The sequence below is a fragment of the Pseudomonas sp. BIGb0558 genome, from assembly GCF_024807515.1.
GTDB classification, from domain to species: domain Bacteria; phylum Pseudomonadota; class Gammaproteobacteria; order Pseudomonadales; family Pseudomonadaceae; genus Aquipseudomonas; species Aquipseudomonas yamanorum_A.
The window spans coordinates 1-54,943 of record NZ_JANUEW010000018.1 but is presented as its reverse complement, the minus strand read 5'-3'; the positions used below and the strand labels follow the sequence as shown (position 1 = coordinate 54,943).

The 54,943-nt window shown below is 60.5% G+C and carries 61 protein-coding genes and 1 tRNA gene (1 of these 62 cut by a window edge); 23 read left to right on the top strand and 39 right to left on the bottom strand.

What is annotated here, in order from left to right:
* The 8 genes in view from M2400_RS20700 to sctU are tightly spaced (at most 10 nt apart) and all read left to right on the top strand, a layout consistent with a single transcriptional unit that may run on beyond the window.
* Window positions 1-49 carry the final stretch of a FliI/YscN family ATPase gene (locus M2400_RS20700; RefSeq protein WP_177048219.1) on the top strand. 1,310 nt of this gene lie to the left of the window's left edge, so 49 of the gene's 1,359 nt are visible here — the last part of the coding sequence; its start codon lies beyond the left edge, outside the window; its stop codon occupies window positions 47-49.
* Window positions 36-464 (top strand): type III secretion system stalk subunit SctO, encoded by a 429-nt coding sequence (locus M2400_RS20695; RefSeq protein WP_177048217.1) that lies wholly within the window; start codon window positions 36-38, stop codon window positions 462-464. Before M2400_RS20700 ends, M2400_RS20695 begins: the two co-directional genes overlap by 14 nt.
* Window positions 461-919, top strand: coding sequence for a type III secretion system HrpP C-terminal domain-containing protein (locus M2400_RS20690; RefSeq protein ID WP_259197522.1), 459 nt, complete (start codon window positions 461-463; stop codon window positions 917-919). Before M2400_RS20695 ends, M2400_RS20690 begins: the two co-directional genes overlap by 4 nt.
* On the top strand, window positions 916-1,938 hold the full coding sequence (locus M2400_RS20685; RefSeq protein ID WP_259197521.1) for a FliM/FliN family flagellar motor switch protein: 1,023 nt from the start codon (window positions 916-918) through the stop codon (window positions 1,936-1,938). The genes M2400_RS20690 and M2400_RS20685 overlap by 4 nt, the downstream gene beginning before the upstream one ends.
* Window positions 1,935-2,588: a type III secretion system export apparatus subunit SctR gene (gene sctR / locus M2400_RS20680; RefSeq protein ID WP_177048211.1), complete on the top strand. Its 654-nt coding sequence runs from the start codon at window positions 1,935-1,937 to the stop codon at window positions 2,586-2,588. Before M2400_RS20685 ends, sctR begins: the two co-directional genes overlap by 4 nt.
* Window positions 2,589-2,595: 7 nt before the next feature.
* The gene (gene sctS, locus M2400_RS20675; protein ID WP_177048209.1) at window positions 2,596-2,859 is read left to right on the top strand and encodes a type III secretion system export apparatus subunit SctS; all 264 of its coding nucleotides are present in this window, start codon (window positions 2,596-2,598) and stop codon (window positions 2,857-2,859) included.
* A 10-nt stretch (window positions 2,860-2,869) separates the two neighbouring features.
* Window positions 2,870-3,658, top strand: coding sequence for a type III secretion system export apparatus subunit SctT (gene sctT, locus M2400_RS20670; protein WP_177077134.1), 789 nt, complete (start codon window positions 2,870-2,872; stop codon window positions 3,656-3,658).
* The gene (gene sctU / locus M2400_RS20665) at window positions 3,655-4,752 is read left to right on the top strand and encodes a type III secretion system export apparatus subunit SctU (protein WP_177048205.1); all 1,098 of its coding nucleotides are present in this window, start codon (window positions 3,655-3,657) and stop codon (window positions 4,750-4,752) included. The genes sctT and sctU overlap by 4 nt, the downstream gene beginning before the upstream one ends.
* Here sctU and M2400_RS20660 read toward each other — a convergent pair.
* From M2400_RS20660 to M2400_RS20570, 19 genes are all read right to left on the bottom strand, one after another.
* Entirely contained in the window at window positions 4,749-5,111 is a 363-nt protein-coding gene (locus M2400_RS20660) for a transcriptional regulator (RefSeq protein WP_259197549.1), read from the bottom strand. The two genes, sctU and M2400_RS20660, sit on opposite strands and share 4 nt — an antisense overlap.
* Window positions 5,112-5,119: 8 nt before the next feature.
* Window positions 5,120-5,314 (bottom strand): HrpT family type III secretion system protein, encoded by a 195-nt coding sequence (gene hrpT / locus M2400_RS20655; RefSeq protein WP_177048203.1) that lies wholly within the window; start codon window positions 5,312-5,314, stop codon window positions 5,120-5,122.
* A complete protein-coding gene (gene sctC, locus M2400_RS20650) occupies window positions 5,311-7,452 on the bottom strand; it encodes a type III secretion system outer membrane ring subunit SctC (protein ID WP_259197520.1) in 2,142 nt (713 codons plus the stop codon). The genes hrpT and sctC overlap by 4 nt, the downstream gene beginning before the upstream one ends.
* 13 nt (window positions 7,453-7,465) lie before the next feature.
* Window positions 7,466-7,903, bottom strand: coding sequence for a type III secretion protein (locus M2400_RS20645; protein ID WP_310503546.1), 438 nt, complete (start codon window positions 7,901-7,903; stop codon window positions 7,466-7,468).
* Window positions 7,860-8,078: a hypothetical protein gene (locus tag M2400_RS20640; protein WP_259197519.1), complete on the bottom strand. Its 219-nt coding sequence runs from the start codon at window positions 8,076-8,078 to the stop codon at window positions 7,860-7,862. Before M2400_RS20640 ends, M2400_RS20645 begins: the two co-directional genes overlap by 44 nt.
* Window positions 8,079-8,139: 61 nt before the next feature.
* Entirely contained in the window at window positions 8,140-8,733 is a 594-nt protein-coding gene (gene sctL, locus M2400_RS20635; RefSeq protein WP_177048199.1) for a type III secretion system stator protein SctL, read from the bottom strand.
* Between the two features lie 11 nt (window positions 8,734-8,744).
* A complete protein-coding gene (locus tag M2400_RS20630) occupies window positions 8,745-9,293 on the bottom strand; it encodes a type III secretion protein (protein ID WP_259197518.1) in 549 nt (182 codons plus the stop codon).
* 13 nt (window positions 9,294-9,306) lie between these two features.
* Window positions 9,307-10,107: a type III secretion system inner membrane ring lipoprotein SctJ gene (sctJ, locus tag M2400_RS20625; RefSeq protein ID WP_259197548.1), complete on the bottom strand. Its 801-nt coding sequence runs from the start codon at window positions 10,105-10,107 to the stop codon at window positions 9,307-9,309.
* A gap of 5 nt (window positions 10,108-10,112) precedes the next feature.
* Window positions 10,113-10,373, bottom strand: a complete 261-nt coding sequence (locus M2400_RS20620; protein WP_259197547.1) for an EscI/YscI/HrpB family type III secretion system inner rod protein — start codon at window positions 10,371-10,373, stop codon at window positions 10,113-10,115.
* A 223-nt stretch (window positions 10,374-10,596) separates the two neighbouring features.
* The gene (locus M2400_RS20615; RefSeq protein WP_259197517.1) at window positions 10,597-10,803 is read right to left on the bottom strand and encodes a hypothetical protein; all 207 of its coding nucleotides are present in this window, start codon (window positions 10,801-10,803) and stop codon (window positions 10,597-10,599) included.
* Window positions 10,804-10,963: 160 nt separating this feature from the next.
* Window positions 10,964-11,902: a sigma 54-interacting transcriptional regulator gene (locus M2400_RS20610; protein ID WP_177048189.1), complete on the bottom strand. Its 939-nt coding sequence runs from the start codon at window positions 11,900-11,902 to the stop codon at window positions 10,964-10,966.
* Between the two features lie 411 nt (window positions 11,903-12,313).
* Window positions 12,314-13,414 carry a redox-regulated ATPase YchF gene (gene ychF / locus M2400_RS20605; protein ID WP_076014965.1) on the bottom strand — a complete coding sequence of 367 codons (1,101 nt, stop codon included), beginning with the start codon at window positions 13,412-13,414 and terminating at the stop codon, window positions 12,314-12,316.
* A gap of 23 nt (window positions 13,415-13,437) precedes the next feature.
* Window positions 13,438-14,022, bottom strand: coding sequence for an aminoacyl-tRNA hydrolase (gene pth / locus M2400_RS20600; RefSeq protein WP_003208389.1), 585 nt, complete (start codon window positions 14,020-14,022; stop codon window positions 13,438-13,440).
* 165 nt (window positions 14,023-14,187) lie between these two features.
* Window positions 14,188-14,787 (bottom strand): 50S ribosomal protein L25/general stress protein Ctc, encoded by a 600-nt coding sequence (locus tag M2400_RS20595; RefSeq protein WP_177048187.1) that lies wholly within the window; start codon window positions 14,785-14,787, stop codon window positions 14,188-14,190.
* A 136-nt stretch (window positions 14,788-14,923) separates the two neighbouring features.
* Window positions 14,924-15,865, bottom strand: coding sequence for a ribose-phosphate pyrophosphokinase (locus M2400_RS20590; protein WP_003208392.1), 942 nt, complete (start codon window positions 15,863-15,865; stop codon window positions 14,924-14,926).
* 45 nt (window positions 15,866-15,910) lie between these two features.
* Window positions 15,911-15,985: transfer RNA gene (locus M2400_RS20585), tRNA-Gln, on the bottom strand.
* Window positions 15,986-16,021: 36 nt separating this feature from the next.
* Window positions 16,022-16,873: a 4-(cytidine 5'-diphospho)-2-C-methyl-D-erythritol kinase gene (gene ispE / locus M2400_RS20580; protein WP_259197516.1), complete on the bottom strand. Its 852-nt coding sequence runs from the start codon at window positions 16,871-16,873 to the stop codon at window positions 16,022-16,024.
* 1 nt (window position 16,874) lies between these two features.
* Entirely contained in the window at window positions 16,875-17,492 is a 618-nt protein-coding gene (gene lolB / locus M2400_RS20575) for a lipoprotein insertase outer membrane protein LolB (RefSeq protein ID WP_177048184.1), read from the bottom strand.
* Window positions 17,493-17,496: 4 nt separating this feature from the next.
* On the bottom strand, window positions 17,497-19,221 hold the full coding sequence (locus M2400_RS20570; protein WP_177048183.1) for a tetratricopeptide repeat protein: 1,725 nt from the start codon (window positions 19,219-19,221) through the stop codon (window positions 17,497-17,499).
* Window positions 19,222-19,524: 303 nt separating this feature from the next.
* Here M2400_RS20570 and hemA point away from each other — a divergent pair, with 303 nt between their 5' ends.
* The 6 genes from hemA (at window position 19,525) to M2400_RS20540 (ending at window position 24,891) form a co-directional block, all read left to right on the top strand.
* Window positions 19,525-20,814, top strand: coding sequence for a glutamyl-tRNA reductase (hemA, locus tag M2400_RS20565; protein ID WP_008432265.1), 1,290 nt, complete (start codon window positions 19,525-19,527; stop codon window positions 20,812-20,814).
* Window positions 20,811-21,893 (top strand): peptide chain release factor 1, encoded by a 1,083-nt coding sequence (prfA, locus tag M2400_RS20560; RefSeq protein ID WP_177048181.1) that lies wholly within the window; start codon window positions 20,811-20,813, stop codon window positions 21,891-21,893. Before hemA ends, prfA begins: the two co-directional genes overlap by 4 nt.
* Window positions 21,894-22,721 (top strand): peptide chain release factor N(5)-glutamine methyltransferase, encoded by an 828-nt coding sequence (gene prmC / locus M2400_RS20555; RefSeq protein ID WP_177077138.1) that lies wholly within the window; start codon window positions 21,894-21,896, stop codon window positions 22,719-22,721. It begins immediately after the preceding gene.
* A complete protein-coding gene (locus M2400_RS20550; protein ID WP_177077141.1) occupies window positions 22,718-23,473 on the top strand; it encodes a molybdopterin-synthase adenylyltransferase MoeB in 756 nt (251 codons plus the stop codon). Before prmC ends, M2400_RS20550 begins: the two co-directional genes overlap by 4 nt.
* Window positions 23,466-24,260 carry a glutamate racemase gene (gene murI, locus M2400_RS20545; protein WP_259197515.1) on the top strand — a complete coding sequence of 265 codons (795 nt, stop codon included), beginning with the start codon at window positions 23,466-23,468 and terminating at the stop codon, window positions 24,258-24,260. The genes M2400_RS20550 and murI overlap by 8 nt, the downstream gene beginning before the upstream one ends.
* Window positions 24,261-24,372: 112 nt before the next feature.
* Window positions 24,373-24,891 carry an acyloxyacyl hydrolase gene (locus tag M2400_RS20540; protein WP_177132815.1) on the top strand — a complete coding sequence of 173 codons (519 nt, stop codon included), beginning with the start codon at window positions 24,373-24,375 and terminating at the stop codon, window positions 24,889-24,891.
* Window positions 24,892-25,025: 134 nt separating this feature from the next.
* Here the strand turns inward: M2400_RS20540 and M2400_RS20535 are convergent, their stop codons facing one another.
* From M2400_RS20535 to M2400_RS20480, 12 genes are all read right to left on the bottom strand, one after another.
* Complete coding sequence (locus tag M2400_RS20535; RefSeq protein WP_003208416.1) at window positions 25,026-25,331, bottom strand: YkgJ family cysteine cluster protein; 306 nt, start codon at window positions 25,329-25,331, stop codon at window positions 25,026-25,028.
* Window positions 25,332-25,385: 54 nt separating this feature from the next.
* Window positions 25,386-25,877 carry a DUF2878 domain-containing protein gene (locus M2400_RS20530; protein WP_259197514.1) on the bottom strand — a complete coding sequence of 164 codons (492 nt, stop codon included), beginning with the start codon at window positions 25,875-25,877 and terminating at the stop codon, window positions 25,386-25,388.
* A complete protein-coding gene (locus M2400_RS20525) occupies window positions 25,870-27,141 on the bottom strand; it encodes a cyclopropane-fatty-acyl-phospholipid synthase family protein (RefSeq protein WP_177115957.1) in 1,272 nt (423 codons plus the stop codon). Before M2400_RS20525 ends, M2400_RS20530 begins: the two co-directional genes overlap by 8 nt.
* Window positions 27,128-27,934, bottom strand: coding sequence for a DUF1365 domain-containing protein (locus M2400_RS20520; RefSeq protein ID WP_259197513.1), 807 nt, complete (start codon window positions 27,932-27,934; stop codon window positions 27,128-27,130). The genes M2400_RS20525 and M2400_RS20520 overlap by 14 nt, the downstream gene beginning before the upstream one ends.
* Window positions 27,931-29,178 (bottom strand): NAD(P)/FAD-dependent oxidoreductase, encoded by a 1,248-nt coding sequence (locus M2400_RS20515; RefSeq protein WP_177077149.1) that lies wholly within the window; start codon window positions 29,176-29,178, stop codon window positions 27,931-27,933. Before M2400_RS20515 ends, M2400_RS20520 begins: the two co-directional genes overlap by 4 nt.
* On the bottom strand, window positions 29,175-29,957 hold the full coding sequence (locus M2400_RS20510) for an SDR family oxidoreductase (RefSeq protein WP_177077151.1): 783 nt from the start codon (window positions 29,955-29,957) through the stop codon (window positions 29,175-29,177). Before M2400_RS20510 ends, M2400_RS20515 begins: the two co-directional genes overlap by 4 nt.
* Window positions 29,954-30,376 (bottom strand): nuclear transport factor 2 family protein, encoded by a 423-nt coding sequence (locus M2400_RS20505; RefSeq protein ID WP_177048161.1) that lies wholly within the window; start codon window positions 30,374-30,376, stop codon window positions 29,954-29,956. The genes M2400_RS20510 and M2400_RS20505 overlap by 4 nt, the downstream gene beginning before the upstream one ends.
* On the bottom strand, window positions 30,369-31,814 hold the full coding sequence (gene phrB, locus M2400_RS20500; protein ID WP_259197512.1) for a deoxyribodipyrimidine photo-lyase: 1,446 nt from the start codon (window positions 31,812-31,814) through the stop codon (window positions 30,369-30,371). The genes M2400_RS20505 and phrB overlap by 8 nt, the downstream gene beginning before the upstream one ends.
* Window positions 31,815-32,744: a MerR family transcriptional regulator gene (locus tag M2400_RS20495; protein ID WP_177048157.1), complete on the bottom strand. Its 930-nt coding sequence runs from the start codon at window positions 32,742-32,744 to the stop codon at window positions 31,815-31,817.
* A 3-nt stretch (window positions 32,745-32,747) separates the two neighbouring features.
* A complete protein-coding gene (locus M2400_RS20490) occupies window positions 32,748-33,719 on the bottom strand; it encodes a YbgA family protein (RefSeq protein ID WP_371321507.1) in 972 nt (323 codons plus the stop codon).
* Between the two features lie 114 nt (window positions 33,720-33,833).
* A complete protein-coding gene (locus tag M2400_RS20485) occupies window positions 33,834-34,049 on the bottom strand; it encodes a TIGR02450 family Trp-rich protein (RefSeq protein WP_259197511.1) in 216 nt (71 codons plus the stop codon).
* A complete protein-coding gene (locus M2400_RS20480) occupies window positions 34,046-35,032 on the bottom strand; it encodes an NAD(P)/FAD-dependent oxidoreductase (RefSeq protein ID WP_177048154.1) in 987 nt (328 codons plus the stop codon). Before M2400_RS20480 ends, M2400_RS20485 begins: the two co-directional genes overlap by 4 nt.
* Window positions 35,033-35,241: 209 nt before the next feature.
* On the opposite strand from M2400_RS20480, the gene M2400_RS20475 reads away from it, so the two are divergent.
* Entirely contained in the window at window positions 35,242-36,141 is a 900-nt protein-coding gene (locus M2400_RS20475; protein ID WP_177120326.1) for a TIGR01777 family oxidoreductase, read from the top strand.
* Window positions 36,142-36,155: 14 nt separating this feature from the next.
* Complete coding sequence (hemH, locus tag M2400_RS20470) at window positions 36,156-37,181, top strand: ferrochelatase (protein WP_259197510.1); 1,026 nt, start codon at window positions 36,156-36,158, stop codon at window positions 37,179-37,181.
* A gap of 133 nt (window positions 37,182-37,314) precedes the next feature.
* On the opposite strand, the gene M2400_RS20465 is transcribed toward hemH, so the two are convergent.
* From M2400_RS20465 to algW, 3 genes are all read right to left on the bottom strand, one after another.
* On the bottom strand, window positions 37,315-38,034 hold the full coding sequence (locus M2400_RS20465) for a DUF4198 domain-containing protein (protein ID WP_177048147.1): 720 nt from the start codon (window positions 38,032-38,034) through the stop codon (window positions 37,315-37,317).
* A 12-nt stretch (window positions 38,035-38,046) separates the two neighbouring features.
* Window positions 38,047-40,158: a TonB-dependent siderophore receptor gene (locus tag M2400_RS20460; protein WP_259197509.1), complete on the bottom strand. Its 2,112-nt coding sequence runs from the start codon at window positions 40,156-40,158 to the stop codon at window positions 38,047-38,049.
* Window positions 40,159-40,266: 108 nt separating this feature from the next.
* Entirely contained in the window at window positions 40,267-41,421 is a 1,155-nt protein-coding gene (algW, locus tag M2400_RS20455) for a Do family serine endopeptidase AlgW (RefSeq protein ID WP_010177003.1), read from the bottom strand.
* Window positions 41,422-41,524: 103 nt separating this feature from the next.
* Here algW and M2400_RS20450 point away from each other — a divergent pair, with 103 nt between their 5' ends.
* The 3 genes from M2400_RS20450 to cysN all read left to right on the top strand — a co-directional run bounded on the left by M2400_RS20450 (window position 41,525) and on the right by cysN (window position 45,381).
* Window positions 41,525-42,283: a Nif3-like dinuclear metal center hexameric protein gene (locus M2400_RS20450; RefSeq protein ID WP_010177002.1), complete on the top strand. Its 759-nt coding sequence runs from the start codon at window positions 41,525-41,527 to the stop codon at window positions 42,281-42,283.
* Between the two features lie 272 nt (window positions 42,284-42,555).
* The gene (gene cysD / locus M2400_RS20445; RefSeq protein WP_016971196.1) at window positions 42,556-43,473 is read left to right on the top strand and encodes a sulfate adenylyltransferase subunit CysD; all 918 of its coding nucleotides are present in this window, start codon (window positions 42,556-42,558) and stop codon (window positions 43,471-43,473) included.
* Window positions 43,474-43,482: 9 nt separating this feature from the next.
* Window positions 43,483-45,381 carry a sulfate adenylyltransferase subunit CysN gene (cysN, locus tag M2400_RS20440; RefSeq protein ID WP_008432291.1) on the top strand — a complete coding sequence of 633 codons (1,899 nt, stop codon included), beginning with the start codon at window positions 43,483-43,485 and terminating at the stop codon, window positions 45,379-45,381.
* A 191-nt stretch (window positions 45,382-45,572) separates the two neighbouring features.
* On the opposite strand, the gene M2400_RS20435 is transcribed toward cysN, so the two are convergent.
* From M2400_RS20435 to M2400_RS20425, 3 genes are read right to left on the bottom strand one after another with little or no spacing between them, the layout of a single operon-like run.
* Window positions 45,573-46,481 carry an acyltransferase gene (locus M2400_RS20435; protein ID WP_259197508.1) on the bottom strand — a complete coding sequence of 303 codons (909 nt, stop codon included), beginning with the start codon at window positions 46,479-46,481 and terminating at the stop codon, window positions 45,573-45,575.
* The gene (pta, locus tag M2400_RS20430; protein ID WP_017476010.1) at window positions 46,482-48,581 is read right to left on the bottom strand and encodes a phosphate acetyltransferase; all 2,100 of its coding nucleotides are present in this window, start codon (window positions 48,579-48,581) and stop codon (window positions 46,482-46,484) included. It lies immediately after the preceding gene.
* A 60-nt stretch (window positions 48,582-48,641) separates the two neighbouring features.
* Window positions 48,642-48,980, bottom strand: coding sequence for a DUF3565 domain-containing protein (locus M2400_RS20425; RefSeq protein ID WP_177077163.1), 339 nt, complete (start codon window positions 48,978-48,980; stop codon window positions 48,642-48,644).
* Here M2400_RS20425 and M2400_RS20420 point away from each other — a divergent pair.
* From M2400_RS20420 to M2400_RS20410, 3 genes are all read left to right on the top strand, one after another.
* Window positions 48,949-49,434 carry a peptidylprolyl isomerase gene (locus M2400_RS20420; protein ID WP_003208457.1) on the top strand — a complete coding sequence of 162 codons (486 nt, stop codon included), beginning with the start codon at window positions 48,949-48,951 and terminating at the stop codon, window positions 49,432-49,434. The two genes, M2400_RS20425 and M2400_RS20420, sit on opposite strands and share 32 nt — an antisense overlap.
* Window positions 49,435-49,569: 135 nt before the next feature.
* Window positions 49,570-50,052 (top strand): glutathione peroxidase, encoded by a 483-nt coding sequence (locus M2400_RS20415; protein ID WP_177048139.1) that lies wholly within the window; start codon window positions 49,570-49,572, stop codon window positions 50,050-50,052.
* A 236-nt stretch (window positions 50,053-50,288) separates the two neighbouring features.
* On the top strand, window positions 50,289-51,392 hold the full coding sequence (locus tag M2400_RS20410) for an NADH:flavin oxidoreductase (RefSeq protein WP_259197507.1): 1,104 nt from the start codon (window positions 50,289-50,291) through the stop codon (window positions 51,390-51,392).
* 94 nt (window positions 51,393-51,486) lie between these two features.
* Here M2400_RS20410 and M2400_RS20405 read toward each other — a convergent pair whose 3' ends face one another.
* Window positions 51,487-52,665 carry a glycosyltransferase family 1 protein gene (locus tag M2400_RS20405; RefSeq protein WP_177120321.1) on the bottom strand — a complete coding sequence of 393 codons (1,179 nt, stop codon included), beginning with the start codon at window positions 52,663-52,665 and terminating at the stop codon, window positions 51,487-51,489.
* 64 nt (window positions 52,666-52,729) lie between these two features.
* On the bottom strand, window positions 52,730-53,485 hold the full coding sequence (gene cysZ, locus M2400_RS20400; RefSeq protein WP_177048132.1) for a sulfate transporter CysZ: 756 nt from the start codon (window positions 53,483-53,485) through the stop codon (window positions 52,730-52,732).
* 293 nt (window positions 53,486-53,778) lie between these two features.
* Here cysZ and trxB point away from each other — a divergent pair, with 293 nt between their 5' ends.
* Window positions 53,779-54,741, top strand: coding sequence for a thioredoxin-disulfide reductase (trxB, locus tag M2400_RS20395; protein ID WP_177048130.1), 963 nt, complete (start codon window positions 53,779-53,781; stop codon window positions 54,739-54,741).
* Window positions 54,742-54,943 lie beyond the last annotated feature (202 nt).

Below are 54,943 nucleotides of genomic sequence, written 5' to 3'. Positions count from 1 at the left end.
GGCGACCCTGGACCAACTGATGGAGTTGACCACCGATGTCCCTTTCTGAAATCGATACCTTGCGGCGTTTGCGCAAGCATCGGGCTGACCGGGCCGAGCGTGCGTTGCGTGCGGCCAAACGGCAGCAGCAAGCGCTGCTTCTGGAAATCCAGCAGGCAGGCGATGCCCTTGAACAAACCCGGTTGGACGAAGCACGGAAAACCGCCGAGTTGTTGGGCAAGCACCAAGGCCAGGTGATCTCGTTCCGCGACATCAAGTCCTGGAATGCCGAGGAGCGCACGTTGTCCGCTGACACTCGCCGTGAAGAGGGGCAGTTACGCGAACTGCACGGTCAGCGCGACGAGCAGTTGACCCACATCGACAGCGCGCAGAAGCAGGTTACCCAATGCTTGCGCGAGGTCGAGAAACTCCAGGAGTTATCCATTTTGTTGGCGCAAGAAGAAACGACGCAGGAAGAAACATGACGCAAGTTCCAGTGAGCAAGCCAGAGCGCCCGCGTTTGCGTGAGCCTCGGGATGAACGTGAACCCGGCCCGGGGGCGATCGTGCCTTGGGAGCACGGACGGTTATTTGCCCAGCTTTTTGGCAATGATAATGAGGAAGGCGGTTACGGCTCTTCCTTGCCGGGAGCCCCCGCGTCAACCCAGGCCGCGATGATCGCGGCCATGACCGAGCAGTTGGTACCGCGGATACAGGCGGCTGTTCAGTGGCCTTTGCAGGCAGTGCTTTACCTGCCGCGCCTTGGGCGGATCAACGCCAGTGTGCGCCGCGAGCAGGGTGCCTGGAACGTTGAGCTGGACGCGGAGGACGAGCGAACTGCGCGCTGGCTGCCTGGCGTGCGCCAGCACCTTGAGGACGGGCTGGCCGGCGCGTTGTCGCAGCCTGTCAACGTGCACCTTGTGCATGTGGACCCTGCGTGATCATGCCGGTTTTAACCCTGCCGGTGGTCAGCGGGGCCAACGTCGCAGCGCGGCGCAGGCTGGGTTGCGGCTTGCGCATGGCGTTTCAGGTCGCGGGGCAGGGCGGTGAGTTGTTGATGGAGCCGGGTCGTGCCCCGGCAGGTGTCAAGCCGCTGTTTTTCGAGAGCGCCAGCGGAGTGCTGGCCTTCGCCGAACCGGGGCCGCTGTTCAGCCTGCTGGGGGAGTGCCCGGTGACACTGGCCGAGGCTGGTAACGACCCGGATTCGTGGTTTTGGGAGTTGTTCCAGCACCACCTGAGCCCGCAGGTGCGTGCGCTGTTCGGCTTCCTGCGGTTGCTGCCGGCGCCCCGGAAACTGAACTTCGGTTGTCGCTTCACGGTGACGTTGGGACCGTCCCGTGTCGTGGGTTATCTGTGGCTGACGCCAGAGAGCTTGCTGGCACTGTGCGAGGCCGGTCCCTGGCATTCGATAGCGGGGCCCTTGCCGGCTTCGTTCCAGTTGGCAGTGGCGGTGACCCTGGGGCGCCTGAGGTTGCCCATCACGCGTTTGCGCGGTGTACGGGCCGGTGACGTGGTGATGCTTGAGCAGCCCTTTTTCGATGTGCAGGGTAACGGGCACCTGCACGTCGGCAGGTACCGGCTGCACGGGTGTATTGACGATGAATCCGGGCCGTTGTGCCTGACGCTTGTTTCGATTGAGGAAACGTCCATGGACGAAGATTTTGCAACACAGGACTACTCAGGGGATGCAGGGCCTGAGTTGGATGAACCGGTAGTGGATGTTTTCGGCCACGAGCCGTTTGATGAGTTGAGCATGGCGCTGAATGTGCGTTGTGGAACCCTTGCCTTGACCCTGGGAGAACTGCGCAATCTCGCCCCCGGTGCGGTGTTGGGCATCTCCGGGTACGCGCCCGGCATGGCCGGGCTCTATTACGGTGACCGGCCTATTGGCCAGGGGCAACTGGTCGAGGTGGACGGTCGACTCGGGCTGCAGTTGTCTCGCGTGATTTTTTCCCGATGACGTTTCAGGGGATTGACCCCCTTGTCCTTGCTGTTTTCCTCGGCGCATTGTCGTTGATGCCGATGCTATTGATCATCTGCACCTCGTTCTTGAAGATCGTGATTGTGCTGATGATCACCCGTAACGCCATTGGCGTGCAGCAGGTGCCGCCGAGCATGGCGATCAATGGAATCGCGCTGGCTGCCACACTGTTCATCATGGCGCCCGTTGGCTATCAGATTGCCCAGAACGTCAAGGCCGCGCCGGTGGACATGAGCAACGTACAAACGCTCATGGATACCGGATATGAAGCCATACAGCCGTTGCGCGCGTTCATGTTGCGCAACACCGATGCGGATGTGTTGACCCACCTGCTGGAAAACACCGCGCGCATGTGGCCGCCTGAAATGGCGCAGAGCACTCAGCGGGAAGACTTGATCCTGTTAGTCCCGGCCTTTGTGCTTTCGCAACTGCAGGCGGGGTTCGAGATCGGCTTCCTGATCTACATCCCGTTCATCGTCATCGACCTGATTGTGTCCAACCTGCTGTTGGCCCTGGGGATGCAAATGGTCTCGCCCATGACCATTTCCCTGCCGCTCAAACTGTTGTTGTTCGTGATGGTTTCCGGGTGGTCGCGGTTGCTCGACAGCCTGTTCCTTTCTTACCTCTGAGTGACCTATGGAACCGATCGTGCTGTTCAAGCAGGGCATGTTGCTGGTGGTGGTGCTGTCGGCGCCGCCGCTGATCGTGGCGGTGGTCGTTGGTGTGTTGACGTCCCTGGTGCAGGCCCTGATGCAGATACAGGACCAGACGCTGCCCTTTGGCATCAAGCTGGTGGCGGTGGGGATCACGCTGGTGATGACCGGCCGCTGGATCGGCCTGGAGCTGATCCAGCTGATCAACCTGATGTTCGACATGATTGCCCGTTCGGCATTGAACTGAGGGAACAGATTTGCTGCTTTATCTCGAATATTTGCCCAGCCTGCTGGTGGCCATGGCGCGCATTTATCCTGTCGCGATTCTGGTGCCGGCGTTTTGTTTCCAGCACATAAAAGGCATGCTTCGGCACGTCATCGTGATGGTCATGGCGCTGATCCCGGCTCCCGGTATCCATGCTGCAATGGCCGGCCAGGATTACTCCGCACTGATGATCAGCGGCCTGGTACTCAAGGAAGCGGCCCTGGGGTTTTTACTGGGGACCCTGTTGGCGATGCCGTTCTGGATGTTCGAGTCGGTGGGTGCCCTGCTGGATAACCAGCGTGGCGCCTTGGCGGGCGGCCAACTCAACCCGTCGCTGGGCCCGGATGCCACCCCCATCGGCCACCTGTTCAAACAGTTGGTGATTTACCTGCTGATCGCGGTCCTGGGCCTGAGCGTGCTGACCCAGGTGATCTGGGACAGCTACCTGATCTGGCCGCCAACCGCCTGGTTGCCGCTGCCGGCAGTCAATGGGTTCAGTGTTTTCCTCGGTGTGCTCGGCGATACCTTTACCCACATGATGCTGTACGCCGCGCCGTTTATTGCGGTGCTGTTGTTTCTGGAATTCGGTTTCGCCGTGTTGGGGCTGTACAGCCCGCAACTGCAGGTTTCTACCCTGGCCACGCCGGTCAAGAGCCTGGTGGGGCTAGGTATCCTGCTGCTGTACTTCCCGCTGCTGCAGGATTTGATCGTCGAACGCATGGCGCAGTTGGCAGACCTCAAGCATTCCCTGGGACTGATGTTCGGGAGCTCGGCACCATGAGTGATTCGGGTGAGAAAAAACACGCGGCCACGCCCAAGAAACTCAAGGATCAGCGCCAGAAGGGCCAGGTCGCCCAAAGCCAGGACGTCGGCAAGCTACTGGTGTTGACCGCCCTCAGCGAAATCGCGTTGTTCACTGCCGAACCCAGTATGCAGCGCTTCCAGCAATTGATGGTGATGCCCATGTCACGTTTCGGGCAGCCCTTTGTGCGGGCGCTGGAGGAAGTGCTGACGGAAGGCTTGATCGTGTTTTTTTCCTTCGCCTTGCTGATGGCCGGGGTGGCGATCACGGTGAAGTTGATCAGCGGCTGGATGCAGTTCGGTTTCCTGTTTGCGCCGGAAAGCCTGAAGCTGAATTTCAGCCGTCTCAACCCACTCAGCCAGGTCAAGCAGATGTTCTCTGCCAAGTCAGTGATGAACCTGTTGATGGGGGTGGCCAAGGCGCTGATGCTTGGGGTGATCTTGTACGTGGTGATCGGCCCGTCATTGAGCGCCTTGATCAACCTGGCCACCAGCGACCTGCAGAGTTACATCCTCGCGTTGATCATCCTGTTCCGCCATCTGTTGCACATGTGCCTGGGTTTGCTGCTGGTGCTGGCGCTGATCGACATGGCGTTGCAGAAGCACTTCTTTGCCAAGAGCATGCGCATGACTCAGGTGGAGGTGGTCAAGGAATACAAAGATATGGAAGGCGACCCTCACGTCAAGGGGCAGCGCCGGTCGCTGGCCATGCAGCTGGCCCAGGAGGAACCCAAGGTCAAGCTGCCCAAGCTGGAAGAGTCTGACATGTTGGTGGTCAACCCGACGCACTATGCCGTCGCGCTGTACTACCGGCCGGGTAAAACGCCGCTGCCGCTGCTGGTGGATAAAGGCACGGATGCCGAGGCCCGTAAACTGATTGACCGGGCCAAGGCAGCCGATGTACCGGTGATCCAGTGTGTGTGGCTGGCGCGCATGCTGTACGAGAAAAAGCTCGGGGCGAACATTCCCCGGGAGGCGTTACAGGCGGTAGCGTTCATCTACCGCACCCTGCGTGAGCTCGACGATGAGGCCAAGCGTGAGACGCTGGAGTTGCCGGAACTTGAACAGCGTTAACGGTGGCGGTGCACGTCCAGCGCTTCCAGGTTAGCCAGTGAAAGCAGGGTGCTGATGATGTCATCCGCCGCCTCTCCATCTGCTGGCAGCGTGTGCCAGATCACCAGGGTTCCCCTGGCATCGAGATAGACAAAGTAGCCGTCAAACGCCAGCGCCTGTTCAAAACGCCGCTCCAGCACCCGTTCCAACTGTCCGGCGCTCAGCGCCCCAAGGTCAAACTGCAAAGCCAGTCCAGGTTTGTCACCGGCTTTTAAGCGGCACACGCCTATGCCAGGGCTGAGAGACAGGTGGGCGTTGTTGCCGCCCACCAGGTCATTCAGGAATACCTGGCGATGCGAAGCATCGTTGGGCAGTCCCATCATGGTGCTCACCGTTCCAGTGAAATCGTTTGATAGTCCGAACGCTCGCCGGCCGGGCCGGGTTCGACGCGCATCTGCGGTGGCCACCAGACCACCATCTTATCGGCGCCCGATTGTGGGCGTGAGCAGGAGTCGCCCTTGCACGTCGGTGTGCAACCAACGACAAGCAAGGTGATGCCGAGGAGGGTGAATAGCCGTTTCATTGCACAGTCTTCCGGGTGGGGGTGAGCAGGGAGGGGCGGGGCACACCGATGTGTTCATCTTTGACCACAGGGCGCATGGCGATGAAGACCTCGGCTTCTTCCCCCGGCTTGAGCCAGGCATGTGGCCATACGCTGACGGCGAGGGTCTGGGAGTTGCTGCATTCTTTTTCATCGATGCGCACATTGCGATTGAACTGGTTGCGCATCACTACTACCGCCACGTTGAACTGTGGGCCGGCATACCATTGGTTGCGGTCGGTATTCATCGCCAACAGGTCGCGGGTGGAGCACAGTGTGTCGATGCCCAGGGGCATCGGTGCGGCTTTGAAGGCGCTCGGCACTTGCCCGGTGACGAGATGCGCCAGGGTGCTGGTGATGTCGCTGCGCTTGATCACTGGCGCGTGTTCGGCATAGCGCCGGGCCAAAGGTTTGAGTGCGGCCTGCAGCTCCGCCTGATCGGCCTGGGGCAGGTAACGTGATGGATCGGCCTGGTCGCCGATGACCCTCGGGGTCAGGATGAACAGCCGTTCACGGCGATTGTTCTGTCGTTCGGTCGAGGAAAACAACGTCTTGCCGAGTAACGGGATGTCCCCCAGCAAGGGGATCTTGCTGTGCTTGTCGGAGCTTTCGGTGACATGGAAGCCGCCGACCACCAGCGAGCGTTTTTCCGCCATCACCGCTTGGGTACTGACCTTGCCGCGGCGTACGTCCGGGCCGATGCGCTCGGGGTTGGACTCATCGAAGTTACCGTCCTCGATATCCACCACCAGATGGATCTGGTGAGTGCCTCGGGTGGTGATCACCCTGGGTACCACCTGGAAACTGGTGCCAACGGTAATTGGCAGGACGGTCGCCACTTCTGTACCGGCGGTGAGGTACTGGGTGCGGTTGAAATCAATCACGGCTGGCTGGTTTTCCAAGGTGAGGACCGACGGATTGGACACCATGGACGCCAGGCCGCGTTGCTCCAGTGCACGTATATCGGCATAGAAGCGGTCACGGTTTTCAATCGACAGTTGCGACGAGGTCCCGGGCGCCATGTTCACGCCGCCACGGAAACGACTGTTTTGAAAGCCCCAGTTGACCCCGAATTCCCGCAGTTGAGTGCGCTCGATGTCGAGGATGATTGCATCGATTTCCACCAGTTTGCGCGCCACGTCCAGCTGGGCGATCAGTTCGCGGTACATCGCCTGGCGTTCCGGCAGGTCGTAGATCAGGATGGCGTTGTTGCGCACGTCGGCCTCGACCCGGATTCTGCTGGTGGAAACCGGCGCTCGTGGCGTGAGCGACATACCGCTGTCCAGCGTGCCCGGGTTGATGGTGGGGCCAAGCATCTGCCCCAGCATCGGGTTGCCCAGCCGGGGAAAGGTTGGGGTGATGGGGGACGGTTGTGATTGGGCGTTGGGGCGCGGGCTCATCCCCGAAAGGGTTGAGGCCTGCCTGGGTTCCAACAGCCCGCGCAGCATGCTGGCGACGCCCGGGATGGTGATTTTTTCGCCGCGATAATCAATCTGGCGATCCGCCGCATTGGCAAACTTCAGCGGGTAGCTCAGCACGCTTTGCTTTTCTTCCGGGGATTTGCGCTGGCTGCTGAATTGCTTGATCTGTTCGATATAGCGTTTGGGACCGGACACCAGTACGACACCGTCGTCAGGCAATTCGCCCCAACCGAAGCGGCTATCGAGCAAGCCTATATCGGTGAGGGCCTGCTTGAGGTCGGCGATGGTCTCGGAGGAGACCTCCAGGCGTGCAGACTCTTGTTGGTCCAGGGTGCTGATATACAGCGTGTTGTTGTACAGGTACCACTGGAAGCGGTGCTCTACGCCGAGCCTGTCGAGCAACGATTGCGGGGTATTGGCGCGTATCTTGCCATTGACGTTGCCATCGAGGAGGCCGTCGATTTGCAGTTGGGTACCGAAGGTCTGGGCGAAATCTTCCAGTACATCGCGCAGGGGCTTATGCTCTGCCTCATAGGCGTAGGCGGTGTTTTTCCATTCGCTGGGGACGGCGGCCAGGGTGCTTTCCACGGGAGCCAACAGGCAGGTCAGTGCAATCAGGTAGCGCCAGTCGGCGCGTTTTGATGGAACACCAGGCAAGTCAATCTGCAAGCCGGTGCGCTTGTGGGTCTTGTTATACATGAGGGTTCTCTAATTAGTACGACAGCGAACGTAGCGAGGTGGGTTTGAGGTTTTGGGCAGGCTGCGCAAGGCGGGCGAACAGGGAGCGCCATGTGTCACGCTGGTTGAGCAGGGATTCAATGCAACCCAGCACGGAGTCCAACCCCTGCGAATCCTGAACGCTTTGAATCAGCCATAACGCACCGCTGTCAGGCTTTTGGGAAAGCGCACCCTGGAAATGATTCAGGCTGGCGGCGCCCAGGCGCATCCAGTTTTGCAAGGTCGTGTTATCTGGCCGGCTTGAGGTCAGTTGAGCCCCGAGCAACAACGCGTCTCCCTGATGTTTCAGCATGAGTTCATCATCGCCTTCAAACAGCGAGAGCTGTTCTTTACGGCTGTTCAGCCAGTGACTGACGAGCTCCTGCATTTTATTGAAAGCTGTCAAAGGTACTTTTGAGCAGCATATGCTCAACGCGGTTATGTTCCAGGTACGCCATCTGGGACACGGTGCTCTTTACTGCCAGTTCATAGAATAATTCTGCGTCTCCCCCCTCTTGCGCAGCCCCCCCGGAACTTGATTTAAAAAGCTTATGGGAGGTACTGCTGGTTCTTAAAAGTTCGCGCGACAGATCATTGAAAAGGCTCATGGGCGTTCCTTTGTTATGGGTGGGTGTGCATTGAAAAATCAATTTTTTCAGTCGTGAGTCATCAAGCGCTTATCCGGTGCTCTTGGGCCTGATTGAAAAAAAGCTCGAGCATCGAGTGCCAACTGATACGGAAATCACCCTCGTCGGTTTTCAACACAAGTGTTTGAGGGGGAATCGTCTCGTCGGCGTGAAGCTTCCAGATCGTGGCCTTGCGATTAGCGAGACACTGTTTTATCTCCTCAAGGTCATGAGGGTGGCAGAGCAGCGACGCATCGATCTCCGGGACCTGGTTCGCCAGTAATTGCTTCAACAGGGCGGCCAGCCTTTGCGGGGCTACCGTTGCGTCAAGCAGGGAGCGAATCGCCTGGTTGGTGATTGATGTTGCGTACTGCTCCAGGCTGTCGCACATGGCTTGGCGGTCACGTTCCCATCGCTTGAATTGGGCATCCGCGCGCTGCCAGACTTCCAGCGAGGCCTTCTCCAGCAGCGCTTCGCATTTCTTCTCTGTCTGGGCTATCAGTTCATCGGCCTGCGCATTGGCGCGACTGATGAGCTGGCTGGCTTGCTCCCAGGTCGCGAGTTCCTCTCGGGGGATCAGGCTGCGTGGCAACCCTGGTTTGTCCTTGAGCAACTCAATGGTGTACTGACATAGCATCGTTGTGTTCCTTACCCGTTCGAGTCAGGGGGCATAGGGTCGTTTTCCGGTGTCGTCACACGCCAGACGACGGCTTGCCATAGCATGTTCAGTCGGCTGCTGGCGTTCTCGAGTGAGGCGTTGTTCTGCTCAACCTTGTGTACGCGCTCACGGGGGAACCTTAGTCGAAGGCGCTGCCAGGTCTCGGGCCCGGTCCAGCTGTGGAGCAGTTGCAACGGATCCGCACCAGGCGACAGCATGGCGGGGGGCAGAGCCTTGGAAAGACGCGTGCACCACAGGTGCTGACTGTCGCTCAAAGGCGCTGTGGCGTCAGGGTTGAACGTGTAGTGAACCAGTGTCAGCGCCAGGTCGAGCTGTTCCGTCGAGGCCAAAACCAGGCGAAGCACGGTGGGATCCGGTGCTGGCGGCAAGCAGGCTGCAATACCCGTGAGGTCGTCCGGTGCTGACCGACCGATGCGATACAGCGCGTTAATCGCAGGGTACTTGCCATCCTTCCAGTCCCGGAGGGCGTGCTTCCAGGGAAATGCCCACCATTGAGCCCAGGCCAGATGTTCGCTCAAGGGCTGATCAGGTCTAGGCGTCATGAGTTGGGCGGGCCAATTCGGCTGTCACGGGCGGCCCTTGCACAAGACGCTGACGCCTGTTGTTTAGAAACAGGGCGCCAATCACGGTCAACATCAAGGCGAGCAGGGAGATGAGAAGGCTGCCTCGCCAAAACCCGAGATCATCGCCGGGGACCAGAAAAGGGCCGAAATACACCAGGCGTTGCGGATCCTGGTAAGCGGTGGCAGGCACGAATATCACGGTCAGTTTTTGCGGGTTGTCCACCGCGGTGGTCATGCCCGGAATGCTGCTCGCGACCATCCTGCGAACCCGTGCGCGAATGTTGTCGGGATCCAGGCGCGGATCATGCTTGATGAATACGGATGCGGATGCGGGTTGGACAGGCTCTCCCGGTGCGATGCGTTCGGGCAGTACCACGTGCACTCGGGCTACGATGACGCCGTCAATGTTGGACAGTGTGGCCTCAAGCTCCTGGGACAAGGCATAGATGTAGCGTGCCCGCTCTTCCAGCGGAGTTGAAATAACCCCCTCCTTGCGAAACGTATCGCCCAGTGTGGTCCGCGCCACTCTGGGTAGCCCGGCGGCTTCCAGTGTGCGCACGGCGCGTCCGATATCGATAGCGTTAACCGCTACGACGACACCGTCTTTGGCCGGAATCTTCTGGGCACGAATATGCTTGTCCGCCAACTCGGCGATCACTTCATTAGCCTCTTGCTCAGAGAGCTGGCGATGAAGTTCAACGCGGTCGCCGCAACCGGTCAACATAAATGCCACCGTCAGAAGTAAAGCGACAGGCAGGGATCGGGTCATGTTCACTATTGCAAGTTGCAAATTTTGTCGATGCATTGGGTTGCCTTGCCAAGGCTCTTGGTCAGCAACTGGGAAGTGAGCGTCGTGTGAGACAGTTCCCGTGGGTATTTTCTGAGTGTGTCTGCGTCCAGGCCGTTGGTTGAAGCTTTCAACGCTCGCGCGAGGCGGCTTTTCGCCGCAGTGAGGTGGTTCGATGTCTCCGTCAGCATCGTCGATACACTGTTGTTAACGGAGGCAGCTGACCTCGCTGTTGAGGGCTCGAGCATTGACGTGAAAAAGGCAACATCTGTCGTGGACGCTGAAGGTTCTCGCGCGCTGTTGGCACCTTCTCGGCGATTAGAAAGTGTTGAAGGGGCAAATGCTTCTATCTGCATATAAGGCCTGCTGCGTGAGTGTGTGAAACCATTTGCTAATAATGGCTGATGCCGAATTTTCTGCTTCAGCGCATAGGACTGCCTCCCCGGCAGATGAGCAGGGGAGGCCGTTGTGTTACGAACGGATCTCTTTAGCTGCGGCGTATAAACCCGAGATCATTTTTGCTTTTAAACTTTCTTGGAAAGTTGCTTCGGCAACGGCTTCTGCTCGATCAGACGCAGAAGTACTGCCACCACTACCAGCATCCGTTCCGTTGTTAAGGGTATTCTCCAATGAAGAAAAAGCGTTGCTGACGGCATTGTAGGATCCAACACTTGACATATTTAAACTCCAGGTTCTTCAATCGTTAGTCGTTGGTTTTTTGGTCGTGATCAGTGATACGGGTTCCGTGCTTCTCGCATTTTGTAATCACGCTACGACTGTGTGGTCGATACGACTAAAGCGTTCCAGCGTTTTTTAGATTTTTCCAAATGTTTGGCTGTTACGCAGTGGGTGCCTGGAGAGTGACGATGCCCAGTTGTTTAATCCTGTAATACAGCGTGCGCCTTGCAACCCCCAGTTCAGCCGCCACAGTGTCCACACAGTGGTGATGGCGGCTCAGCGATTCCTGAATCAGTGCTTTTTCAATGTGTCGCAGACGTGCCTTCAGGCCTGTCTGGGTATCCTGTTGTTCGCTTATCGGGGTTGCAATCGGTGGCAGACCCAGCACAAACCGCTTGGCGGTCGAACGCAGTTCGCGAACATTTCCCAGCCAGGGGTGGCAGAGCAACCGGTGCAGCAGTGCGCTGGATGGGGCAGGGAAGGTGCACTTGAAGTGCTCTGCCTCTTGTTGAATCATGTTCAAGAACAATGGAATGATCTGCTCACGGCGTTCGCGCAGGGGCGGGAGCCGGATATCGACAACGTTCAGCCGAAAGTACAGGTCGCGCCTGAAGGCCCCTTGTTCGACCATCTCCTCCAGTGATTGCTGTGCGGAGGCGATCACTCGCATGTCCACCGGGATAAAACGAGTGGAGCCCAGACGCTCAACGCCCCGGCACTCCAGTGCTCGCAGCAACTTGGCCTGCAGGTTGAGGGGCATGCTGTCAATTTCGTCGAGGTACAAGGTGCCCAGGTGGGCGGCTTCGACAAACCCGGCCCGTGATTGCATCGCACCGGTATAGGCACCGCTGTTGACACCAAACAGTTGGCTTTCAGCCAGGCTTTCCGGGATCGCCGCGCAGTTGACGGCAACAAAGTTTCCCTTTCTTCCGGATAACAGATGTATGCGTTGTGCCAACGTATCTTTACCTGTCCCTGTTTCACCCAGCAGTAGCATATCGATATTAAGTGCGGCCGTGTTCTGAACAGTAGCCTCGATCGCTGGGCATTCGGTAAGTGGTGCGTCTGTAACATACTTAGGGTGATAGGAAAGCGACATATTGCTATTGCTCCAATATTGGATCGCATCACTATTTTCAGACTATTTGAGTCCATTCGAATACAGAGAAGTAAACCGGAAATTGTTTATTTTGTCACCTTGGTCAAGAAATGTCGGAGGGGTATTTAAATCTATAGTTCAAGAGGCTGATCAAAGTTCAAGTGTTTCTATGCTGTTATTTTCTTTTTGTTTGAAGGATAAATCCTAAAGACGGCTTGTCTTTTTATGGAGGGGGGTGAGTTGCTGTTGGGGGGTGGGGGGAATCGGCGTTTTGAGTGTTTTATATTTTTAATATATAAAGTTAATTAATGTGTCGTGATGCTTTTTTGTTAAGTTTGGAAGTGAGCGCCCACAAAAAAGCCGATGCACTGCATCGGCTTTTTGTTTTGCGGCATAGGCCGCAGGTGACGCTTAGACGTTGAAACGGAAGTGCATCACGTCGCCATCCTTGACGATGTATTCCTTGCCTTCCAGGCGCCATTTACCGGCTTCCTTGGCACCGGCTTCACCCTTGAACTGGATGAAGTCGTTGTAGGCGATGACTTCGGCGCGGATAAAGCCTTTTTCGAAGTCGGTGTGGATCACGCCAGCCGCTTGCGGGGCAGTGGCACCGACCTTGACGGTCCAGGCGCGGACTTCTTCAACACCGGCGGTGAAGTAGGTCTGCAGGTGCAGCATTTCGTAGCCGGCGCGGATCACGCGGTTCAGGCCAGGCTCTTCCAGGCCCAGGGCCTCAAGGAACATGTCTTTCTCTTCGCCGTCTTCCAGCTCGGCGATTTCCGCTTCGATCTTGTTGCACACCGGTACAACGATCGCGCCTTCTTCTTCGGCAATGGCCAGGACCACGTCCAGCAGCGGGTTGTTTTCGAAACCGTCTTCAGCCACGTTGGCGATGTACATCACAGGCTTGGTAGTCAGCAGGTGGAAGCCCTTGATCACCGCTTTTTCGTCGGTGCTCATGCTCTTCATCAGGCTGCGTGCCGGCTTGCCCAGGGTGAAGTGAGCAATCAACTGCTCCAGCAAGGCTTTCTGGACCACTGCGTCCTTGTCGCCGCCCTTGGCGTTGCGCGTGACCTTTTGCAGTTGCTTCTCGCAGCTGTCGAGGTCGGCGAAGATCAGTTCCAGGTCGATGATCTCGATGTCGCGTTTCGGGTCGACGCTGTTGGAGACGTGAATCACGTTCTCGTCTTCAAAGCAGCGGACCACGTGAGCGATGGCATCGGTCTCACGGATGTTGGCGAGGAACTTGTTGCCCAGGCCTTCACCTTTCGACGCGCCGGCTACCAGGCCTGCGATGTCGACGAACTCCATGGTGGTCGGCAGGATGCGCTTTGGATTCACGATGGCCGCCAGGGCGTCCAGGCGTGTATCGGGCATCGGCACGATACCGGTGTTCGGTTCGATGGTGCAGAAGGGGAAGTTCTCCGCCGCAATGCCGGATTTGGTCAGGGCGTTGAACAGGGTGGACTTGCCGACGTTAGGTAGGCCGACGATGCCGCAATTGAATCCCATGGTGTTTCCCCTCGGGTAAAGAGTCAGGCCTTCTGGCTGTGCAGGTTTTTCATCGCGCGGTTCCATTCACCGGCGAAGATATCCGGCAGCACGCCGAGGGCAAAATCGATGCTGGCATCGAGTTTTTCCTGTTCGGCGCGTGGCGCACGACCCAGGACGAAATTTGAAACCATACTGGCAACGCCCGGGTGGCCAATGCCAAGCCGCAAGCGGTAGAACGTATTCTGATTGCCCAACTGCGCGATGATGTCCCGCAGGCCATTATGCCCGCCATGGCCGCCGCCTTGCTTGAGCTTGGCAACGCCGGGTGGCAGGTCAAGTTCGTCATGGGCCACCAGGATTTCTTCGGGTTTGATCCGGAAGAAGCCCGCAAGCGCCGCGACAGCCTGGCCGCTGCGGTTCATGTAGGTGGTGGGAATCAACAGACGAACATCCTGACCCTGATGCGAAAAGCGCCCGGTCAGGCCGAAATATTTGCGATCGGCCACAAGATTGACGCCTTGGGCGTGGGCGATACGCTCAACAAAAAGGGCCCCCGCGTTATGCCGGGTCTGTTCGTATTCGGCGCCTGGATTTCCCAGGCCAACGATCAGTTTAATGGCAGTCACGACAGGGGCCCTTCCTTTGGAGTTGTGGATAACATCGCCGTTGGTGCGGCGAAAGTGGACGACAAACGCTTATCAACCGTTAGAGGCCAACTTCGCATTCTCGCCCGCTTTCTCGCTACGTTCCGGTCCGCGATGTTTCCTCAAGCTCCGGCATTACAGAGTGAATTACTCTGCAGCGCCTTCTTCAGCTTCTGGTGCAACGCGTGGAGCGTGTACGTTTGCAACAGCTTTGTCATCACCGTGAGCCAGTGCAACAAACTCAACGCCTTTAGGGGCTTTGAGGTCGGACAGGTGGATGATGTCGCCGATTTCAGCAGCCGACAGGTCGACTTCGATGAACTCAGGCAGGTCTTTCGGCAGGCAGGTCACTTCGATCTCGGCTACAACGTGCGAGATTTCGCCGCCTTTCTTGATCGGAGCAGCTTCGCCAACGAAGTGCACAGGCACGATAGCGGTCAGTTTCTGACCGGCTACTACGCGAACGAAGTCAGCGTGCAGCACGTGGCCTTTAGCTGGGTGACGTTGCAGTGCCTTGATGATGACGTTCTGCTTGGAACCACCAACGTTCAGCTCGATGATGTGGCTGTAAGCCGCGTCGTTTTCGAGCAGTTTGGCGATTTCTTTAGCCAGCATGCTGATGGATTCAGGGGCTTTTTCGCCACCGTAAACTACAGCTGGAACCAGGCTTGCGAGACGACGCAGGCGGCGGCTCGCACCTTTCCCCAGGTCGGAACGCAGTTCAGCATTCAAAGTAAAATCGTTCATGTTGTATCTCCAAAATAACCACATTCGCCCTAGCGTTTGCGACCAGCGCTAAAGGCGATATGGGCAAAAAAGCCCCGCCCCAACAGAATGCTGGGGCGGGGCGCTTTTCGTCAGGTTGATGCCTAAGGTGTGACCCTTAACGGAACATCGCGCTGATCGATTCTTCGTTGCTGATGCGGCGAACCGCTTCGGCAACTACCGGTGCGATATCCAGTTGACGGATACGCGAACAGGCTTGAGCTGCAGCGGACAACGGGATGGTGTTGGTCACCACCAGTTCGTCCAGCATTGAGTTCTCGATGTTCTCGATCGCTCGGCCCGACAGCACAGGGTGTGTGCAGTAGGCGAAGACTTTTGCTGCACCGTGCTCTTTCAGGGCTTTCGCCGCGTGGCACAGGGTGCCGGCGGTGTCGACCATGTCATCAACCAGAATACAGGTACGCCCTTCGACATCACCGATGATATGCATCACTTCAGAGTGATTGGCTTTCTCACGGCGTTTGTCGATGATCCCGAGGTCCACGCCCAGGGATTTGGCAACAGCCCGTGCACGCACGACGCCACCAATGTCCGGGGACACGATCATCAGGTTTTCAAAGCGCTGGTCTTCGATGTCATCCACCAGGACGGGGGAGCCGTAGATGTTATCTACCGGAATATCGAAGAACCCCTGGATTTGGTCAGCGTGCAGGTCAACCGTGAGAACACGGTCGATGCCTACCACGGTCAGCATGTCAGCAACGACTTTCGCGCTGATAGCCACACGTGCGGAACGCGGACGGCGATCCTGACGGGCATAACCAAAGTAAGGGATTACAGCTGTGATTCGAGTCGCTGAGGAGCGGCGGAAGGCATCAGCCATCACGACGAGTTCCATCAGGTTATCGTTGGTCGGAGCGCAAGTCGGCTGAATAATGAAGACGTCTTTACCGCGGACGTTTTCATTGATCTCGGCTGTAATTTCGCCGTCGGAGAACTTACCGACAGAGATGTCACCGAGAGGGATATGCAGCTGACGTACAACACGCCGAGCCAGATCGGGGTTAGCATTCCCCGTAAAGACCATCATCTTGGACACGCGCAGTACCTAGAGGCTGAGGGTAACCTGGATGAGTATAGAAAATGGCAGGGGCGGCTGGATTCGAACCAACGCATGGCAGGATCAAAACCTGCTGCCTTACCGCTTGGCGACGCCCCTGTATCTGTTGCAACGAGTACCCAGTACTCGGTTCCTTTAGAGCAGACTTTGCAGCTTGCGATGCAACATCGAAACGTTGCTTCCCTTTGCTACAAACCCTGTAAGGGTCTCTGTAAGAAGGGCCGAGACTTTATCAGCTTCAGCTTTGCTTGGGAAGCCCCCAAACACACAACTTCCAGTTCCGGTTAATTTTGCTTCGGTAAAATTACCTAACAAATTCAAAGCGTTACGTACATCTGGATAACGCCTTGCTACAACCGGTAAGCAGTCATTTCGACTGTTTCCCTTGGGAACGGGGCGCACTTTAATGGGAGGAGAGTTACGTGTCAACAGTGGATCTGAAAAAATTTCTGCTGTACTTACAGATACTTGCGGAACAAGCACGACATACCACGGCTCTTCGGGGTCTACAGGGGTGAGTTTCTCGCCCGCGCCCTCGGCAAAAGCGGCGTGCCCACGCACGAAAACCGGGACGTCCGCGCCCAGTGTCAGGCCCAGCGCGGCCAGGCGATCGTGGTCCCAACCCAGTTGCCACAAGTGATTCAGGCCGAGCAACGTCGTTGCGGCATTCGAGCTGCCGCCACCGATGCCGCCACCCATGGGCAGGATTTTTTCGATCCAGATGTCGATGCCCAACGGGCAACCGGATTGTTCCTGAAGTTTTTTCGCGGCCTTCACAATCAGGTTGCTGTCGTGAGGCACGCCTTCGAATTCGGTGTGCAGTTGAATCACGCCGTCATCGCGAACGGCGAAGGTCAGCTCATCGCCGTAGTCGAGAAACTGAAAAATCGTCTGCAACTCGTGATAGCCGTCTTCACGGCGACCGAGAATGTGCAGCATCAAATTGAGTTTGGCCGGGGAGGGCAGGGTCAGGCGTTGCTCGGTCATGTCACTGCCCCAGCTTGCGAGGTTGCCAGTCCTTGATCACCAGCGTGACGTCAAGGTCGGTGCCATGCAGCTTGATGCGCTCGGGCAGCCAGTAACCGTTCTGTTGCACATAGCTCAGGTACTCGACCTGCCAGCCATCCTGCGCAAGCGACGCCAGGCGGCTGTCGCCGTTGAGGCTCAGGCGGCTCTTGCTGTCCGGTGCGGGCAGGCCGCGCACCCACCATACGAGGTGCGAGACGGGGAGCTTCCAGCCCATCTGTTCTTCCAGCAGGGCTTCGGGCGTCGGTGCCTCAAAGCGGCCCTGATTGGCCACTTCCAGGCTGACTTGCCCCGGCCGGCCGGTCAGGCGTGCCGCACCGCGGCCCAGCGGGCCTGACAGGCGAATGTCGTAATAGTCCTGGCGTTGCAGCCAGAACAAGGTCCCGCTGCCCGAATCCTTCGGCGCACGAATGCCGACCTTGCCTTCAATCTGCCAGCCGTCGAGGCTGCTCAGTTGGTCCTTGTGCTGCTGCCATTGCGCCGGGTTGCCCGGGCCTTCGACAGATTCACGGGTGCCAAGGCCCGAACAGCCGGCGAGCAGGGCGATAAAGCTGAAAACGATGACGTGGCGCAAAAACATAGAATTAAAGGGTCTCGGATCCGGTCAGGCGCTTGATGGTGCTGCGCAGGATTGGGCTTTCGGGCTGCTCCTTGAGGAACTTCTCCCAGATTTGTCGCGCTTCGCGTTGCTTGCCATTGGCCCAGAGCACTTCGCCCAGGTGTGCGGCCACTTCTTGGTCGGGGAAGCGCTCCAGCGCCTGGCGCAGCAAACGTTCAGCTTCGTCCAGGTTGCCCAGGCGGTAGTTCACCCAGCCGAGGCTGTCGAGAACGGCCGGGTCTTCCGGGTTCAACTGGTGAGCCTTTTCAATCAGCTCCTTGGCTTCGGCGTAGCGCGTTGTACGGTCGGACAAGGTGTATCCCAGGGCGTTCAGTGCCATGGCGTTGTCCGGGTCGCGCTTGATGATCAGGCGCAGGTCTTTTTCCATCTGCGCCAGGTCATTGCGTTTTTCCGCCTGCATGGCGCGGGTGTACAGCAGGTTCAGGTCGTCCGGGTATTGCAGCAAGGCTTGCTGCAGGATTTTCCAGGCGCGGTCGCCCTGCTTGTTGGCCGACAAGGTCTCGGCCTGGATCAAATACAGCTGGATCGCGTAGTCCGGTTCGGCATCCCGTGCGGCAGCCAGGCGTTTTTCCGCCTCGTCGGTGCGGCCGTTGTTCATCAGGATATCGGCCTGGCGCAGTTGCGCCGGCAGGTAATCGTTGCCGGGACCGACCTGGGCGTACTCGAGCAGCGCAGCCTGCGGGTCGTTACGCTCTTCAGCGATGCGGCCCAGGTTCAGGTGCGCCGAATCAACGTGGCTCTCCCGGGCGATCAAGTCTTCCAGATAACCCTTGGCCTCATCCCAGGCCTTGGCTTCCAGGCACACCAGCGCCAGGGAGTAACGCAACTCGTCATCGTCCGGGTATTGCTGGACGAGGTTGGCGAACTGCACCTTGGCGTCTTCCATGCGGTCCTGTTCAACCAGCATGCGGGCGTAGGTCAGCAGCAGGCGCTTGTCGCCCGGGTACTTCTTGATACTTTTTTCCAGCAGCGGAATCGCTTCCTTGCCGCGGTTGAGGTTTTGCAGCAGGCGGGCCCGCAGCAGGATCGGCGCAATTTCGCCGTCTTCCGGCGGGTGTTGCTCCAGCAGCTTCAAGGCGGCCTCGGGCTCGTCATCCTGTTGCAGCAACAGCGCCTTGCCGAAAATCAGCTGGCTGTTGTTCGGGTGTTTTTGCAGCAGGCGGTCGAAACTCTTCATCAGGCCGTTGCGGGTGTCCTGATCGGTGTCGGCGGCCGACAGCGCGAGGAAGTCGAAATGCGTGTCGCCCTTGCCCTGCAGGACTTTCTCCATATACACCATGGAGTCGTCATAGCGTCCGGCGCGGGCCAGTTGAATGGCCGCTGCCCGTTGCGCCTCAAGATCGTCCGGGGCGTTCTTCGCCCAGATCAGCGAGGAATCCAGGGCGGCCTGATCGGCGCCCAGGTACTCGGCGATGCGAAACGCCCGCTCCGAAATCCCCGGATCCTGAGTATTGATGGCCTGGGTCACGTAGTTATCCAGGGCAATGTCGAAACGATTGCGCTGGCCGGCCAGCTCCGCGCTCAGCAGACTGAAGATCGTCTCTTCACTGAACGAGGAATAAACCTTGGGCTTTTCAGGGGCGGGAGTGCTGTCTTCTACCGGCGGCGTACCGTCCGGCGACACGGGTGCCATGGCCTGGCAGCCGCTGAGGAAGACAAAAGCAAGGAGCAACGCGGAAGATCTATTCATATAGGAAGAGGACGACTAACCTGCGGTCGGATCATCATGACACAAGCCTTCGGCCAAACATAACCGGGGCGCCCGTAATACGCTTATTGCTTTCCCTGTAGGAGCAAGCTTGCTCGCGAAGATCGTCAACGATAACGCGTTCATTCTGGATTGACGCGTTGCCTGAGCGTTTTTCGCGAGCAAGCTCGCTCCTACAGGATGCCTTTATAGACACAAGGCATTAGGACAATAGCCTACGGTGGTTGTTCTGAATCATTCGAAGTAGGACAATTGTCGGCTTCCCGACATCATCAGCGATATTGAATGGCCTTCCTTGCACTCGGTATTAACCACAAGACTGCTTCTGTAGACGTCCGCGAGCGCGTGGCTTTTACTCCCGAGCAGTTGGTTGAGGCCTTGCAGCAGCTCTGCCGGCTCACCGACAGTCGCGAAGCTGCGATCCTTTCGACCTGCAATCGCAGCGAGCTCTATATAGAGCAGGAGCATCTTTCAGCCGATGTGGTGCTGCGCTGGCTGGCCGATTACCACCATTTGAGCCTCGACGAGCTGCGCCAAAGCTCATATGTGCATGAAGAGGATGCGGCAGTTCGTCACATGATGCGCGTCGCCTCCGGGCTCGATTCGCTGGTGTTGGGCGAACCGCAGATTCTTGGCCAGATGAAGTCGGCCTACGCCGTGGCCCGCGAGGCCGGCACCATCGGGCCGTTGCTGGGGCGCCTGTTCCAGGCCACCTTCAATTCGGCCAAGCAAGTGCGCACCGACACCGCCATCGGTGAAAACCCGGTGTCCGTGGCGTTTGCCGCGGTCAGCCTGGCCAAACAGATTTTCAGTGACTTGCAACGCAGCCAGGCCCTGCTGATCGGCGCCGGCGAGACCATCACCCTGGTCGCCCGCCATCTGCACGAGCTGGGGGTTAAGCGTATCGTCGTCGCCAACCGCACCCTGGAGCGTGCGAGTATCCTTGCCGAGCAGTTCGGTGCCCACGCGGTGCTGCTGTCGGACATCCCGGCCGAGTTGGTGCGCAGCGATATCGTTATCAGCTCCACCGCCAGCCAGTTGCCGATCCTGGGTAAGGGCGCGGTGGAAAGCGCCCTGAAACTGCGCAAGCACAAGCCGATCTTCATGGTGGATATCGCCGTTCCCCGGGATATCGAACCTGAAGTCGGCGAGTTGGACGACGTTTACCTCTACAGCGTCGACGACCTGCACGAAGTGGTCGCCGAAAATCTCAAGAGTCGCCAGGGCGCAGCCCAGGCCGCCGAGGAAATGGTCAGCACCGGTGCCGACGATTTCATGGTGCGCCTGCGTGAACTGGCGGCGGTGGACGTGCTCAAGGCCTATCGTCAGCAAGGCGAACGCCTGCGGGACGAGGAATTAATCAAGGCCCAGCGTATGCTCGCCAACGGCAGCAGCGCCGAAGACGTGCTGATGCAACTGGCGCGCGGCCTGACCAACAAATTGCTGCACGCCCCCAGTGTCCAGTTGAAAAAGCTTACCGCCGAAGGCCGCCTCGATGCGCTGGCCATGGCCCAGGAACTCTTTGCCCTCGGTGAGGGCGCGACAGAAAGCTCTTCGGATAAAAAACCGCAATGAAAGCGTCACTGCTCAATAAACTGGACGTCCTTCAGGACCGTTTCGAAGAACTGACCGCCTTGCTCGGCGATGGCGAAGTCATCTCCGATCAAACCAAGTTCCGCACCTATTCCAAGGAATACGCGGAAGTTGAACCGATTGTGGGCGCCTATACACAGTTGCTCAAGGTTCAGGCTGACCTCGAAGGCGCCCAGGCGCTGCTCAAGGACAGCGACCCGGACATGCGCGAAATGGCCGTTGAAGAAGTGCGTGAAGCCAAGGACAAGCTGATCGAACTGGAAGGCGACCTGCAGCGCATGCTGCTGCCCAAGGACCCTAACGACGGGCGCAACGTGTTCCTCGAAATCCGTGCTGGCACCGGCGGTGACGAGGCGGCGATTTTCTCCGGCGACCTGTTCCGCATGTACTCGCGCTACGCCGAGCGTCGTGGCTGGCGGGTCGAGATCCTGTCGGAGAACGAAGGCGAACACGGTGGCTATAAAGAAGTCATCGCCCGGGTGGAAGGCGAGAATGTCTACGGCAAGCTGAAGTTCGAGTCTGGCGTGCACCGCGTGCAGCGGGTGCCGGCGACGGAATCCCAGGGCCGTATCCACACCTCTGCGTGCACCGTGGCCGTGTTGCCTGAGCCCGACGAGCAGGAAGCCATCGAGATCAACCCGGCAGACCTGCGGGTCGACACCTACCGTTCATCGGGCGCCGGTGGCCAGCACGTCAACAAGACCGACTCGGCGATCCGTATCACCCACTTGCCTTCGGGCATTGTGGTGGAGTGCCAGGAAGAACGTTCCCAGCACAAGAACCGTGCGCGGGCCATGTCCTGGCTGTCGGCCAAGCTCAACGACCAGCAGACCAGCGCTGCCGCCAACGCGATTGCCAGCGAGCGCAAGTTGCTGGTGGGTTCGGGCGACCGTTCCGAGCGCATCCGTACTTACAACTTTGCCCAGGGCCGGGTTACCGACCACCGCGTCAACCTGACGCTGTACTCCCTGGACGAAATCCTGGCAGGTGGCGTTGATGCAGTCATCGAGCCATTGTTGGCCGAATACCAGGCCGACCAGCTGGCGGCGATAGGTGAATAAATGACCATTATTGCCAGCCTGTTACGCGCCGCCGACCTGCCGGACTCGCCCACTGCGCGCCTGGACGTGGAATTGTTGCTGGCGGCTGCCCTGGGCAAGTCCCGCAGCTACCTGCACACCTGGCCGGAAAAAATCGTCAGCAGCGAAGACGCACTGACCTTCGCCGACTACCTGCAACGCCGCCGCACCGGTGAGCCGGTGGCCTACATCCTCGGCCAGCAGGGCTTCTGGAAGCTCGACCTGGAAGTGGCACCGCACACGCTGATCCCGCGTCCGGAAACCGAGATGCTGGTGGAAGCCGCCCTGGAATTGCTGCCTGCCACCCCGGCCAAGGTCCTCGACCTGGGCACCGGCAGCGGCGCGATTGCCCTGGCCCTGGCAAGTGAGCGCCCGGCCTGGCAAGTTACCGCCGTCGACCGCGTGCTGGAAGCCGTGGCCCTGGCCGAGCGCAACCGCCAGCGCCTGCACCTGAACAACGCCACGGTGCTGAACAGCCATTGGTTCAGCGCCCTCAAAGGCCACACCTACAACCTGATCATCAGCAACCCGCCTTATATCGCCGATACCGACCCCCATCTGGTGGCCGGTGATGTGCGCTTTGAGCCGGCCAGTGCGCTGGTGGCCGGGCACGATGGCCTGGACGACCTGCGGCTGATCATCGCCCAGGCGCCTGCGCACCTCGACGCCGCCGGCTGGTTGCTGCTGGAACACGGTTACGACCAGGCGCCTGCCGTTCGCGACCTGCTGCTGGGGGAAGGCTTTGAAGAAGTCCACAGCCGCATCGACCTGGGCGGCCACGAACGCATCACGTTGGGACGCCGCCCGTGATGAACGACCAGGAGCTGTTGCGCTATAGCCGGCAGATTCTGTTGCAGCATGTCGACATCGATGGCCAGTTGCGCCTGAAAAACGGCCGCGCGCTGATCGTCGGGCTCGGTGGCCTTGGTTCGCCCGTGGCGCTGTACCTGGCGGCGGCGGGTGTGGGTGAGCTGCATTTGGCGGATTTCGATACCGTCGACCTGACCAACTTGCAGCGCCAGATCCTTCATGACACCGACAGCGTCGGCCTGAGCAAGGTCGACTCGGCGATTCGCCGCCTGGGCGCGATCAATCCTGAGATTCAGCTGGTCGCCCATCGCAGCGCGCTGGATGTGGATTCCCTTGCGGCCGCAGTGGCGGCGGTCGACGTGGTACTGGATTGCAGCGACAACTTCTCCACCCGCGAGGCAGTCAATGCTGCGTGTGTGGCTGCCGGCAAGCCGCTGGTCAGCGGCGCCGCGATTCGCCTGGAGGGCCAGTTGTCGGTGTTCGACCCGCGCCGCGCCGAAAGCCCGTGCTACCACTGTTTATACGGGCACGGCAGCGAAGCCGAACTGACCTGCAGCGAAGCCGGCGTCATCGGCCCGCTGGTGGGTTTGGTCGGCAGCCTGCAGGCCCTGGAAGCCTTGAAGTTGCTCGCCGGTTTCGGCGAGCCACTGGTGGGGCGGCTGTTGTTGATCGACGCTCTTACCAGCCGGTTCCGTGAACTGCGGGTCAAGCGCGATCCCGGTTGCAGCGTCTGCGGTAGCCAGCATGGTTAAGGACGCGCCGATTGGTGTGTTCGACTCCGGTGTCGGCGGCCTGTCGGTGCTGGACGAAATCCAGCGTCTGCTGCCCTATGAATCGCTGCTGTACGTGGCGGATGGCGGCCATATTCCCTACGGCGAAAAAACTCCGGCGTTCATCCTTGATCGCTCGCGACGGGTGGCGGAGTTCTTCCGCGAAAAAGGCGCCAAGGCCTTTGTGATTGCCTGCAACACGGCGACCGTCGCCGCCGTCGCCGATTTGCGCCAGGACTATCCCGACTGGCCATTGGTGGGCATGGAGCCTGCGGTTAAACCCGCCGCCGCCGCGACCCGCAGTGGCGTGGTCGGCGTGCTGGCGACCACCGGCACCCTGCAAAGCGCCAAGTTCGCCGCGTTGCTCGACCGTTTCGCCACCGATGTGCGGGTGATCACACAACCCTGCCCGGGCCTGGTGGAGCTGATCGAGACCGGCGACTTGAACAGCCTGGCGTTGCGCCGGCTGTTGCAAGGCTATGTCGAGCCGCTGATTGCGGCCGGTTGCGACACCATCATCCTGGGCTGCACCCACTATCCCTTCCTCAAGCCCTTGCTTGCCGAAATGCTCCCGCCGACGATCATTCTGATCGACACGGGCGCGGCAGTCGCCCGTCAGTTACAGCGCCTGCTGAGTGATCGCGAACTGCTGGCCACCGGCAATCCCGAGCCTGCACAGTTCTGGACCAGCGGCGATCCCGAGCACCTAAGAAAAATCCTACCAACCCTATGGAAATCTCCTGGCGTTGTGCGTAGTTTTGGCGTGTGAAAAAAACGTGAAATAACGCCTTTATCCGCTGAACTTCTGGCTACACGGCAGCTTCTATAGCAAGTTAGCCGGTACAAAATCATACAACTTCGTTCGGAAGGGATGTTTCTCTATGAAGCGCTTGTTCTGTTTGGCTGCGATTGCGGCTGCAATGTTGGGGCACTCTTTTTCTGCGCAGGCTGCGGGCCTGGAATTTGGAGTGGGGAGTACGAGCGATTCGACCCTGACCTATCGGTTGGGGCTGACCTCGAATTGGGACAAAAGCTGGTGGCAGACCGATACGGGCCGCGTGACCGGGTACTGGAGTGGGGCCTACACCTATTGGGACGGTGACAAGCGCGCCAGCGTCAGCAGCCTGTCGTTCTCGCCGGTGTTTGTGTATGAGTTTGCCGGGGAGCGGGTGAAGCCGTACATCGAGGCCGGGGTTGGCGTGGCGGTGTTCTCCCGCACGCGGGTGGAAGACAACAACATTGGCCAGGCTTTCCAGTTTGAAGACCGACTGGGCTTTGGCTTGCGCTTTGTCGGTGGGAGTGAAGTGGGCATTCGTGCCACCCATTACTCCAATGCCGGGATCAGCAGCAATAACGATGGTGTCGAGAGCTATTCGCTGCACTACACGATGCCACTGTAACGCTCAAGAACACCGCAAAACCCTTGTAGGAGCTGGCTTGCCAGCGATGCAGGCACCTCGGTGCATCAGTTACACCGAGTTGATGCTATCGCCGGCAAGCCAGCTCCCACAGTTGATCTATATCGGTTTCAAAATCAGCGATACACCGTCGCAATCCCCTGGCGCTCATCAATGCACTCCGGCGCGCCCATCTCGAACTCCCGGCAGATCAGCGGTCGCTTCTCATAGATCGTGCACATCATCGTGTCGCGATCCAGCGCCGCGCACCAGCCATCATCCAGGCGCAGCATGACTTCGCCGCCCCAATCGTCGGTATCGATAAAGCGATCAGGCACGCCGGTATCGGTGATCAGCATGACTTCCAGCTGGCAGCAGCACGCGGCGCAGGTGGAGCAGGTGACGGCGGGTTCGGCGATTTGGGTGTGGGGGATGTTGGTCATAGGCGCGCAGTGTAAGGCAAGCGGCTTATGCGTGTGTGAAAGGCCTGACGGACGTCAGTGTGCCAACTGCCTGGCGACCCAGTGCAGCAATGGAAAAATCATGCCCCAGAGCAACGCCAGGCCGAGGATGGTCGCCACGGTGCCGTAGCCGAAACTGACCCCGGCCAACTGGCTGCCGGCGTAATAAGACAACGGCCCGCCCACCGCACCCAACAGGCTCGCGCGCCACCAGGGCTGCGCGCTCCAGGCCAGGCAATGGCGCAGCGTGGTTGCCAACAGCGCCCACAACAGGATCAGCCATAAAGGCGCCAGCGGTCCCGGCATGCTGAAATGAAACACGCCAAACCCGCGCAACGCGGTGTCGATCACCGTGCCCAGCAGGGTGACGGCCAGGATCACCTGGCCCTCCTCGGACCACGAACTTATCCACAGCAGATGGACCGCCAGCACGGCCGCTCCCACCAACAGCCACAGGCTGTTGCCGCCCAGCACACAGGCAAACCAGCCGCACTGGAACAGCACGGCGTTCGCCAGCGGTTTAAGCATCAAAACGCCCGAGCAGCGGTTGGGTCAGCGCCGCCGGCTTGGCGAGTAGCATCTGCGCGGTGCCGATGGTGCGCTCCATGAAGCCGCCTTCGCAGTAGCACAGGTAAAACTCCCACAGGCGCAGGAAGTATTCGTCGTAGCCCATGTCTGTCAGGCGGCTGTGGGCGCGGCGAAAGTTTTCATGCCACAGGCGCAGGGTACGCGCGTAGTGCAGGCCGAAATCCTCCATGTGCAGCAGGTTCATGTCGGTGTCGCGGCTGACGATCTCGAGCATCTTCTGCACGCAGGGCAGGGCACCGCCGGGGAAGATGTAGCGCTGGATAAAGTCCACGCTGCTCTTGGCCTGTTCGTAGCGTTGCTCACGAATGGTGATGGCTTGCAGCAACATCAGGCCGTTGCCCTTGAGCAACTGCGCGCACTGCTTGAAATAGGTGGGCAGGAAGCGATGGCCCACCGCTTCGATCATCTCGATGGACACCAGCTTGTCGTACTGCCCGGTCAGGTCGCGGTAGTCCTCCAGCAGCAGCGTCACCTGGTTCTGCAAACCCAGGGCCTCGATGCGTTTTTCAGTGTAGGCAAACTGCTCTTTGGACAAGGTCGTGGTGGTGACCTTGCAGCCATATTGCTGCGCCGCATAAATCGCCATGCTGCCCCAGCCGGTGCCGATTTCCAGCAGGTGGTCGGACGGTTTCAGGGCGAGCTTCTGGCAAATGCGTTCCAGCTTGTTCAACTGCGCCTGTTCCAGGGTGTCGTCGGCGGTGAGGAACTGCGCGGCCGAATACATCATGGTCGGGTCGAGGAATTCTTCGAACAGGTCGTTGCCCAGGTCGTAGTGGGCAGCGATGTTTTTCTGCGAGCCCTTGCGCGTATTGCGGTTGAGCCAGTGCAGGCCCTGGGTGAAGGGCCGCGCGAGCTTGGCCAGGCCACCTTCCAGCGCATCCAGCACATCCAGGTTGCTGACCATCACCCGCACCACGGCGGTGAGGTCCGGGCTGCTCCAGTAACCATGAATAAATGCTTCGCCCGCACCGATGGAACCGTTGGCCGCCACCAGGCCCCACACGGCTGAATCGAGGATCTGGATTTCCCCCAGCAGGTGCGCTTCCCGTGCGCCGAAGACTTGCCGTTCGCCGTCCTCCACCACCACCAACTGGCCGTGGCGCAGTTGGCCGAGCTGGCGCAGCACCGCTTTGCGCAGCAGTGCGGCGGTCATGCCGTTGACGTTCAAGCGGTTGGATTTGACCGATAAGCTAGGGGATTTCATGGCGGCGATCCTTGGTGTACCCGACTGCGGTGCGAGAAGCGCCTTCGGCGGCGTGATGGGAAAAAATCGGCGTGCGTTTAAGCAGAAGGCGCAAGGCTTGCCAATAAATGGCCAGGCAGGTCTTGGCGGTCATCCACGGGAAGCGCCACAGGTAACGGTGCAGGCTGGCGCGGTTCAAGGCTTCGCGTTGCAGGCTCAAGGTGGCGTCGAAGACTTTCAGCTCGCCCTGCCAGTCGGCCATGTGCACGCCGAGTTTCGCGGCGGGCGGGCTGAAGCTCATGCGGTACTCAAGGTCCCGGGGCAGAAACGGCGACACATGAAACGCCTTGGCCACGGCGAAGTGCTGGTGCTCGTCGGCAGGCAGCGCCTGGGCCGGCAGCACGTAGTGATAGCGCTCGCGCCACGGGGTGTTGGTCACTTCACAGAGGATCGCGGCCAGTGTTCCATCGGCCTCGAAGCAGTAGAAGAAACTCACCGGATTAAAAGCCAGGCCCCAACTGCGAGCCTGGGTCAGCAGGCAGATTGCGCCCAGGGGGATGCGCCCCAGGGCCTTGCCGACTTCTTGGCGTACGGCATCGGTCAAGCTCATGCCGTGACGGGTCAATTCTCGCAGGTAATCCTGCTGGCGAAACGCGAACGGCGCCCAGCGCTCGCCCGCCAGTGGCGACAAGCCGAACACGTCGTGCTGTTCGCTGAGGTCCAGGTACAGCAGGCCGATCCGGTAGCGGAAGGCATGGCCCTTGGGCGTAAACCGCCGATGGGCGATCCAGCCGCTGTAGAGGGCGCTGTTCACAGGATTTCCCCAAATGCCTTGGCCACGCGCAACGCGCTGACCACGCCGTCTTCGTGGAAACCGTTGGCCCAGTAGGCGCCGCAATAATAGGTGTGCTGCGCGCCGTGCAATTCTTCCCAGCGCGCTTGCGCGGCCACGGCGGCCAGGCTGTATTGCGGATGGGCATAGGTGTAGCGGGCGAGGACTTTGAGCGGGTTGATCATCGCCGTCTGGTTGAGGCTCACGCAAAAGGTGGTGGCGCTGTCGATGCCTTGCAGAATGTTCATGTCGTAGGTCACGGCCGCCTGCTTTTGCGCGCTGCCGTCCAGGCGGTAGTTCCAGCTGGCCCAGGCCAGTTTGCGCTCGGGCAGCAAGCGGGTGTCGGTGTGCAGGACCACGTCGTTGTCGGCGTAGGGCAAGGCGCCGAGGATCTGTTGCTCGGCCACGCTCGCATCGCCCAGCAATGCCAGGGCCTGGTCGCTGTGGCAGGCGAACACCACCTTGTCGAAGGCCTCGCTGCCGGCGGCGCTGTGGATCACCACGCCGATCGCTGTGCGTTCAACCCGGGTGACCGGGCAGTTGAGGCGAATTTTTTCGCGAAAGGACTGGGTCAGCGGCTCGATATAGCGGCTGGAACCACCTTCGATCACGCACCACTGCGGCCGGTTGCTCACCGACAACAAGCCATGGTTCTTGAAGAACCGTACGAAGAATTGCAGGGGAAACCCGAGCATGTCCGCCAGGGACATCGACCAGATCGCCGCCCCCATCGGCACGATGTAGTGCTGGATAAACCGCTGGCCGTAGCCGCCCGCTTGCAGGTACTCGCCCAGGGTCATCTCGGCGCTGATGCGTTGCTCTTGCAGGTCCAGCGGCGCCTGGCGGTTGAAGCGCAGGATGTCGCGCAACATGCCCCAGAACCCCGGCGACAGAATGTTGCTGCGCTGGGCGAACAGGCTGTTGAGGTTGTTGCCGTTGTATTCGAAGCCGGCGTTCGGGTCGCACACCGAAAAGCTCATCTCGGTGGGTTTGAACGTCACGCCGACCTGCCCCAGCAGCTTGATGAAGTTGGGGTAGGTCCAGTTGTTGAACACGATGAAGCCGGTATCCACCGCATAGCTTTTGCCATCCACCGTGACATTCACCGTGTGGGTGTGCCCGCCGATGCGGTCGCCCGCCTCGAACAGGGTGATGTCATGGCGGCGGCTGAGCAGGTAGGCACTGGTCAGCCCGGCAATGCCGCTGCCGATAATGGCGATCTTCACAGGTCGTCCTTGAGCGGTGGCGGGCTGCGCAGCATGCGTTTGCCGATGATCAGTTGCACCCGGTTCGGCAACTTCGACAGCGGCCACAACGCGGCAATAAACAGGGCCGGAAAGGCAATTTCCAAGGGGCGGTTTTTCAGCTTGGCGAAGATATGCCGCGCGGCCTTGTCCGCCGGCCAGCTCAAGGGCATCGGGAAATCATTGCGGGCGGTCAGCGGTGTGTCGACAAACCCGGGGCTGACCACGGTCACGTCAATCCCTTCGGGTGACAGGTCGATGCGCAGGGATTCGAACAGGTAACGCAGGCCGGCCTTGGAGGCACCATAGGCTTCCGCCCGGGGCATCGGCAGGTAGGTCACCGCGCTGGCCACGCCGACCAGGTGCGGGGTATTGCCGGCGCGCAACAGCGGCAGGGCAGCCTCGATGCAGTAACTGCTGGCGAGCAGGTTGGTGCGCACCACGTGTTCGATGATCGAGGCGTCGAATTGCTTGGCATCCACGTATTCGCAGGTGCCGGCGTTAAGGATCACAGTGTCCAGCGAGCCCCAGACCACGGCGATGTGTTCACCGATTTCGCGCACGGTCTGGCTGTTGGTCAGGTCGCCTGCCACAACCAGCACTTGCCCGGGGTATTGCGTTGCGAGCTGCTCCAGCGGCGCCTTGGAGCGGGAGCTGACGGCCACGTGGGCGCCGCTGTCGAGCAGCGCCTTGGCCAGTTCGGCACCGATGCCACTGCTGGCGCCGGTCAACCAATAACGGCGTGGGGGTATAAGGCTCATCCCATTCTCCTTTTCAACCAACTGACCACGCCACCGAGGACCGGCACGTGTTCATACAGCAGTGCACCTGCGTCGAAATAGTCTCGATGCTGGTACACCTTGTCGCGCCACAGCAGGTGCGAGCAGCCTTCGACGCGAATCACTTCGCCCTTGGCCAGGCGCGGGTGGCAGAAGCTCATTTTCCAGCGCAGGTAGCCTTCGCCTTCAGCCACTTGATCGAAGCCATGGAAGTCAAAGCGCAGCTGGGTGACGTTGTCGTACAGCTCGGCGAAGTAACGGTGCAGCGCCGGCAGCCCGTGCACTTCATGCAGCGGGTCGGTAAAGCTGATGTCCTGGCTGTACAGGCTGTCGAGCAGGTGCAGGTTATGCTTGTCCACACTGGCAAAGGCCTGGGCGAAGCGGCGCAGGAAGTCACTCATAACCACCCCCGACCGCCTGGCGTGAAGGCAGGCTGCGGAAGGCGGCGAGGGCGCGGTCGCGGGATTTTTTCAAATCGACGATAGGACGAGGATAGTCGGCCACGCCGAACAGGCCGCCCACGGCGTCGGGGTTGTGCACTTCCTTTTTGTTCAGCGCCGCCAGTTGCGGCAGCCAGTGCTTGATGAACACGCCTTCGCCGTCGAATTTTTCCGACTGGCTCAAGGGGCTGAAAATCCGGAAATACGGCGCCGAGTCGGTGCCGGTGGACGAACTCCACTGCCAGCCGCCGTTGTTAGCGGCCAGGTCGCCGTCGATCAGGTGGCGCATGAAAAAACGCTCGCCTTCGCGCCAGTCGATCAGCAGGTTTTTGGTCAGGAACATCGCCACCACCATGCGCAGGCGGTTATGCATCCAGCCGGTTTCCAGCAATTGGCGCATGGCCGCATCGATGATCGGCAGGCCGGTGCGGGCTTCCTGCCAGGCCTTCAAGTCGTCGGGGCTGTTGCGCCAGGCCACGGCTTCGGTTTCCGGGCGGAACGCGCGGTGGCGCGAGACCCGTGGGTAACCCACCAGGATATGTTTGTAGAACTCGCGCCACAGCAGCTCGTTGATCCAGGTGATGGCGCCGATGTCGCCGCTTTCGAACTCACCCTGGTTGCTTTGCAGCGCGGCGTGCAGGCATTGGCGCGGCGAGACCACACCGGCGGCCAGGTAAGCCGAGAGCTGGCTGGTGCCGGGCTTGGCCGGGAAGTCGCGTTCGTCTTTGTAGTAGCTGATTTGCCCGTCGGCAAACTGCTCGAGACGGCGACGGGCTTCGGTTTCACCGGCTGGCCACAGGGCGCGCAGGGCCTCGGTTGGCGAGGCAAAACCGTCGACGTGATCCGGGACCGGGTCGCTTTTGAGTGTGAGCGGCGTTTGGGCCTTGGGTGTTGCGACCAGGCGGGGCAGCGCGCCGTGCAAGCGGCTGTAGCAGACCTTGCGGAACTGGCTGAACACCTGGAAGTACGTACCGGTCTTGGTCAGGACGCTGCCGGGCTGGAACAGCAGCTGGTCCAGGTAGTTGTGGAAGATTACGCCCCGGGCTTCGAGGGCCTGGGCGACGGCGGCGTCGCGGCGCTCTTCGTGGATGCCGTATTCGTCATTGACGTGCACCGACTCGACCGACAGTTCCTGGCACAGGTCTGCCAGGACTTGCGGTGCCTGGTCCCAGGTAGCGGCGGGGCGGACCAAAAGCGGGATGTTCAACTCGCCCAATGCCACGCTCAAGCGCTTGAGGTTGCGCAGCCAGAAGTCGACTTTGCACGGCGCGTCATCGTGGGCCAGCCACTGCTGCGGGCTGATCAGGTAGACAGCCGCTGTCGGGCCGCGCTGTGCGGCGGCGGCGAGGGCGGTGTTGTCATGCAGGCGCAGGTCGGTGCGCAGCCAGATCAAGTGCATTTAAATAAGTCCCTGCTGGATCAGTACCTGATGGGCCGATAACGGGTCTTCGGCCAGCAGCAAATCAGGAATGTCTTGGGTTAATACGGACAGCTCGGCCTGGTGGATGCATACCGTTGGTCCGGTTATCAGTTTTGGGCAACTGAAGCCGCTCAAAAGTTTGCCCAGTGCCGACGTATGGAGTGCCTTGCTCGAATACAGCAGCACCGCCCGGGGTTGCAGGTGCTCGACGGCCAGGGCCAGTTCGCCGGCCGGCAGTGGCCAGTCGAACACTTCCACCGGGCAGTCGGCGCTGCTGGCCAGCCAGGCGGTGAGCCACAGATGCGGCTCCAGCGGCAGGTCGGATTGGTTGACCAGCAGCAACGGCGCGCCATTGAGTTGGCGGTTGTTGTGGTACATCCGCGCGCCGAATTTGCTGCGCAGCCAGGAGTAAAAAAACACCCGCTCCATCTGCGCGCCGAATTGGCCTTGCCAGCGCAGTTCAAGCTCCTTGAGCAACGGCAATAACAACTGCTCGCACAAGGTGCGCGGCGGGTACAGCGCCATGGCCTGGTTGAAGGCGTCATCCACTCGGCGTTCGGCCAATTCGCTGATGGCCTGCATCAGGTGCTGGCGACGGTTGTGCCATTCGTTTTCCACCGGCGGCTCGCTGGCGGGTTGCGCGGTGTCGATCAGGCTCTTGACCTGGCTGACGGGCACGCCGCGGTTGAGCCAGGTCAGGATGGTGTGGATACGTTGCACGTGCTCGGCAGAAAACAGCCGGTGCCCCTTGGGCGTGCGCTGGGGCACGATCAGGCCGTAGCGTCGCTCCCAGGCGCGCAGGGTCACGGCGTTGACGCCGGTCTGGCGCGCCACTTCGCGGATCGGCAGCCAGCCTTGTTCGATGGCCTCGGCGATGTCTTCGACAGGTTCTTGCAGGGGGAGAGTCATAGGTTAAATCGCATTACGCAGGCTGAGGTTTTCCGGGTGCGGTTGCAGGTAAGCCTGCTGCGCGATGTAGCGGTCCGGATGCTGGCGAAAGTGGTGCTTGAGCAGGGTCAACGGCACCACCAGCGGCACGATGCCCTGGCGGTATTGGCCGATGAGGGTCTGCACTTCCTGTTTGTCTTCGGCGCTGATGGCTTGCTTGAGGTAGCCGCTGATGTGTTGCAACACGTTTGTGTGGGTGCCGCGTGTGGCGCACTTGGTCAGGGCGGTCATCAGTTCGCTGAAATAGCCGGCGGCCAGGGCGTCGAGGTCGACGTCCCTGGGCATGCTGCCCAGCAGGTTGCCGAGGCTTTTGTAATGCACCGGGCTGTGGGCCATCAGCAGGTATTTGTAGCGTGCGTGAAATTCCAGCAGGCGGTGGCGGGTCAGGCCTTCGGCGAGCAGTTGCTGCCAGGTGGCGTAGACGAATACCCGGGTCAGGAAGTTTTCCCGCAGCACCGGGTCATTCAGCCGACCGTCTTCTTCTACCGGCAGGTTGGGGTGGCGCGCGCAAAACGCCTGGGCATAGATGCCGCGCCCGCCGCCGTCGATGGGCATGCCGTTTTCCTGATAGACCTTGACCCGCTCCAGGCCGCAGGACGGGGATTTCTGCATGAAGATGTAACCGCAGAGGTCGGTGTGTTCAGCGGCCATTTGTTGGCCGTAGTCGTCCAGCGGCCGGGTCACGTTGAGTTCGCGGTGCACCGTGCCAACGGCCTGGGGGTTGAGCGGGTCGCCCACCAGGCGAATCGGCTCGCGGGGAATGCCCAGGCCGATGGCAACTTCCGGGCACAGCGGCACGAAGTCGAAGTAATCGGCGAGGGTGTGGCTGCACAGATGGGATTGTTTGTGCCCGCCGTTGAACCGCACGTTCTCGCCCAACAGGCAGGCACTGATGGCGATTTTCGGTTTGCCGGTGGCGGGCAGGGTGCTGGGCATGGCCAAACCTCTATGAAAAATCCTGTACAGAGTTAAATTTCTGTACAACTTAATCTCATCATAGGTTTGAAGCTGTACAAGTCAAATAATTTGTACAGGTTTTTTCGGGGGCGGCTATTTCCAGCCGATTTTCCAGTCTTCGGCGTTTTGCAGGGCTTGCCAGGCCAGGCGCTGCACGCGATGGCTCATGACGGCTTCCAACTCGATCTCCTGCACATCGCCATCGTCGTCGCGCAGCAACTGGGTCACCAGGAAGTGTTTTTCCTTGTGCTGCGGGCGGGCTGCTGTCCACTTCGACAGCAGCAACTTGGCGGGATTGATGCGGTTCATTGCAGGTGCTCGATCAGCCGCCGGGCCGCTTCCTGGCCGCTGAGCCAGGCGCCTTCCACACGGCCTGACAGGCACCAGTCACCGCACACGTACAAGCCCAGGTCGGCGTCGGCCAGCACGCCAAATTCGTGGCTGGTGGACGGCCGCGCGTACAGCCAGCGGTGGGCGAGAGTGAAGGAGGGTGCAGGCATCGCGCTGTGCAAAAGTTCGGCGAAGGCGCCGTGCAGGTGTTCGATCACCGCTTCCTTGGACAGGTCCAGGTGTTGCTTGCTCCAGGTGCTGGTGGCGTGCAGAACCCAGGTGTCGAGGGTGGTGTCGCGCCCCGGTTTGCTGCGGTTGCGGGCCAGCCAGTCCAGTGGGCTGTCCTGCACGAAGCAGCCTTCCATGGGCGTATCCAACGGCTTGTCGAAGGCCAGGGCGACGGCCCAGGTCGGGTCCATTTTTACCCCGGCGGCGGCACTCGCCAGCTTGGGCGCAGCGGCCAGCAAGGCGGTGGCCTGCGGCGCCGGAGTGGCGATGATCACGTGGCTGAAGGGGCCGTGGTTTTCGCCGTCGGCGTCCAGCAGGTTCCAGTGGTGTTTGCCCTGGAACACTTCGGTGATGCGGCAGCCGAAGTGCACCGGCAGGTCATCCAGCAGGGCACGGGTGATCGCACTCATGCGCGGCGTGCCGACCCAGCGAATCTGTTCATCGGGGGAGGGCGTGAGTTGCCCGGACTTGAAGTTGTACAGCTGGGGTTTCCATTGCTCGGCGCAACCCTGGGCCTGCCAGCGTTGCACTTCGTTGACGAAACGCCGGTCGCGGGCGGTGAAGTACTGTGCGCCCATGTCCAGTGCCCCGGCATCGCTGCGCTTGCTGGACATGCGACCGCCACTGCCGCGGCTTTTATCGAAGAGTTGTACAGCGTGCCCCGCGTCTTTCAACGCTCGGGCGGCGGAGAGACCGGCGATGCCGGTGCCAATGATCGCGATGGGAACAGTCATGGGAGGCCTCGTTTTACCGTTGGGTACAGACTACGCCGACACCAATAGCTGTACAATATTGTTTTTTGGTATAAGTTTTGGCGTACCTGATCGTTTGGCGTGACCTATGGTTAAACCTGAGGGTTTAACCACCGTTGCGCCCGATTAAAACATCCCTGTCTATAAAATAGACTAACGGTGGTCGGCGAACGTTACACGAGGAACAACTCATGCACATTTTGCTGACCGGCGGTACGGGTTTGATCGGCCGTCAACTCTGCCAACACTGGCTTGCCCAAGGCCATCAACTTACGGTCTGGAGCCGCCATCCCGAGCAAGTGGCCAAACTGTGCGGCGCCCAAGTGCGCGGCATCGCCCGCCTGCAAGACATAAACGAGCCGGTGGACGCGGTGGTCAACCTGGCCGGGGCGCCGATTGCCGACCGCCCCTGGACCCATAAACGCAAGGCGTTGCTGTGGAGCAGCCGTATCGGCCTGACCGAAACCTTGTTGGCCTGGCTGGAGGGCCTCGAGCAAAAACCGGCCGTGCTGATTTCCGGCTCTGCGGTCGGCTGGTATGGCGACGGCGGCGAGCGTGAGCTGACCGAAGACAGTGGCCCGGTGCAGGACGATTTCGGCAGCCAGCTATCGATCGCCTGGGAGGAAACGGCCCAGCGCGCCGAGGCATTGGGTATCCGCGTGGTACTGGTGCGTACCGGGTTGGTGCTGGCGGCCGAGGGCGGCTTTTTGTCGCGGCTGTTGCTGCCGTTCAAACTGGCGCTGGGCGGGCCTATCGGCAATGGTCGGCAGTGGATGCCGTGGGTCCATATAAAGGATCAAATCGCCCTGATTGATTTTCTTCTGCACAAGAGCGATGCCAGCGGTCCTTATAATGCGTGCGCGCCACACCCGGTGCGCAACCTTGAGTTTGCCAAGACCCTGGGCAAGGTGCTGCACCGTCCGGCGTTCATGCCCATGCCGGCGTTTGCCTTGCGCATCGGCCTGGGTGAGTTGTCCGGCTTGTTGCTGGGTGGCCAGCGGGCGTTGCCCCAGCGGCTGTTGGCGGCCGGTTTCACTTTCCAGTTCACTGAGTTGCACGCGGCCCTGGACGACTTGTCCAGCCGCCTCTAGAGATAGGATGTTGCATGACGGATCACGCGTTGTTACTGGTCAACCTGGGTTCACCGGCGTCCACTTCGGTGGCGGATGTGCGCAGCTACCTTAACCAGTTCCTGATGGACCCTTACGTCATCGACCTGCCGTGGCCGGTGCGGCGTTTGCTGGTGTCGCTGATCCTGATCAAGCGCCCCGAGCAGTCGGCCCATGCCTACGCCTCGATTTGGTGGGACGAAGGCTCGCCGCTGGTAGTCCTCAGCCGTCGCCTGCAACAACAGATGACGTCGCAATGGACCCAGGGCCCGGTGGAACTGGCGATGCGTTATGGCGAGCCGTCGATTGAAAGCGTACTGACTCGTTTGGCATCCCAGGGCATCAAGAAAGTCACCCTGGCGCCGTTGTACCCGCAGTTCGCCGACAGCACCGTGACCACGGTGATTGAAGAAGCCCGGCGCGTGGTGCGGGACAAGAAGCTGGCGATCGAGTTTTCGATCTTGCAGCCGTTTTACGATCAGCCGGAATACCTCGATGCGCTGGCCAACAGTGCCAGGGCCTACGTGGAGCAGGATTTCGATCACCTGCTGCTGAGTTTCCACGGCTTGCCCGAGCGTCACCTGAAAAAGCTCGACCCTACCGGGCAACACTGTTTCAAGGACGCCAACTGTTGCCAGAACGCCTCTCCCGAGGTGCTTGCCACTTGCTATCGCGCCCAATGCTTCAGCGTTGCGCGGGATTTTGCCGAGCGCCTGGGTTTGCCGGAGGGCAAGTGGTCGGTGGCGTTCCAGTCGCGATTGGGCCGGGCCAAGTGGATCGAACCCTACACCGAGGCACGCCTTGAAGCGTTGGCTCAGCAAGGCGTGAAGAAGCTGCTGGTGATGTGCCCGGCGTTTGTCGCGGACTGCATCGAGACGCTGGAAGAGATTGGCGATCGCGGGTTGGAACAGTTCCGTGAGGCGGGGGGCGAGGAGTTGGTGTTGGTGCCTTGCCTGAATGACGACCCGCAGTGGGCTGTGGCGCTGAATACGTTGTGCGAAAGAGCACCGGTATCGCTGTGATCCGATTGTCGAAACGATAGAGATCAAATGTGGGAGCCGGGCTTGCCCGCGATAGCGGTGGATCAGTCACCAGATGCCTCGACTGAAAAATCGCCATCGCGGGCAAGCCCGGCTCCTACATTGTTTGCGGTGTTTACTCGTGATGCGGCTCGCCCAGGAAGGTCAGGGAACTGAACAGCCCGCGAGTCGCTACATCAGCATTGTCCTTGAGCGGGATTTCCACCTGCGCCGCAATCACATTCAACCCTTCATTCCTCACCAGCACCTGTGCGCGGCCGTCTTTATCGGTCTCGGTGCTCAGCGTGCCAGGTGCATTGCGATAATCCCCAATCAGCTTGATCCCCGCCGCCGGCTTGCCATCCAGCAGCACCCGCACCGGCAGTGACTTGCCCGGGCCTACGGTCAGTGGATCAACCTCCGGCAAGATCAGCAGCTTGATCTGATCCAGCTTCGGCAACTTCGCCCCCGGCTGGTAAATCGCCAGGCTGTACTTGAAGGTCTGGGTCGACTCGATCGCCCCTGGCACTTTGCTGCGGCCTTGGTTGATCCACTTCTTGTCAGCGGTCTGCGACCACATCCCGTTATCCAGCGCCACGGCCAACACCGCCGGCGACTTGAGCGGCTTCAGGCGCGCATGGTCGGGCAGGCGTTCCACCGTTACCGGGATCATTTTGCCGCTGGCGTCATAGGCCCAGGCACCACTGATTTTCTGCGCCTTGAACGCGTTATCTTCGGCACCGTGGCCGTAGATCACTTCGATATTGCCGCGCCGTTGTTCGGTCCACAGGCCGTGGGCCGAGACTTGGGTGGCAAACAGCAGGCCGAGTACGGCCAGGGATTTGAAGGCTTGCATGGTGACGTCCTTTTACAGGTTGAGGGTCAGGCTGACGGTGAAATTGCGCGGCTCACCAGGGTTGACCCAGTAATTGCTGTAGGAGCGCTCGTAGTACTTTTCATCGAACAGGTTGTTGAGGTTCAGGCCCACGGTGACGTTGTCGCTGGCTTTGTAGTGCGCGAGCAAATCGACGGTGTGGTAAGCCGGCAGTTCGAAGCGGCCCCCGGCTTCACCCGAGCGATCGCCCACGTAGGTAAAGGCCGCGCCAAGGTCGGAACCGCGCAGCAGGCCATCCTGGAATTCATACACCCCAAGCAAGCTGCCGCTGCGTTTGGCCACGCCGAGAATCCGGCTGCCGGTAGGGATGGTTTTGTCGCCCTTGGTCACTTCGGCGTCGATGTAGGCAAAGGCGCCGATCACCCGTACGGCGTCAGTCACTTGCCCGGTCAGTTGCAGGTCAACACCCTGGCTGCGAGCCTTGCCCATGGCGCGGTTGGTGTCGGTGGCCGGGTCCAGGGCCAGGACATTTTCCTTCTCGATATGGAAGGCGGCGAGGGTGGTGCTCAGGCGGTCGTCGAACAGCTCGCTCTTGATCCCGATTTCATAACCCACGCCTTCCTCCGGCTTGAAGGATTTGCCGCCGGCGTCCAGGCCATTGTTGGGCTTGAACGAGGTGGACGCGTTGGCGAACAGGCCTACTTCGGGCGTCAGTTGATAGAGCAGGCCGGCGCGTTGGGTCAGGGCGTCGTGGGTTTGTTGGCTTTTCGCATGGTTGCGGGCGAAGTCGTTGGTGCGCTGCTCGAAGTGTTCGAAACGCGCGCCGATCATTCCGCGCAGGCGGTCGGTGAAGATGATCTGGTCCTGCAGGTTCAGCGCCTGGCTTTTCACCTGTTCGAAAAAGTCGGTGCCGGAGCGTGCGCCGTTGGGTTTGGGCTGGCCGTAGACCGGGTTGTAGATGTCGATGGTATAGGGGCCGCCGGCGATGGCGGTCACCCGTTCTTTCTTGCGGTAGTCCTCGTATTCGGTGCCGACCAGCAGTTCGTGCTGCCAGTTGCCGATGTCGAACCGCCCGCGCAGTTCGAGTTGGGTGATGCTGTCGTGCCAACCGGTGGAGCGTTCGCGGTAGCGGCGGTTGAGGGTGTGGCCATCGGCATCCAGCGGGCGGTTTTCCGAAGCGTCGCCCCACAGGCTGCCTTGTTTGTAGTGGCTGGCCAGGCGCAGCTGCCAGGCATCGTTGAGGTGATGTTCGAGGGTGGCTTGCAGGCGGTTGTTGTGGTTGCGGATATCGCCGTCGTTGGGCTCGCCGAGGAAGGTCGAGCGGGAAACGCCGCTCCAGCGGTTGTTGGGCGCGACGATGCCACGGTCGAAGGTGGAGCGGTGGCGCACGAATTCGCTTTCCACCAACAGGCTTGTGTCCGGGTCCAGTTGCCAACTGATGGAGGGCGCGACGAACACCCGCTTGGCCTCGACGTGGTCACGAAAGCTGTGGTTGTCTTCCACCGCCAGGTTGACCCGCGACAGCACGTTGCCCTCGCTGTCCAGTGGTGTGTTCACGTCCAGCGCGGTGCGGTAGCGGTCCCAGCTGCCGGCGCTGGTCTGCACGGTGGTGAAGGGTTCGGGCTGCGGCTTTTTGCTGACGATATTCACCGTGCCGCCTGGGTCGCCACGGCCATACAAGCTGGCAGCAGGGCCCTTGAGCACTTCGATGCGTTCGATATTGGCCGCGTCCGGTGTGCTCGGGTAGCCGCGGTTGGCGCTGAAACCGTCCACGTAGAACTCTGAGGTGGTGAAGCCGCGAACGCTGTATTCGTAAAGCGTCAGGCCCCCGAAGTTGTTCTGTTTGGAGACGCCGCCGGCGAACTCCAGGGCGCGCTCGACGTTGGTGCTGCCCAGGTCCTGGAGCACCGAGGCGGGAATCACGCTGATGGACTGTGGGATATCGCGCAGGGCGGTGTCGGTCTTGGTGGCGCTGGCGGAGCGGGTGGCGCGATAGCCCTTGACCGGGCCGGTGGCCGATTCGTAGGCCTCGCTGGTGATGCGGGTGGCGTCCAGTTCAAGCGGGGTGTTGTCTTCGGCGCAGGCCGGTTCTACCAGTAAACCCAAGGCAATTGCGGCCAGTGGGGCAAATCTTCGAGACGGCATGATAGAGCGTTCCAATAGCAATATTGAAACAATATAACATCTCTAATGAGAATAATTTCCTTCTGAAATATTAGGTAACAGGAGCCCGCGGACGGGCTCCCGGCGCCGTTATTCCTCTTCTTTCACCGGCGCAGGCGGCGGGCGCAGGCCCACTTCTGCCTGCAGCTTGATCTCCTTGCCATTGCGCATCACCTGGATCGCCACCTTGTCGGTCGGCTTGATCCGCGCCACCTGGTTCATCGACTTGCGCCCGTCGCCGGCCGGTTCGCCGTCGATGCTGAGGATCACGTCGCCCAGTTGCAGGCCGGCTTTCTGCGCCGGGCCATCGCGGAAGATCCCGGCGACTACGATGCCAGGGCGCCCGGTCAGGCCAAACGACTCGGCCAGTTCCTTGGTCAGTGGCTGTACTTCAATCCCCAGCCAGCCGCGAATGACCTGGCCATGCTCGATGATCGACTTCATCACTTCAGTGGCCAGCTTCACCGGGATGGCGAAGCCGATGCCCTGGGAGCCGCCGGACTTGGAGAAAATCGCCGTGTTGATGCCGGTCAGGTTGCCGTTGGCATCCACCAGTGCACCGCCGGAGTTGCCGGGGTTGATCGCGGCGTCGGTCTGGATGAAGTCTTCGTAGCTGTTGAGGCCCAACTGGTTGCGCCCGGTGGCGCTGATGATGCCCATGGTCACCGTCTGGCCGACGCCGAACGGGTTGCCGATGGCCAGCGCCACGTCACCCACGCGCAGCCCTTCGGAGCGGCCGATGGTGATCGAAGGCAGGCCTTTCAAATCGATTTTCAGTACTGCGAGGTCGGTTTCCGGGTCGCTGCCGACCACACGGGCCAGGGTTTCCCGGCCATCACGCAGGGCCACGACAATCTGGTCGGCGCCGGTGGTCACGTGGTTGTTGGTCAGGATGTAGCCTTCCGGGCTCATGATCACGCCGGAGCCGAGGCTGGATTCCATGCGCCGCTGCTTGGGCCCGTTGTCGCCGAAATAGCGGCGGAACTGTGGGTCTTCAAACAGCGGGTGCGCCGGTTTGTTGATGACTTTGGTGGTGTACAGGTTGACCACGGCGGGGGCGGCGATCACCACCGCGTCGGCGTAAGTCACCGGGCCTTGTACCACCGCGCTGGTTTGCGGTGCCTGTTGCAGGTTGACATCGAAAGTCGGCAGGCCGACCAGTTGTGGATAACGCTGAATAATCAGCATCGCGATCAGCACGCCAGCCAACAATGGCCATCCAAAAAAACGCAGTGCCTTGAGCATTAAGAAAAATCCTGACAGGTTGCAGGGGACGGGAGAGCGCCCATAATGTCGCGCATTATACGAGGCCGTGAGCGCCTCTGAACGGGATATTTAGGAGTCTTTTATGGCCGTAGCCCTGAGCACCTTAGTCGAGGAAGCGGACCGCTACCTTAATAGTGCAAAAATCGCCGATTACTGCCCCAATGGCCTGCAGGTCGAGGGTCGGCCGCAGGTGCTGCGCATCGTCAGCGGCGTGACCGCCAGCCAGGCACTGCTGGACGCGGCGGTGGAAGCCCAGGCCGACCTGGTGCTGGTGCACCACGGCTATTTCTGGAAAGGCGAAAGCCCGTGCATCACCGGCATGAAGCAGCGCCGCCTGAAAACCCTGCTCAAGCACGACATCAGCCTGCTGGCCTATCACTTGCCCCTGGATCTGCATCCGGAAGTCGGCAACAACGTGCAATTGGCCCGGCAACTGGACATCACCGTCGAAGGCCCGCTGGACCCGGACAACCTCAAGGTCGTGGGCCTGGTGGGTTCCCTGGCCGAGCCGGTGTCGCCCCGCGACTTCGCCCGCCGCGTGCAGGAAGCCATGGGCCGCGAGCCGCTGCTGATCGAGGGCAGCGAGATGATCCGCCGCGTCGGCTGGTGCACCGGGGGTGGCCAGGGTTATATCGACCAGGCGGTACTCGCCGGTGTGGACTTGTACTTGAGTGGCGAGGCGTCGGAGCAGACGTTCCACAGTGCCCGGGAAAACGACATCAGCTTTATCGCAGCCGGGCATCACGCCACTGAGCGGTATGGTGTGCAGGCGTTGGGTGATTACCTGGCACGGCGTTTTGCCCTGGAACACCTGTTCATCGATTGCCCCAACCCGATCTGAAGAACACCACCAACAATGGGTAATCCCCAATCCTTGTGGGAGCTGGCTTGCCTGCGATGCAGGCACCGCGGTGGGTCAGTTACACCGCGGCGATGCCATCGCAGGCAAGCCAGCTCCCACATTGACCGCGCTCTGTGCCCCAAACCCCGAGGTATATTCATATACCGTTTCGATCTAGCCGGCTCCCTCAATAGAATCAGGCGCTGTGCTAGCATGCCCCGCTCGAACACGGCCCGCTGGCCGTCCATAAGATCGTTTTTCCGTGAGTAACCATGGTCGACAAACTGACGCATCTGAAACAGCTGGAGGCGGAAAGCATCCACATCATCCGCGAGGTCGCCGCCGAGTTCGATAACCCGGTGATGCTCTACTCGATCGGTAAAGACTCCGCCGTGATGCTGCATCTGGCACGCAAGGCATTTTTCCCGGGCAAGCTGCCGTTTCCGGTGATGCACGTCGACACCCGCTGGAAATTCCAGGAGATGTACAAGTTCCGCGACAAGATGGTCGAAGAGCTTGGTCTGGACTTGATCACCCATATCAATCCGGATGGCGTGGCGCAGAACATCAACCCGTTCACCCACGGCAGCGCCAAGCACACCGACATCATGAAGACCGAGGGCCTCAAGCAGGCCCTGGACAAGCATGGTTTCGACGCAGCATTCGGCGGTGCCCGTCGCGATGAAGAGAAATCCCGTGCCAAAGAGCGCGTGTACTCGTTCCGCGACAGCAAGCACCGCTGGGACCCGAAAAACCAGCGCCCGGAGTTGTGGAACGTCTACAACGGCAACGTCAACAAGGGCGAGTCGATCCGTGTGTTCCCGCTGTCCAACTGGACCGAGCTGGACATCTGGCAGTACATCTACCTGGAAGGTATCCCGATCGTTCCGCTGTACTTCGCCGCCGAACGCGAAGTGATCGAGAAGAACGGCACGTTGATCATGATCGACGACGACCGGATCCTCGAGCATCTGTCCGACGAAGACAAAGCCCGAATCGTCAAAAAGAAAGTACGTTTCCGTACCCTTGGCTGCTACCCGTTGACGGGCGCGGTGGAGTCCGAAGCCGAGACGCTGACGGACATCATTCAGGAAATGCTCCTGACGCGAACTTCCGAGCGCCAGGGCCGTGTCATCGACCACGATGGTGCAGGCTCGATGGAAGATAAAAAACGTCAAGGCTATTTCTAAGGGGCTGTCATGTCGCATCAATCTGATTTGATCAGCGAGGACATCCTCGCCTACCTGGGCCAGCACGAGCGCAAGGAAATGTTGCGCTTCCTGACCTGTGGCAACGTCGACGACGGCAAGAGCACCCTGATCGGGCGCCTGCTGCACGACTCCAAGATGATCTATGAAGACCATCTGGAAGCCATCACCCGCGATTCGAAAAAGTCCGGTACCACTGGCGATGACATCGACCTGGCGTTGCTGGTCGACGGCCTGCAGGCCGAGCGTGAGCAGGGCATCACCATCGATGTTGCCTACCGCTACTTCTCCACCGCCAAGCGCAAATTCATCATCGCCGACACCCCCGGCCATGAGCAGTACACCCGCAACATGGCCACCGGTGCGTCCACCTGTGACCTGGCGATCATCCTGATCGACGCCCGCTACGGCGTGCAGACCCAGACCCGCCGCCACAGCTTTATCGCCTCGTTGCTGGGCATCAAGCACATCGTGGTGGCCGTCAACAAGATGGACATCAACGGTTTTGACCAAAGCGTATTCGAGTCGATCAAGGCCGATTACCTGAAGTTCGCCGACGGTATCGCGTTCAAGCCGAGCACCCTGGCCTTCGTGCCGATGTCGGCGCTCAAGGGCGACAACGTGGTGAACAAGAGCGAGCGTTCGCCCTGGTACACCGGCCAGTCGCTGATGGAAATCCTCGAGACCGTCGAGATCGCCAACGACCGCAACTACACCGACCTGCGTTTCCCGGTGCAGTACGTCAACCGTCCGAACCTGAACTTCCGTGGTTTTGCCGGCACCCTGGCCAGCGGCATCGTGCACAAGGGCGACGAAGTGGTGGTGCTGCCGTCGGGCAAGAGCAGCCGCGTCAAATCCATCGTCACCTTTGAAGGTGAACTGGAAAACGCAGGCCCCGGCCAGGCCGTGACCCTGACCATGGAAGACGAGATCGACATCTCCCGTGGCGACCTGCTGGTACACGCCGACAACGTGCCGCAAGTGACCGACGCCTTCGACGCCATGCTGGTGTGGATGGCTGAAGAGCCGATGCTGCCGGGCAAGAAATACGACATCAAGCGCGCCACCAGCTACGTGCCGGGTTCCATCACCAGCATCGTGCATCGCGTGGATGTGAACACCCTGGAAGAAGGCCCGGCGAGCGCCTTGCAGTTGAACGAGATCGGCCGGGTCAAGGTCAGCCTCGACACAGTGATCGCCCTGGACGGTTACGCGAGCAACCGCACCACCGGCTCGTTCATCGTCATCGACCGTTTGACCAACGGCACCGTGGCCGCCGGCATGATCATCGCACCGCCGGTGACCCATGGCAGCGCGGCGCAGCATGGCAAGCTGGCGCACGTGGCCACCGAAGAACGCGCCCAGCGCTTCGGCCAGCAACCGGCGACCGTGTTGTTCAGCGGTTTGTCGGGCGCCGGCAAAAGCACCCTGGCCTACGCGGTCGAGCGCAAGCTGTTCGACATGGGCCGTGCGGTGTTTGTGCTGGATGGCCAGAACCTGCGCCACGACCTGAACAAGGGCTTGCCCCAGGACCGTGCCGGACGTACCGAGAACTGGCGTCGTGCCGCGCATGTGGCGCGTCAGTTCAACGAAGCGGGCTTGTTGACCCTGGCTGCGTTCGTTGCACCGGATGCAGAAGGGCGTGAGCAGGCCAAGGCGCTGATCGGCGGTGATCGTTTGCTGACCGTTTATGTGCAGGCTTCGCCGCTGGTGTGTGCCGAGCGTGACCCGCAAGGCTTGTACGCGGCGGGCGGGGATAACATCCCGGGTGAGTCCTTCCCGTATGACGTGCCGTTGAATGCCGACCTGGTGATCGACACCCAGGCACTGTCGCTGGAAGACAGCGTCAAGCAAGTGCTGGAGCTGCTGCGTCAGCGCGGCGCGATCTAAGCTTTACGCGCACAAAAAAGCCCGCCACCGATCACTCGGTGGCGGGCTTTTTCACATCATCAAGGCCAACTCGGTCAACTGTGGGAGCTGGCTTGCCTGCGATAGCGGTCTGTCAGTGCATGCAGTTTTAGCTGACCCACCGCTATCGCAGGAAAGCCAGCTCCCACATTAAATTTGCATCCACATGTTGATCAGCGGCGGGCTGGGAAGTCTTTGTGAAGCTGTTCGAGAAGCACATCCTTCTCTTCCCACAACCGGTTGATCCAACCCTGGAACGCCAACCGATACTCCCCATCCTGCTCATAATTCTTGCCGATGAACCCGGCCGGAATCTGCACTTCCTCAAACTGCACGACCACGTCCTTCACATTCCCGCACAGCAAATCCCAATAACCGGGGCGCCCGCCAGGATAGTGAATGGTCACGTTCACCAGCGACTTCAGCTGCTCACCCATGGCATCCAGCACAAACGCAATGCCGCCCGCCTTGGGCTTGAGCAGGTAGCGAAACGGCGATTTCTGCTGGGCATGTTTACCCGGGGTAAACCGCGTGCCCTCGGCAAAGTTGAAAATGCCCACCGGGTTGTGGCGAAACTTCGCGCAGGTCTTGCGGGTGGTTTCCAGGTCTTTGCCTTTCTTCTCCGGGTGCTTTTCCAGGTACGCCTTGGTGTAGCGCTTCATGAACGGGAAGCCCAGTGTCCACCACGCCAGGCCGATCACCGGGACCCAGATAAGCTCTTGCTTGAGGAAGAACTTCAGCGGGCGAATACGCCGGTTGAGCACGTATTGCAGCACCATGATATCGACCCAGCTCTGGTGGTTGCTGGTCACCAGATATGAGTGTTCATAGTCCAGGCCTTCCAGGCCTTCCAGGCCTTTCAGGTGCCAGCGGGTGCGGCGTACCAGGTTCATCCAGGCCTTGTTGTTGCTGATCCAGGCCTCGTGGGTCTGGTTCATCAGCCATTCGCTGAAGCGCTTGGCAAACGGCAACGCCTTGAACAGCGCCACGATAAACAGGAACGAGCACAGCAGGATCGTGTTCAACGCCAGCAACAGCGAGGCGATCACCCCGCGCACGGCGGCAGGTAGAAAATCCAGCATTTAGACATCCATAGGTCGGTTGGCGGCTTGAATCGCGGTCAATGCGATCGTGTACACAATGTCGTCCACCTGCGCCCCGCGGGGCAGGTCATTCACCGGTTTGCGCAGGCCTTGGAGCATCGGCCCCAGGCTCACGCAATCGGCGCTGCGCTGCACCGCCTTGTGGGTGGTGTTGCCGGTGTTCAGGTCGGGGAACACAAACACCGTGGCCTTGCCCGCCACCAGGCTGTTGGGCGCCAGTTGCCGGGCCACGGTTTCGTTGGCAGCGGCGTCGTACTGCAACGGGCCGTCGATCAGCAGCGAACTTTGGGCTTCATGGGCGAGCAGGGTGGCTTCGCGGACTTTCTCGACTTCTTCGCCCGTGGCGGAATCACCGCTGGAGTAACTGATCATCGCCACCCGTGGCGTGATGCCGAACGCGGCAGCCGAGTCGGCGCTTTGCAGGGCGATTTCCGCCAGTTCCGCCGCACTGGGGTGCGGGTTCATCACGCAGTCGCCGTACACCAGCACTTGCTCCGGGAACAGCATGAAGAATACCGACGAGACCAACGTGCAGCCCGGCGCGGTCTTGATCAACTGCAAGGCCGGGCGAATGGTGTTGGCGGTGGAGTGGATGACGCCGGAGACCAGGCCGTCGACTTCATCCAGCGCAAGCATCATGGTGGCGATCACCACGGTGTCTTCCAGTTGCTGCTCGGCCATCGGCGCGTTGAGGCTTTTGGTTTTGCGCAGGGCCACCATGGGCTCGACGTAACGCTGGCGAATCAGGTCGGGGTCGAGGATCTCCAGGCCTTCGGGCAGTTCGATGCCATGGGCGCGGGCTACGGCTTCCACGTCTGCCGGCTTGGCCAGCAGCACGCAACGGGCAATGCCCCGTGCCTGGCAGATGGCGGCGGCCTGCACGGTCAGCGGCTCGCTGCCTTCGGGCAGCACGATGCGCTTGTTGGCGGCCTGGGCGCGCTGGATCAGTTGGTAACGGAACACCGCCGGCGACAGGCGCATTTCCCGCGGCGTGCCGCAGCGTTGGTGCAGCCAGCGGGCATCGAGGTGGCTGGCGACGAAATCGGTGATGATCTCCGCACGTTCGCGGTCATCAATCGGGATTTCCTTGTTCAGGCTGTTGAGCTGGTTGGCAGTGTCGTAGGAGCCGGTGCTCACCGACAACACCGGCAGCCCGGCCTGGAACGCGCCACGGCACAGGTCCATGATCCGTGGGTCGGGCAGGGTGTCGCTGGTCAGCAGCAGGCCGGCCAGCGGCACGCCGTTGATGGCAGCCAGGCTGACGGCGAGGATGATGTCGTCGCGGTCGCCGGGCGTCACTACCAGCACGCCGGGCTTGAGCAGTTCCACGGTGTTGCGCATGGTGCGGGCGCAGATGATGATTTTGGTCATGCGCCGGGTTTCGTAATCACCGGCGTTGAGGATCTGCGCGCCCATCAGGTCGGCCACGTCGCGGGTGCGTGGGGCGTTGAGTTCCGGTTGGTACGGAATGCAGCCCAGCAGGCGGAAATCGCCGCTGCGCAGCAAGGGCGAATGCTCCTTGAGGCGCGCCGAGAACGCTTCCATGCTTTCGTCGGTGCGCACCTTGTTGAGGATCACGCCGAGCACTTTTGGATCTTTCGGGCCGCCGAACAGCTGGGCCTGCAGTTCCACGCGGCCGGAGAGTTCGGTGAGCACTTCGTTTTCCGGGGCCGAGACCAGGATCACCTCGGCGTCCAGGCTCTTGGCCAGGTGCAGGTTGACCCGGGCGGCGTAGCTGGCGCTGCGGGTCGGCACCATGCCTTCGACGATCAACACGTCCTTGCCCACGGCGGCTTGCTGGTAAAGGGTGATGATTTCTTCCAGCAGCTCATCCAGCTGGCCGTCGCCGAGCATCCGCTCTACGTGGGCCAGGCCCAGGGGCTGCGGCGGTTTGAGGCCGTGGGTACGGGCTACCAGCTCGGTGGAGCGCTCGGGGCCGGTGTCGCCGGGGTGCGGCTGGGCAATCGGTTTGAAGAAGCCGACTTTCAGCCCGGCCCGTTCAAGGGTGCGCACCAGCCCAAGGCTGATGGAGGTCAGACCCACACCAAAATCGGTGGGCGCGATAAAAAAAGTCTGCATGCGGATTCTCTAAAGGTGCATGGCATGGGTCCGGGCCTATGTCTGGCCTGTAACCGAATTTCAATCCCTAAGGTTATCGCTAACCGGGCCTTGAGCACACCAGCCACAGGCAAAGGGCTCGCCTATTTTTTCAAGGCGTTGCGCCGGGTCCGTGACCCAGGCGCGGGATTGCCAGGGCGGCTGGTGGCGCAGGTGCTGGGTGTGGCCGCAGGAAAGCTCGACGACCCAGTGCTGGTCTTCGTCCTGGTGAAATCTGACGACCGTCGGGTCAGTTGTTCGACCCCGTCCGTCCGGGTTGTGTTCGCTTTCGGGCAAATCCTTGTTTAGACTTGTCCGTTCTTCATTCTTCTGCAAAAGGTCTCGCCCCATGCCGATCGCCGCCAATAAGGCTGTCTCCATTGACTATACCCTGACCAACGACGCTGGTGAGGTCATCGACAGTTCTGCCGGCGGCGCGCCGCTGGTCTACCTGCAAGGTGCAGGTAACATCATCCCGGGCCTGGAAAAGGCCCTGGAAGGCAAAGAGGTCGGTGACGAACTGACCGTTGCCGTAGAACCTGAAGATGCCTACGGCGAATACGCTGCCGAACTGGTCAGCACCCTGAGCCGCAGCATGTTCGAAGGTGTCGACGAGCTGGAAGTGGGCATGCAGTTCCACGCTTCCGCTCCGGACGGCCAGATGCAAATCGTCACCATCCGCGACCTGGACGGCGACGACGTGACCGTCGACGGCAACCACCCGCTGGCTGGCCAGCGCCTGAACTTCCAGGTGAAGATCGTCGCTATCCGTGACGCTTCCCAGGAAGAAGTGGCCCACGGCCACGTGCACGGCGAAGGTGGTCACCACCATTAATTGACTGAGCGACGCTCTGTCAGTTGGAAAAAGGCGCCTTCGGGCGCCTTTTTCATTTGGCGGCTATTCTTGCCGACTTGGCGGCTGTAATCTCGAATGGCCGTTACGAAGAACATGGGATATCTGGAGTTCGTCATGAGTGCTTTCCACGACCTTAAACTCAAAGCCCTGGATGGTCAGGAGCTGCCTCTGGCGCCCTTCAAGGGGCAAGTCGTGCTGGTGGTCAACGTCGCCTCCAAATGTGGTTTGACCCCACAGTACGCAGCGCTGGAAAACCTCTATCAGCAATACAAAGCCCAGGGTTTCACCGTCCTCGGGCTGCCGTGCAATCAATTTGCCGGGCAGGAACCGGGTACCGAAGAGGAAATCCAGGAATTCTGCAGCCTCAATTACGGCGTGACCTTTCCCTTGGGCAGCAAGCTTGAGGTCAATGGCCACGATCGCCACCAGCTGTATCGCTTGCTGGCGGGCGAGGGCGCCGAGTTTCCCGGGGACATCACCTGGAACTTTGAAAAATTCCTGCTGGGCAAAGACGGCCGGGTGCTGGCGCGTTTCTCCCCGCGTACACCACCTGATGACCCTGCCATCGTGCAGGCGATTGAAAAAGCCTTGAACTGATACGTTCAGCACTGTCGAGTGAGCTTCTGTGGCAAGGAAGCTTGCTGTGGTGAGGGCGCTTGCTGTGGCAAAGAAGCTTGCTGTGGCGAGGGAGCTTGCTCCCGCTGGGCTGCGAAGCAGCCCCCCCATGCCCTCCCGCTTTTACCCCTTAATCACCCCGATCAATAGTGCTATCCAGCACGCTGCACACTCCATATTATCCACATCATAAATTCCTTTTCTTATGGAGTGCTCCCATGCCTGTCCAAGCTTTGTTCAAACCGTTCCAGCTCGGTGCACTGCAACTGCCGAGCCGCGTGGTCATGGCGCCGATGACCCGTTCGTTCTCCCCGGGCGGCGTGCCCAATTCCAAAGTGATCGAGTACTACCGCCGCCGCGCCGCTGCCGGCGTAGGCCTGATCATCACCGAAGGCACCGTGGTCGGTCACCCGGCTTCCAACGGTTACCCGAACGTCCCGCACTTCTATGGCGAAGCCGCCCTGGCCGGCTGGAAGAAAGTGGTCGACGCGGTGCACGCCGAAGGCGGCAAGATCGTTCCGCAACTGTGGCACGTGGGCAGCGTACGGCGCATCGGCACCGAGCCGGATGCCAGCGTGCCGGCCTACGGCCCTACCGAAAAACTCAAGGACGGCAACGTCGTCGTCCACGGCATGACCGTGCAAGACATCAAGGACGTGATCGCCGCCTTCGCCCAAGCCGCCAAGGATGCCCAGGGCATCGGCATGGACGGCGTGGAAATCCACGGCGCCCACGGCTACCTGATAGACCAGTTCTTCTGGGAAGGCACCAACCAGCGCACCGACGAATACGGCGGCAGCCTGGCCAACCGTTCGCGTTTCGCCATCGAGTTGATCCAGGCCATCCGCGCTGCCGTGGGGCCGGACTTCCCGATCATCCTGCGTTTCTCCCAGTGGAAGCAGCAGGACTACACCGCGCGCCTGGTGCAAACCCCAGAAGCGCTGGGTGAATTCCTCAAGCCGCTGTCTGACGCCGGCGTGGATATTTTCCATTGCTCCACACGCCGTTTCTGGGAGCCGGAATTCGAAGGCTCCGAGCTCAACCTGGCCGGCTGGACCCGCAAGCTCACCGGCAAGCCGACCATCACCGTGGGCAGCGTGGGCCTGGACGGCGAGTTCCTGCAGTTCATGGTCAACACCGACAAGGTTGCGCAACCGGCCAGCCTGGAAAACCTGCTGGAGCGCCTGAACAACGACGAGTTTGATCTGGTCGCCGTGGGCCGTGCGCTGCTGGTGGATCCGGATTGGGCGCTGAAGGTTCGCGAAGGCCGTGAAGGCGACATCCTGCCGTTCAGTCGTGAGGCGTTGACGACGTTGGTGTAAGCGGCGTCTGGTCTGACGCTATCGCGGGCAAGCCCGGCTCCCACAGTTCATCGCATTCCAATGTGGGAGCCGGGCTTGCCCGCGGATACCTGCGTCAGATCAAGCGTGATTCCCCTGCAATCACCGGCTGCTCGCCACATACCCCGCGCAACTGCCGCTCAAACTGCTCGACAATCGCCGGCCAACCCTGACGGCTGGCGTGTTGCCGGGCATTGAGCCGCACCCGCCGCAGGCTCTCGCGCTCTTCCAGCAGCCAATTGGCGGCATCGCAAAACGCCTCTTCGTCCCCCGGCATCGCCAGCACGCCGCTGTAGCCATGGCGAATGTGCTGGGTCGCGGCCGCCTGGTCGTACGCCACCACACCCAACCCTGAAGCCATGGCTTCCAGCACTACGTTGCCGAAGGTTTCGGTGAGGCTGGGGAACAGGAACAGATCCCCGGACGCATAGTGCCGGGCCAGCTCTTCACCGCGCAGGGTGCCGCAGAAAATCGCTTCTGGCAGTTCCTTTTCCAGCATTGCCCGTTGCGGGCCATCGCCGACGATGATCAGTTTCATCTGGCGCAGTGGATAAGTGTCCTGCAACGTCTCGAAGCAGCGTTTGAGCAACCCGAGGTTTTTCTCCTGGGCCAGGCGGCCCACGTGCAGCACCGCGGTTTGCTCACTGTTCAACCCCCAACTTTCCCGCAACGCATTGTCGCGTCTGGCCGGGTGAAACAGCTGGCTGTCGACACCCCGGGCGAGCATGCCCAGGCGCTCGAAATGGCGGCGCTCCAGCTCAAGACGCTGGCTGGCGCTGGGTACCAGGGTCAAGGTCGAGCGGTTATGGAACCAGCGCAGGTAGTGGGTCAGCATCCGGCTGAGCATGCCCAGGCCGTACTGGTTGGAGTACTGCTGGAAGTTGGTATGGAAGCCACTCACCACGCTGATGCCCAGGCGCCGCGCGGCCCGCAACGCAGACAGACCCAGCGGCCCTTCCGTGGCGATATACAGCACATCCGGGCGCTGGCGAGTCCAGCGCCGCAGCAACTTGTGCATCGATGACTGGCCCCATTGCAGGCCCGGGTAGCCCGGCAGTGGCCAGCCGCGGCACAGCATCAGGCCGTCGTCGCTGGGCCGGCTCTGGTCGCTGCCCTGGCGCGGGCGAACCAGTTCGACTTGATGCCCGCGCGCGCGCAAACCTTCACACAGGCGGCCAAGGGTATTGGCCACCCCGTTGATCTCTGGCGGGAAGGTTTCGGTGATCAGGGTGATGTGGAGCGAAGCTGTCGTCATGACCCACAGTGTCGGCGTGGGCCATGTCGTCATTGTGTCTTTTGGATGATGGATTTATGACGGCTCAGGCCTTTTTAAGGGCCTGAGCCTCGGCGCCTTGTTCACGCACCCAGAACAGCGTGGCCCCGGCCACCGCCGCCGGCATCATCAGTAGGTTGACCACCGGCACCAGCAGCACCAGGTAAACGATGCCGCCAAAACTCATGCTCTGCCAGCGCTTCTGACGCAGCCAGGCGAGCATTTCGTTCCAGCCCAGCTTGTGGTTGTCCGCCGGGTAGTCGATGTACTGGATCGCCATCATCCACACGCCAAACAGCAGCCACAATGGCGCGGCCACCAGGTTGACCACCGGGATGAACGACAGGATAAACAGGCCGATGGCCCGGGGCAGGAAGTAGCCCAGTTTGCGCATTTCCCGGGCCAGGGTGCGCGGGACCATGGCCGCCAGTTCGCCCCAGCTGAACGCCGGAAAATCATCGGTGCCGCGCACCACCACTTCGACCTTTTCCGACAGAAAGCCGTTGAACGGCGCAGCGATGATATTGGCAAGCATGGTGAAGGTGAAAAACACCATCAGCACCACCAGCACCACGAACAAAGGCCACAACAGATAATTGAGGAAGCTCAGCCAACTCGGCAGTGTCGGCATCAGCGTATCGACCCACAGGCTGAACTGATGGCCGGCGAAGTAGATCAACCCGACGAACAGTATCAGGTTGATTGCCAGCGGCAGCAGCACAAACAGGCGCAGGCCGGGGCTGAGCACCAGTTTGAGGCCTTCGCGCAGGTATTGGGGGCCTGAAAGAACGGGGGCGGGCATGGGTAACTCCGGGCAATGGGGGCGAACGCGCCGACCTTACCGGCTTTGCGAGGACCGGGAAAGCACGGCCCGCATCACGACATTAACGGTAACAAAGGTGTCGATTAATAGAGGGCACGGGATAGAGACCACCTATGAGCTGGATTGTTATTCCGTATTTCCTTAATCTTGCCACCCTCTATACGCTGCACCCATTATTTTCAGGATCTGCGAGTTCAAGCCTTCCCCAAGTGCTTCGCGGTCCTTTTTTATTCCAGCCGTTCTGTAGTCCGGGCGGTCGATAGGAGTGAGTCATGTCTGATACCCGTCATTCGCGAGTGATTATTCTCGGTTCCGGCCCTGCCGGTTACAGCGCTGCCGTCTACGCTGCCCGGGCCAACCTCAAGCCGCTGCTGATCACCGGCATGCAAGCGGGCGGTCAGTTGACCACCACCACCGAAGTCGACAACTGGCCCGGCGACGTCCACGGCCTGACCGGCCCGGTGCTGATGGAACGCATGAAAGAACACGCCGAGCGTTTCGAAACCGAAATCGTGTTTGATCACATCAACGCAGTCGACTTCTCGAAAAAGCCATACAGCCTGACCGGCGACAGCGGCGTGTACACCTGTGACGCGCTGATCATCGCCACCGGCGCCAGCGCGCGTTACCTGGGCCTGCCGTCGGAAGAAGCGTTCATGGGCAAGGGCGTTTCGGCCTGCGCGACCTGCGACGGTTTCTTCTACCGCAACAAGCCCGTGGCTGTGGTCGGTGGTGGCAACACCGCGGTGGAAGAGGCGCTGTACCTGGCCAACATCGCCAGCACCGTGACCCTGGTTCACCGCCGCGAGACTTTCCGCGCCGAGAAGATCCTGATCGACAAGCTGCATGCCCGCGTTGCCGAAGGCAAGATCATCCTCAAGCTCAACGCCACCCTGGATGAAGTCCTGGGCGACAACATGGGCGTGACCGGTGCTCGCCTGAAGAACAACGACGGCAGCTTCGACGAGCTGAAAGTTGACGGTGTGTTCATCGCCATCGGCCACACCCCGAACACCTCGCTGTTCGAAGGCGTGCTGGATGCCAAAGACGGTTACCTGATCGTGCAGGGCGGCCGTGAAGGCAACGCGACTGCCACCAACATCGAAGGCATCTTCGCCGCCGGTGACGTGGCCGACCACGTTTACCGCCAGGCGATCACCTCCGCCGGCGCGGGCTGCATGGCCGCGCTGGATGCCGAGCGTTACCTCGACGGTTTGAAGGACGCTTCGTTCTAAACCGCTGAAACAAAAAAACCGGCTGCGAGGCCGGTTTTTTTATGTCCGCGATTTATGCCGCACCGCATTCCAGAAGTGATAACCCAATCACTGTGGGAGCTGGCTTGCCTGCGATAGCGGTGTGTCAGTCACCACCGCTATCGCAGGAACGACAGAAGCCAAAATAAACCGAGTTATACAATTGGAACAGCCTCGGGACAAC

Bases quoted from the DNA above. Each gene is read 5' to 3' on its own strand.
- M2400_RS20660 (WP_259197549.1), bottom strand. From the start codon at position 5,111: ATGGGACTGCCCAACGATGCTTCGCATCGCCAGGTATTCCTGAATGAC.
- M2400_RS20595 (WP_177048187.1), bottom strand. From the start codon at position 14,787: ATGAACGATTTTACTTTGAATGCTGAACTGCGTTCCGACCTGGGGAAA.
- prmC (WP_177077138.1), top strand. From the start codon at position 21,894: ATGACCATTATTGCCAGCCTGTTACGCGCCGCCGACCTGCCGGACTCG.
- M2400_RS20475 (WP_177120326.1), top strand. From the start codon at position 35,242: ATGCACATTTTGCTGACCGGCGGTACGGGTTTGATCGGCCGTCAACTC.
- M2400_RS20540 (WP_177132815.1), top strand. From the start codon at position 24,373: ATGAAGCGCTTGTTCTGTTTGGCTGCGATTGCGGCTGCAATGTTGGGG.
- M2400_RS20410 (WP_259197507.1), top strand. From the start codon at position 50,289: ATGCCTGTCCAAGCTTTGTTCAAACCGTTCCAGCTCGGTGCACTGCAA.
- M2400_RS20405 (WP_177120321.1), bottom strand. From the start codon at position 52,665: ATGACGACAGCTTCGCTCCACATCACCCTGATCACCGAAACCTTCCCG.
- M2400_RS20420 (WP_003208457.1), top strand. From the start codon at position 48,949: ATGCCGATCGCCGCCAATAAGGCTGTCTCCATTGACTATACCCTGACC.
- M2400_RS20570 (WP_177048183.1), bottom strand. From the start codon at position 19,221: ATGAATAGATCTTCCGCGTTGCTCCTTGCTTTTGTCTTCCTCAGCGGC.
- M2400_RS20525 (WP_177115957.1), bottom strand. From the start codon at position 27,141: ATGAAATCCCCTAGCTTATCGGTCAAATCCAACCGCTTGAACGTCAAC.
- M2400_RS20460 (WP_259197509.1), bottom strand. From the start codon at position 40,158: ATGCCGTCTCGAAGATTTGCCCCACTGGCCGCAATTGCCTTGGGTTTA.
- M2400_RS20695 (WP_177048217.1), top strand. From the start codon at position 36: ATGTCCCTTTCTGAAATCGATACCTTGCGGCGTTTGCGCAAGCATCGG.
- hrpT (WP_177048203.1), bottom strand. From the start codon at position 5,314: ATGAAACGGCTATTCACCCTCCTCGGCATCACCTTGCTTGTCGTTGGT.
- cysZ (WP_177048132.1), bottom strand. From the start codon at position 53,485: ATGCCCGCCCCCGTTCTTTCAGGCCCCCAATACCTGCGCGAAGGCCTC.
- trxB (WP_177048130.1), top strand. From the start codon at position 53,779: ATGTCTGATACCCGTCATTCGCGAGTGATTATTCTCGGTTCCGGCCCT.
- cysD (WP_016971196.1), top strand. From the start codon at position 42,556: ATGGTCGACAAACTGACGCATCTGAAACAGCTGGAGGCGGAAAGCATC.
- cysN (WP_008432291.1), top strand. From the start codon at position 43,483: ATGTCGCATCAATCTGATTTGATCAGCGAGGACATCCTCGCCTACCTG.
- M2400_RS20530 (WP_259197514.1), bottom strand. From the start codon at position 25,877: ATGCTTAAACCGCTGGCGAACGCCGTGCTGTTCCAGTGCGGCTGGTTT.
- M2400_RS20640 (WP_259197519.1), bottom strand. From the start codon at position 8,078: ATGAGCCTTTTCAATGATCTGTCGCGCGAACTTTTAAGAACCAGCAGT.
- M2400_RS20620 (WP_259197547.1), bottom strand. From the start codon at position 10,373: ATGCTCGAGCCCTCAACAGCGAGGTCAGCTGCCTCCGTTAACAACAGT.
- sctC (WP_259197520.1), bottom strand. From the start codon at position 7,452: ATGTATAACAAGACCCACAAGCGCACCGGCTTGCAGATTGACTTGCCT.
- M2400_RS20490 (WP_371321507.1), bottom strand. From the start codon at position 33,719: ATGCCCAGCACCCTGCCCGCCACCGGCAAACCGAAAATCGCCATCAGT.
- pta (WP_017476010.1), bottom strand. From the start codon at position 48,581: ATGCAGACTTTTTTTATCGCGCCCACCGATTTTGGTGTGGGTCTGACC.
- M2400_RS20610 (WP_177048189.1), bottom strand. From the start codon at position 11,902: ATGTCGCTTTCCTATCACCCTAAGTATGTTACAGACGCACCACTTACC.
- prfA (WP_177048181.1), top strand. From the start codon at position 20,811: ATGAAAGCGTCACTGCTCAATAAACTGGACGTCCTTCAGGACCGTTTC.
- M2400_RS20615 (WP_259197517.1), bottom strand. From the start codon at position 10,803: ATGTCAAGTGTTGGATCCTACAATGCCGTCAGCAACGCTTTTTCTTCA.
- M2400_RS20415 (WP_177048139.1), top strand. From the start codon at position 49,570: ATGAGTGCTTTCCACGACCTTAAACTCAAAGCCCTGGATGGTCAGGAG.
- M2400_RS20480 (WP_177048154.1), bottom strand. From the start codon at position 35,032: ATGACTGTTCCCATCGCGATCATTGGCACCGGCATCGCCGGTCTCTCC.
- M2400_RS20485 (WP_259197511.1), bottom strand. From the start codon at position 34,049: ATGAACCGCATCAATCCCGCCAAGTTGCTGCTGTCGAAGTGGACAGCA.
- M2400_RS20690 (WP_259197522.1), top strand. From the start codon at position 461: ATGACGCAAGTTCCAGTGAGCAAGCCAGAGCGCCCGCGTTTGCGTGAG.
- sctL (WP_177048199.1), bottom strand. From the start codon at position 8,733: ATGCTATGTCAGTACACCATTGAGTTGCTCAAGGACAAACCAGGGTTG.
- hemA (WP_008432265.1), top strand. From the start codon at position 19,525: ATGGCCTTCCTTGCACTCGGTATTAACCACAAGACTGCTTCTGTAGAC.
- M2400_RS20465 (WP_177048147.1), bottom strand. From the start codon at position 38,034: ATGCAAGCCTTCAAATCCCTGGCCGTACTCGGCCTGCTGTTTGCCACC.
- murI (WP_259197515.1), top strand. From the start codon at position 23,466: ATGGTTAAGGACGCGCCGATTGGTGTGTTCGACTCCGGTGTCGGCGGC.
- lolB (WP_177048184.1), bottom strand. From the start codon at position 17,492: ATGTTTTTGCGCCACGTCATCGTTTTCAGCTTTATCGCCCTGCTCGCC.
- sctU (WP_177048205.1), top strand. From the start codon at position 3,655: ATGAGTGATTCGGGTGAGAAAAAACACGCGGCCACGCCCAAGAAACTC.
- algW (WP_010177003.1), bottom strand. From the start codon at position 41,421: ATGCTCAAGGCACTGCGTTTTTTTGGATGGCCATTGTTGGCTGGCGTG.
- M2400_RS20435 (WP_259197508.1), bottom strand. From the start codon at position 46,481: ATGCTGGATTTTCTACCTGCCGCCGTGCGCGGGGTGATCGCCTCGCTG.
- phrB (WP_259197512.1), bottom strand. From the start codon at position 31,814: ATGCACTTGATCTGGCTGCGCACCGACCTGCGCCTGCATGACAACACC.
- M2400_RS20495 (WP_177048157.1), bottom strand. From the start codon at position 32,744: ATGACTCTCCCCCTGCAAGAACCTGTCGAAGACATCGCCGAGGCCATC.
- M2400_RS20505 (WP_177048161.1), bottom strand. From the start codon at position 30,376: ATGAGTGACTTCCTGCGCCGCTTCGCCCAGGCCTTTGCCAGTGTGGAC.
- sctS (WP_177048209.1), top strand. From the start codon at position 2,596: ATGGAACCGATCGTGCTGTTCAAGCAGGGCATGTTGCTGGTGGTGGTG.
- M2400_RS20425 (WP_177077163.1), bottom strand. From the start codon at position 48,980: ATGGAGACAGCCTTATTGGCGGCGATCGGCATGGGGCGAGACCTTTTG.
- M2400_RS20510 (WP_177077151.1), bottom strand. From the start codon at position 29,957: ATGAGCCTTATACCCCCACGCCGTTATTGGTTGACCGGCGCCAGCAGT.
- ispE (WP_259197516.1), bottom strand. From the start codon at position 16,873: ATGACCGAGCAACGCCTGACCCTGCCCTCCCCGGCCAAACTCAATTTG.
- sctJ (WP_259197548.1), bottom strand. From the start codon at position 10,107: ATGACCCGATCCCTGCCTGTCGCTTTACTTCTGACGGTGGCATTTATG.
- sctR (WP_177048211.1), top strand. From the start codon at position 1,935: ATGACGTTTCAGGGGATTGACCCCCTTGTCCTTGCTGTTTTCCTCGGC.
- ychF (WP_076014965.1), bottom strand. From the start codon at position 13,414: ATGGGATTCAATTGCGGCATCGTCGGCCTACCTAACGTCGGCAAGTCC.
- M2400_RS20535 (WP_003208416.1), bottom strand. From the start codon at position 25,331: ATGACCAACATCCCCCACACCCAAATCGCCGAACCCGCCGTCACCTGC.
- M2400_RS20450 (WP_010177002.1), top strand. From the start codon at position 41,525: ATGGCCGTAGCCCTGAGCACCTTAGTCGAGGAAGCGGACCGCTACCTT.
- hemH (WP_259197510.1), top strand. From the start codon at position 36,156: ATGACGGATCACGCGTTGTTACTGGTCAACCTGGGTTCACCGGCGTCC.